This window comes from Agrobacterium burrii (assembly GCF_017313405.1).
In the GTDB taxonomy this organism is placed as follows: domain Bacteria; phylum Pseudomonadota; class Alphaproteobacteria; order Rhizobiales; family Rhizobiaceae; genus Agrobacterium; species Agrobacterium burrii.
In genome coordinates, this window is record NZ_JAFLNA010000011.1 from 112,745 (window position 1) to 170,415 (window position 57,671).

47 protein-coding genes (1 of these 47 cut by a window edge) are annotated in these 57,671 nt (G+C 59.5%); 16 read left to right on the forward strand and 31 right to left on the reverse strand.

Annotation, left to right across the window (positions count from 1 at the left end; translation table 11 throughout):
* Positions 1 to 7: 7 nt before the first annotated feature.
* Positions 8 to 595, reverse strand: coding sequence for an IMPACT family protein (locus JZX89_RS19850; RefSeq protein WP_207135123.1), 588 nt, complete (start codon positions 593 to 595; stop codon positions 8 to 10).
* A 52-nt stretch (positions 596 to 647) separates the two neighbouring features.
* Between JZX89_RS19850 and JZX89_RS19855 the strand changes: the two genes are divergently transcribed.
* Positions 648 to 1,892, forward strand: coding sequence for a TIGR03862 family flavoprotein (locus JZX89_RS19855; RefSeq protein WP_207135124.1), 1,245 nt, complete (start codon positions 648 to 650; stop codon positions 1,890 to 1,892).
* On the opposite strand, the gene JZX89_RS19860 is transcribed toward JZX89_RS19855, so the two are convergent.
* From JZX89_RS19860 to JZX89_RS19870, 3 genes are all read right to left on the reverse strand, one after another.
* Positions 1,884 to 2,945, reverse strand: a complete 1,062-nt coding sequence (locus tag JZX89_RS19860; RefSeq protein ID WP_153515712.1) for a quaternary amine ABC transporter ATP-binding protein — start codon at positions 2,943 to 2,945, stop codon at positions 1,884 to 1,886. The genes JZX89_RS19855 and JZX89_RS19860 overlap by 9 nt on opposite strands.
* A complete protein-coding gene (locus JZX89_RS19865; protein ID WP_207135125.1) occupies positions 2,938 to 3,825 on the reverse strand; it encodes an ABC transporter permease in 888 nt (295 codons plus the stop codon). The genes JZX89_RS19860 and JZX89_RS19865 overlap by 8 nt, the downstream gene beginning before the upstream one ends.
* 219 nt (positions 3,826 to 4,044) lie before the next feature.
* Complete coding sequence (locus tag JZX89_RS19870; RefSeq protein WP_149901244.1) at positions 4,045 to 5,043, reverse strand: ABC transporter substrate-binding protein; 999 nt, start codon at positions 5,041 to 5,043, stop codon at positions 4,045 to 4,047.
* A 375-nt stretch (positions 5,044 to 5,418) separates the two neighbouring features.
* On the opposite strand from JZX89_RS19870, the gene JZX89_RS19875 reads away from it, so the two are divergent.
* Complete coding sequence (locus JZX89_RS19875) at positions 5,419 to 8,394, forward strand: hybrid sensor histidine kinase/response regulator (protein WP_207135126.1); 2,976 nt, start codon at positions 5,419 to 5,421, stop codon at positions 8,392 to 8,394.
* Positions 8,395 to 8,418: 24 nt separating this feature from the next.
* Here JZX89_RS19875 and JZX89_RS19880 read toward each other — a convergent pair whose 3' ends face one another.
* From JZX89_RS19880 to JZX89_RS19925, 10 genes are all read right to left on the reverse strand, one after another.
* On the reverse strand, positions 8,419 to 9,363 hold the full coding sequence (locus tag JZX89_RS19880; protein WP_207135127.1) for a 2-hydroxyacid dehydrogenase: 945 nt from the start codon (positions 9,361 to 9,363) through the stop codon (positions 8,419 to 8,421).
* 126 nt (positions 9,364 to 9,489) lie between these two features.
* Positions 9,490 to 11,838 carry a polysaccharide biosynthesis tyrosine autokinase gene (locus JZX89_RS19885; protein WP_207135128.1) on the reverse strand — a complete coding sequence of 783 codons (2,349 nt, stop codon included), beginning with the start codon at positions 11,836 to 11,838 and terminating at the stop codon, positions 9,490 to 9,492.
* 107 nt (positions 11,839 to 11,945) lie between these two features.
* Entirely contained in the window at positions 11,946 to 12,851 is a 906-nt protein-coding gene (locus tag JZX89_RS19890) for a UTP--glucose-1-phosphate uridylyltransferase (protein ID WP_149901240.1), read from the reverse strand.
* A gap of 67 nt (positions 12,852 to 12,918) precedes the next feature.
* The gene (locus tag JZX89_RS19895; RefSeq protein ID WP_207135129.1) at positions 12,919 to 13,914 is read right to left on the reverse strand and encodes a glycosyltransferase family 2 protein; all 996 of its coding nucleotides are present in this window, start codon (positions 13,912 to 13,914) and stop codon (positions 12,919 to 12,921) included.
* Positions 13,914 to 14,858, reverse strand: coding sequence for a glycosyltransferase family 2 protein (locus JZX89_RS19900; RefSeq protein WP_207135130.1), 945 nt, complete (start codon positions 14,856 to 14,858; stop codon positions 13,914 to 13,916). The genes JZX89_RS19895 and JZX89_RS19900 overlap by 1 nt, the downstream gene beginning before the upstream one ends.
* On the reverse strand, positions 14,855 to 15,853 hold the full coding sequence (locus JZX89_RS19905) for a glycosyltransferase family 2 protein (RefSeq protein WP_207135131.1): 999 nt from the start codon (positions 15,851 to 15,853) through the stop codon (positions 14,855 to 14,857). The genes JZX89_RS19900 and JZX89_RS19905 overlap by 4 nt, the downstream gene beginning before the upstream one ends.
* A 17-nt stretch (positions 15,854 to 15,870) precedes the next feature.
* Positions 15,871 to 17,052 carry a glycosyltransferase family protein gene (locus JZX89_RS19910; protein WP_207135132.1) on the reverse strand — a complete coding sequence of 394 codons (1,182 nt, stop codon included), beginning with the start codon at positions 17,050 to 17,052 and terminating at the stop codon, positions 15,871 to 15,873.
* Positions 17,053 to 17,077: 25 nt separating this feature from the next.
* Positions 17,078 to 17,869: an endo-1,3-1,4-beta-glycanase ExoK gene (gene exoK / locus JZX89_RS19915; RefSeq protein WP_207135133.1), complete on the reverse strand. Its 792-nt coding sequence runs from the start codon at positions 17,867 to 17,869 to the stop codon at positions 17,078 to 17,080.
* A 4-nt stretch (positions 17,870 to 17,873) separates the two neighbouring features.
* A complete protein-coding gene (locus tag JZX89_RS19920; protein WP_207135134.1) occupies positions 17,874 to 19,022 on the reverse strand; it encodes an acyltransferase family protein in 1,149 nt (382 codons plus the stop codon).
* A gap of 371 nt (positions 19,023 to 19,393) precedes the next feature.
* Positions 19,394 to 20,872 carry a lipopolysaccharide biosynthesis protein gene (locus tag JZX89_RS19925; protein ID WP_207135135.1) on the reverse strand — a complete coding sequence of 493 codons (1,479 nt, stop codon included), beginning with the start codon at positions 20,870 to 20,872 and terminating at the stop codon, positions 19,394 to 19,396.
* A 117-nt stretch (positions 20,873 to 20,989) separates the two neighbouring features.
* Here JZX89_RS19925 and JZX89_RS19930 point away from each other — a divergent pair, with 117 nt between their 5' ends.
* Together JZX89_RS19930 and JZX89_RS19935 are read left to right on the forward strand one after the other, a co-directional pair.
* Positions 20,990 to 21,955, forward strand: coding sequence for a glycosyltransferase family A protein (locus tag JZX89_RS19930; protein WP_149901232.1), 966 nt, complete (start codon positions 20,990 to 20,992; stop codon positions 21,953 to 21,955).
* Positions 21,956 to 22,006: 51 nt separating this feature from the next.
* A complete protein-coding gene (locus JZX89_RS19935; RefSeq protein ID WP_207135136.1) occupies positions 22,007 to 22,975 on the forward strand; it encodes a polysaccharide pyruvyl transferase family protein in 969 nt (322 codons plus the stop codon).
* Positions 22,976 to 23,172: 197 nt separating this feature from the next.
* Here JZX89_RS19935 and JZX89_RS19940 read toward each other — a convergent pair whose 3' ends face one another.
* Complete coding sequence (locus JZX89_RS19940; protein WP_207135137.1) at positions 23,173 to 24,165, reverse strand: glycosyltransferase family 2 protein; 993 nt, start codon at positions 24,163 to 24,165, stop codon at positions 23,173 to 23,175.
* A gap of 109 nt (positions 24,166 to 24,274) precedes the next feature.
* The gene (locus tag JZX89_RS19945) at positions 24,275 to 24,553 is read right to left on the reverse strand and encodes an exopolysaccharide production repressor protein (protein WP_149901318.1); all 279 of its coding nucleotides are present in this window, start codon (positions 24,551 to 24,553) and stop codon (positions 24,275 to 24,277) included.
* Positions 24,554 to 24,892: 339 nt separating this feature from the next.
* On the opposite strand from JZX89_RS19945, the gene JZX89_RS19950 reads away from it, so the two are divergent.
* Positions 24,893 to 25,159 carry a DUF6074 family protein gene (locus JZX89_RS19950; protein ID WP_174374669.1) on the forward strand — a complete coding sequence of 89 codons (267 nt, stop codon included), beginning with the start codon at positions 24,893 to 24,895 and terminating at the stop codon, positions 25,157 to 25,159.
* A 72-nt stretch (positions 25,160 to 25,231) separates the two neighbouring features.
* Here JZX89_RS19950 and JZX89_RS19955 read toward each other — a convergent pair whose 3' ends face one another.
* Positions 25,232 to 26,128 carry a tetratricopeptide repeat protein gene (locus JZX89_RS19955; RefSeq protein WP_149901228.1) on the reverse strand — a complete coding sequence of 299 codons (897 nt, stop codon included), beginning with the start codon at positions 26,126 to 26,128 and terminating at the stop codon, positions 25,232 to 25,234.
* Between the two features lie 135 nt (positions 26,129 to 26,263).
* A complete protein-coding gene (rpsU, locus tag JZX89_RS19960) occupies positions 26,264 to 26,491 on the reverse strand; it encodes a 30S ribosomal protein S21 (RefSeq protein ID WP_006313768.1) in 228 nt (75 codons plus the stop codon).
* Positions 26,492 to 26,808: 317 nt separating this feature from the next.
* Here rpsU and JZX89_RS19965 point away from each other — a divergent pair, with 317 nt between their 5' ends.
* The 5 genes from JZX89_RS19965 to JZX89_RS19985 are packed head-to-tail and all read left to right on the forward strand — an operon-like array spanning position 26,809 to position 32,302.
* Positions 26,809 to 28,062: a sarcosine oxidase subunit beta family protein gene (locus JZX89_RS19965; RefSeq protein ID WP_207135138.1), complete on the forward strand. Its 1,254-nt coding sequence runs from the start codon at positions 26,809 to 26,811 to the stop codon at positions 28,060 to 28,062.
* Positions 28,062 to 28,472, forward strand: a complete 411-nt coding sequence (locus JZX89_RS19970) for a hypothetical protein (RefSeq protein ID WP_174374668.1) — start codon at positions 28,062 to 28,064, stop codon at positions 28,470 to 28,472. The genes JZX89_RS19965 and JZX89_RS19970 overlap by 1 nt, the downstream gene beginning before the upstream one ends.
* Positions 28,473 to 28,483: 11 nt before the next feature.
* Positions 28,484 to 28,798 (forward strand): sarcosine oxidase subunit delta, encoded by a 315-nt coding sequence (locus JZX89_RS19975; protein ID WP_137087356.1) that lies wholly within the window; start codon positions 28,484 to 28,486, stop codon positions 28,796 to 28,798.
* Positions 28,795 to 31,755 (forward strand): sarcosine oxidase subunit alpha, encoded by a 2,961-nt coding sequence (locus JZX89_RS19980; RefSeq protein WP_207135139.1) that lies wholly within the window; start codon positions 28,795 to 28,797, stop codon positions 31,753 to 31,755. Before JZX89_RS19975 ends, JZX89_RS19980 begins: the two co-directional genes overlap by 4 nt.
* The gene (locus JZX89_RS19985) at positions 31,748 to 32,302 is read left to right on the forward strand and encodes a sarcosine oxidase subunit gamma (RefSeq protein ID WP_207135140.1); all 555 of its coding nucleotides are present in this window, start codon (positions 31,748 to 31,750) and stop codon (positions 32,300 to 32,302) included. The genes JZX89_RS19980 and JZX89_RS19985 overlap by 8 nt, the downstream gene beginning before the upstream one ends.
* Here JZX89_RS19985 and JZX89_RS19990 read toward each other — a convergent pair.
* From JZX89_RS19990 to JZX89_RS20035, 10 genes are all read right to left on the reverse strand, one after another.
* Positions 32,299 to 33,351: a DUF2332 domain-containing protein gene (locus tag JZX89_RS19990; protein WP_207135141.1), complete on the reverse strand. Its 1,053-nt coding sequence runs from the start codon at positions 33,349 to 33,351 to the stop codon at positions 32,299 to 32,301. The two genes, JZX89_RS19985 and JZX89_RS19990, sit on opposite strands and share 4 nt — an antisense overlap.
* A 24-nt stretch (positions 33,352 to 33,375) precedes the next feature.
* Positions 33,376 to 33,864: a MaoC family dehydratase gene (locus JZX89_RS19995; RefSeq protein WP_207135142.1), complete on the reverse strand. Its 489-nt coding sequence runs from the start codon at positions 33,862 to 33,864 to the stop codon at positions 33,376 to 33,378.
* A 54-nt stretch (positions 33,865 to 33,918) separates the two neighbouring features.
* Positions 33,919 to 35,874, reverse strand: a complete 1,956-nt coding sequence (glgX, locus tag JZX89_RS20000; protein WP_207135143.1) for a glycogen debranching protein GlgX — start codon at positions 35,872 to 35,874, stop codon at positions 33,919 to 33,921.
* Between the two features lie 136 nt (positions 35,875 to 36,010).
* A complete protein-coding gene (locus JZX89_RS20005) occupies positions 36,011 to 37,639 on the reverse strand; it encodes an alpha-D-glucose phosphate-specific phosphoglucomutase (RefSeq protein ID WP_207135144.1) in 1,629 nt (542 codons plus the stop codon).
* Between the two features lie 4 nt (positions 37,640 to 37,643).
* The gene (gene glgA, locus JZX89_RS20010; RefSeq protein ID WP_207135145.1) at positions 37,644 to 39,086 is read right to left on the reverse strand and encodes a glycogen synthase GlgA; all 1,443 of its coding nucleotides are present in this window, start codon (positions 39,084 to 39,086) and stop codon (positions 37,644 to 37,646) included.
* Between the two features lie 5 nt (positions 39,087 to 39,091).
* Entirely contained in the window at positions 39,092 to 40,354 is a 1,263-nt protein-coding gene (gene glgC / locus JZX89_RS20015; protein WP_006313778.1) for a glucose-1-phosphate adenylyltransferase, read from the reverse strand.
* A 21-nt stretch (positions 40,355 to 40,375) separates the two neighbouring features.
* Positions 40,376 to 42,583, reverse strand: a complete 2,208-nt coding sequence (gene glgB / locus JZX89_RS20020) for a 1,4-alpha-glucan branching protein GlgB (protein WP_207135146.1) — start codon at positions 42,581 to 42,583, stop codon at positions 40,376 to 40,378.
* Positions 42,583 to 45,045, reverse strand: coding sequence for a glycogen/starch/alpha-glucan phosphorylase (locus tag JZX89_RS20025; RefSeq protein ID WP_149901217.1), 2,463 nt, complete (start codon positions 45,043 to 45,045; stop codon positions 42,583 to 42,585). Before JZX89_RS20025 ends, glgB begins: the two co-directional genes overlap by 1 nt.
* A gap of 442 nt (positions 45,046 to 45,487) precedes the next feature.
* Positions 45,488 to 46,258, reverse strand: a complete 771-nt coding sequence (locus JZX89_RS20030; RefSeq protein WP_174374659.1) for a class II glutamine amidotransferase — start codon at positions 46,256 to 46,258, stop codon at positions 45,488 to 45,490.
* Positions 46,259 to 46,972, reverse strand: coding sequence for an aspartate/glutamate racemase family protein (locus JZX89_RS20035; protein WP_046801694.1), 714 nt, complete (start codon positions 46,970 to 46,972; stop codon positions 46,259 to 46,261). It abuts the gene before it with no gap.
* A gap of 167 nt (positions 46,973 to 47,139) precedes the next feature.
* Between JZX89_RS20035 and JZX89_RS20040 the strand changes: the two genes are divergently transcribed.
* On the forward strand, positions 47,140 to 47,601 hold the full coding sequence (locus JZX89_RS20040) for an Lrp/AsnC family transcriptional regulator (protein WP_149901214.1): 462 nt from the start codon (positions 47,140 to 47,142) through the stop codon (positions 47,599 to 47,601).
* Positions 47,602 to 47,619: 18 nt separating this feature from the next.
* On the opposite strand, the gene JZX89_RS20045 is transcribed toward JZX89_RS20040, so the two are convergent.
* From JZX89_RS20045 to JZX89_RS20055, 3 genes are all read right to left on the reverse strand, one after another.
* Positions 47,620 to 48,603: an aldose 1-epimerase gene (locus tag JZX89_RS20045; RefSeq protein WP_207135147.1), complete on the reverse strand. Its 984-nt coding sequence runs from the start codon at positions 48,601 to 48,603 to the stop codon at positions 47,620 to 47,622.
* Between the two features lie 167 nt (positions 48,604 to 48,770).
* The gene (locus JZX89_RS20050) at positions 48,771 to 49,664 is read right to left on the reverse strand and encodes an NAD(P)-dependent oxidoreductase (RefSeq protein ID WP_153515803.1); all 894 of its coding nucleotides are present in this window, start codon (positions 49,662 to 49,664) and stop codon (positions 48,771 to 48,773) included.
* 88 nt (positions 49,665 to 49,752) lie between these two features.
* Complete coding sequence (locus JZX89_RS20055; protein WP_207135148.1) at positions 49,753 to 50,508, reverse strand: SDR family oxidoreductase; 756 nt, start codon at positions 50,506 to 50,508, stop codon at positions 49,753 to 49,755.
* A gap of 218 nt (positions 50,509 to 50,726) precedes the next feature.
* Here JZX89_RS20055 and JZX89_RS20060 point away from each other — a divergent pair, with 218 nt between their 5' ends.
* The 5 genes from JZX89_RS20060 to JZX89_RS20080 all read left to right on the forward strand — a co-directional run.
* Complete coding sequence (locus tag JZX89_RS20060) at positions 50,727 to 51,758, forward strand: L-idonate 5-dehydrogenase (RefSeq protein WP_149901211.1); 1,032 nt, start codon at positions 50,727 to 50,729, stop codon at positions 51,756 to 51,758.
* Positions 51,759 to 52,043: 285 nt separating this feature from the next.
* Complete coding sequence (locus JZX89_RS20065) at positions 52,044 to 52,622, forward strand: GbsR/MarR family transcriptional regulator (RefSeq protein WP_046801699.1); 579 nt, start codon at positions 52,044 to 52,046, stop codon at positions 52,620 to 52,622.
* 17 nt (positions 52,623 to 52,639) lie between these two features.
* Positions 52,640 to 54,430 (forward strand): thiol reductant ABC exporter subunit CydD, encoded by a 1,791-nt coding sequence (gene cydD / locus JZX89_RS20070; RefSeq protein ID WP_207135200.1) that lies wholly within the window; start codon positions 52,640 to 52,642, stop codon positions 54,428 to 54,430.
* Positions 54,427 to 56,118, forward strand: a complete 1,692-nt coding sequence (cydC, locus tag JZX89_RS20075) for a thiol reductant ABC exporter subunit CydC (RefSeq protein WP_207135149.1) — start codon at positions 54,427 to 54,429, stop codon at positions 56,116 to 56,118. The genes cydD and cydC overlap by 4 nt, the downstream gene beginning before the upstream one ends.
* Before the next feature lie 68 nt (positions 56,119 to 56,186).
* A protein-coding gene (locus JZX89_RS20080) for a cytochrome ubiquinol oxidase subunit I (RefSeq protein ID WP_207135150.1) crosses the window boundary here: on the forward strand, positions 56,187 to 57,671 show its 5' portion. Its footprint extends 93 nt past the window's final position; only the first 1,485 of its 1,578 coding nucleotides appear in the window; the start codon lies at positions 56,187 to 56,189; the stop codon falls past the right edge of the window.

Here is a 57,671-nt window from a genome sequence, read left to right on the forward strand (position 1 = left end):
AGGCGTGCTAGTCGGGAATATGGAGATCGACGCGTCCGCTGGTCAGGTCGCTTAAAAGCCGGGTGAGCCGTTCGGCTTCCTCGGCCGGAACCGAGAGCTGCATATCCGCACCGGTGCCGGTGAAATCCTCCTTCTCCAGCCGCAGGTTCTGCGTGGCGGAAAGGCGCGATTTTACCAGCGCCAGATCGGAGAAGGGGCAGCTCAGCGTGGCGCTGACATAGGCGATGACGGGCGAGGTTTCACCGAGGCGAAGGCAGGCCGCCGCCGTGCCGCCATAGGCGCGCATCAGCCCGCCGCTGCCGAGCAGGATGCCGCCAAACCAGCGGATGACGAGAACGGCGACATTATCCAGCGCCTGACCGTCAATGGCCTGAAGAATCGGTTTGCCTGCCGTCCCCGAGGGTTCGCCGTCATCGCTGAAACGATAGGTCTGGCCGCAGCGCCACGCCCAGCAATTGTGGTTGGCATCGAGGTCCGAATGCGCCACGAGGAAGCTTTTTGCGTCCTCTTCGTCCGTCACCGGCGCGGCAAAGGCGATGAAGCGGCTTTTCTTGATATCCTGTGAAAAGGTAACGGGGCGGTCGAGCGTGAACATGGCCGTTCAATATCGCATATATTCACATACGGAAATCGGTATAAGGCTCTCAATGGCGAAGATGGTGATGGAGAGGGTTTTGGCAAAGGCGAGGCAGGTCGCGATTGTCGGCGGCGGGCCGGCGGGGTTGATGGCGGCCGAAATGCTCTCGGCCGCAGGCCATACCGTGACCGTGTTCGAGGCCATGCCGACGGTGGCGCGCAAATTGTTGATGGCTGGCAAATCCGGCCTCAACATCACCCATGCCGAAGACTACGACAGTTTTCGCCGTCGTTTTGGCGATGCCGAACCGAGGCTGCGCGCCGCTCTTGATGATTTCACGCCTGACATGCTGCGCGACTGGGTGCATGGGCTGGGGCAGGAGACTTTTGTCGGCACATCGGGCCGGGTATTCCCCAAGGCCATGAAAGCCTCGCCGCTGCTGCGCGCCTGGCTTGCTCGGCTGGAAGTGCGAGGCGTTACCATCAGGACACGGCATCGTTGGACAGGCTTTTCCGGCGATCGACTGGTTTTTGAGACGCCGGCAGGCGCGGTTGAAGTCGAGGCGGATGCCGTGCTTCTGGCGCTCGGCGGTGCAAGCTGGCCGCGTCTGGGTTCCGATGCCGCGTGGGTTCCGATGCTGGCGGCTCAAGGCGTGGAGTTTTCTCCGTTCCGTCCCGCCAATTGTGGTTTCGACGTCGAATGGAGCGATGTCTTCCGAGAGCGGTTTGCGGGTGAGGCGGTGAAATCCACCATCACCATTTCGCCGGCCGGAGCCTTTCAGGGCGAGTTCGTGATCACGAAACACGGCATCGAGGGCAGCGTAGTTTATGCCCATTCCGCTGCGTTGCGCGACCGGCTTGAGCAGGCGGGCAATGCCTCGCTCGCCGTCGATCTCGCACCGGGACGCACGGTGGAACGGCTCAGCAGGGACCTGGCGAAGCTCGGGCGGAAGGAGAGTTTCGCAAACCGCATGCGCAAGGCCGCCGGTCTCTCCGCCGTCAAGGTCGGACTGCTGCGGGAAATCTTTCCCGATATAGCGGCTATGCCGGATGATTTCGTTGCCGCGAGAATGAAACATGCGGAAATACCGCTCTCGCGGCCAAGACCGATTGACGAGGCGATTTCATCGGCAGGCGGTATTGTCTGGAGCGGTCTCGATGAAAACTACATGCTGCAAAAGCTCCCCGGCATATTCGCTGCCGGGGAAATGCTGGACTGGGAAGCGCCGACCGGCGGATATTTGCTAACGGCCTGTTTCGCCACCGGCAAGGCGGCGGCGAAGGGCATGGCCATGTGGCTTGAAGGTTCAGCCTGAAAGTCGTTCCGCCATCCCCGCTTCCTCGCCGGAGGCAGTTCTGACGAGGCAGCGCATGATGGCATCCGTGGTAACGGAGCCAAGCACCTTGCCGTTTTCCCCGACGATCACAGCGCTGCTGACATTTTCCCGCACGAGCGCGCGCAGGCCCTCTTCAACCGTCATATCCGCATCGAGCTGAAGCCGCGACTGGCCGGAAAACTCAGGCTGGACGATGGCGCCGAGACGGATAACCTTGCCGCGATTGACCTCCTCGACGAAGGCCTCGATATAGCTGTCGGCCGGCGACATGACGATTTCGGCCGCCGTGCCCTGCTGGATGATTTCGCCGTCACGCAGAATGGCGATCTTGTCGCCCAGCCGCAGCGCCTCATCGAGATCGTGGGTGATGAAGACGACGGTCTTCTTCAACTCCTTCTGCAATTCCAGGAGCACCGTCTGCATGTCGACACGGATCAGCGGATCGAGCGCCGAATAGGCTTCGTCCATCAGAAGGATTTCGGCATTGTTGGTCAGCGCCCGGGCAAGGCCAACGCGCTGCTGCATGCCGCCGGAAAGCTGGTTCGGATAATGGCTGGAAAACCCTTCCAGCCCCACTCGCCTGATCCAGACTTCGGCTCGTTCTTCCCGCTCGCGCTTGTCGATGCCCTGCACCTCCAGGCCATAGACGACATTCTGCAGCACGTTGCGATGCGGCAGGAGGCCGAATTTCTGGAACACCATCGCCGTCTTGTGGCGGCGAAATTCCAGAAGCTCTGCTTCATTCAGGCGGCAGACATCGGTTCCGCCGTAGAGGATTTCGCCGGCCGTCGGGTCGATCAGCCGGTTGACGTGGCGGATCAGCGTCGATTTGCCGGAGCCGGAAAGGCCCATGATGACGGTGATCTGTCCGCCCGGCATGGTGATGTTGATATCACGCAGGCCGAGCACATGGCCATGTTTGGCGTTGAGTTCCGTCTTGGACATGCCGGCTTTGACGGGTTCGACAAAGTCTGCCGCCTTGGAGCCGAAAATCTTGTAAAGGCTGCGAATTTCGATCGATTGACTAGCCATGCGCCACTTCCCGGTGTTTTTGCAGGCGAAGGCCATAGGCCTGGCTGATGCGGTCGAAGATGATGGCGATGCCGACAATGGCAAGCCCGTTGAACACGCCGAGCGTGAAATACTGGTTGGCGATGGCCTTCAGCACCGGTTGACCAAGGCCCTGCACGCCGATCATGGAGGCGATGACGACCATGGCAAGCGCCATCATGATGGTCTGGTTGATGCCGGCCATGATGGTGGGGAGCGCCAGCGGCAGCTGCACCTTGAAGAGCTTCTGGCGCTTCGATGAACCGAAGGCATCTGCCGCCTCCAGCACATCGTGGTCGACCATGCGGATGCCGAGATTGGTGAGCCGGATCATCGGCGGAATGGCGTAGATCACAACGGCGATGACGCCGGGAACGCGGCCGATGCCGAGCAGCATGACAACCGGAATGAGGTAAACGAAACTCGGCATCGTCTGCATCACGTCGAGAACGGGATTGACCACGTTCTGCAGCCGGTTGGAGCGAGCCATGGCGATGCCGATCGGCAGGCCGACGAGGATGGACAGCACGGCGCAGACGAAGATCATCGAAATCGTCTTCATCGTGTCTTCCCACATGCCGAACCAGCCGATGGCGAAGAGGATGCCGCAACAGAGGGCAACAATGGTGGCGCTGCGGCTGGCGAACCAGGCGAGCACGCCGACAATAAGAATAACGACCGGCCAGGGCGCGCCGATCAAAAGCCTTTCCGCCCAGATGAGGAAGCTCTGGAGGGGGGTGAAAAGCCCCTCGATTGCGCCACCATAGGTTCGGGTAAATGCCCGGAACCCCTCGTCGATCACTTTTTTCAGCGCGCGCAGAGCATCGTCATTCATGGCCGGAAATTTGAAAAGCCAATCCATATCCTGTTCTCCATGACGAACCGGAGGCGGGGATCCAAATCCTCCGCACTCCGGGAGTAAAATCGCCAGAGCGCCGCAAGTCTGTGCTTATGCCAGACGGGACGCTCCATCTTGTTGAGTGCATCGTGCCTTTACGAAAACCGGATGGAATTTCGGCAGCGATGCGACTTGGCGCCGCCATTGGCGGACGCCTTCTGTCGGAAAGATATGTCGCCGTCTTTAAAGAGCGGCCTTGACCTTCTGCGCGACGTCAGGAGACACCCAGCCCGTCCAGAGGGCTTCGTTTTCCTTCAGGAACTGTTTGGCGCCGTCTTCGCCGGTCGCCTGATTGTCCGTCATCCACGCAATCAGCTTGTTGACGGTGGCATTGGTCCATGCGCGCTTGTTCAGATAGTCCATGGCCGGACCGGCACGATCGGCAAAGGTCTTGCTCACCAGCGTCTGCACGTCGTCGATCGGCCACGCGTTCGGCTTCGGATCGGCGCAATCGGCAACCGATGTACAGCGCTTCCATTCAGCCGCATCATATTCGGTGCCGAAGCCGAGCTTCACCATCTCATATTTGCCGAGCAGCGAGGTGGGCGCCCAGTAATAACCGACCCACGGCTGCTTTGCCTCGTAAGCCTTGGCGACGGAGCCGTCGAGACCCGCTGCAGAACCGGTATCGACCAGGGTGAAGCCGGCTTTTTCACCACCGAACGCCTTGAACAATTGGGCGGTGACGACGGTGCCACCCCAGCCCTGCGGGCCATTATAGACCGCGCCCTTCGCCTTGTCCTCGGGCGCGGGGAAAAGTTCGGGATGTTTGAAAAGGTCCGGAATGGTCTTGAGGTCGGGATTGGCGTCGGCCAGATATTTCGGAATCCACCAGCCCTGAACGGCGCCATCCGACAGGATCTTGGCGGCCGCGACAACCTTGCCGCCTTCCAGCCCCTGTTTGACGATTTCCGGCTGCAGACTGACCCAGGCTTCAGGGGCGATATCCGGCTGACCCTTTTCGGCCATGGAGGTCAATGTCGGCACGGTGTCGCCGGTGACGATTTCGGCGGAACATCCATAGCCATTTTCAAGAATGAATTTGTCGAGATTGGCGGCGACTTCGGCGGATTGCCAGTTCATGCTGGCGATGGTCACGTTTCCACAGTCGGCGGCAAAAGCTACGCCGCCTGAAAAGGCGAAGCCGGCGGAAAGTATTGTGGCACCCAAAAGTATTTTCATTGTTGTTCCCTCTGGTCGCGGTGTGGCGAAGACCCGCGTGCGAACGGCACCGCGACCGTCAGCGACTGTATTGAGCGTTAATAATTGCTTTGTTGCCATTCCGTTTGCGGCAATTTCTGGCGTATTGAGGATGGCAATTGTCAATCAATTGCCCGGCAATTGCCCGCAGTGGCGGGTGCAGGTGCGAAATTTGCGACATTGGGCGGCGATGTTTCGCAGCCTTGCCGGATGCCCCCGCTGACGCCCTGAAAGAAAATGGAACTTTTCCGAAATTGCGAAAAGCCGGGAATAATAAACGGAAGTTTTTGTTTTCTTGGACTTTTATCCGGTTCTGTATTACGGGAGATTTTCTCTCGGTTTTTGTGGTGATGTTAAATGACCAATCTTCGTGCTGCCCCGGTATGGCCGATCGGTGGCGGTGAAACGGGCGAGCTTGTGCGCCGCTTTGACTGGTCGAAGACATCACTCGGTCATATTTGCGAATGGCCACAAAATCTGAGGCAAAAAGCCAATTCCGTCGTCAATTCCCCCATTCCGCAGGTGCTGATGTGGGGCACGGATCACGTGATGATCTATAATGACGGTTATGCGGAGATTGCCGGCAATTATCACCCTCGGGCGCTGGGTGAGACCGTGCCCGGCATCTGGCCGGAAATCTGGGACTGGAACAGCCGCATTCTGGAAGCCGGTTTCCGCGGCGAGGTCATGGCCTATCGTGACCAGCCGATGACGCTGATGCGCAATGGCCTGCCGGAAGAGGTCATCTTCGATCTGTTCTATACGCCGATCTATAATGAAGGCGGCACGGTGGATGGCGTTTTGTGCACCGTCCTTGAAAACACCGACAAGGTGAAGGCCGTGGAGGCGCTGGAGCAGAGCCGTAAGGAACTGAGCCGGCTTACCAACGCCCTGCCGATCCTGGTGGGATATGTTGATCGCGACTATGTCTATAAATTCGCCAATGACGGGTATCTGGAATGGTTCGGCCGCAGCGCTGAAGAGGTGATCGGCCGCAGCGTTCCCGAAATCGTCGGTGAGGCGTTTTTCGAGGCGCGACGGGCCTATCTTGACCGGGCGCTTGCCGGTGAAAAGATCGTTTCCGATACCATGATCCGCAGGCCGGACGGCACCACCCGCGCTGCCGAAATCCGTTATGTTCCACGCTACATCGCCGATGGTTCGATCGACGGCATCTATGTGCTGATCATCGATATTGAGGACCGCAAACGGTCCGAGCAGGAAATCGTGCTCAGCAACAATCGTTTCCGCGCGGCAGTGGATGCCGTGCACGGGGTGCTGTGGACCAACAGCGCCGATGGCAGGATGCTGGGGGAGCAGCCCGCCTGGGGCGCGCTGACCGGGCAGAGTTTCGATGAATATCAGGGTGCCGGCTGGGTTGAAGCGGTGCATCCCGACGACCGCGAACATTCGCTCGAAAGCTGGAAAAAGGCGGTTTCCGCCAAGGCGACCTATGTGTGGGAACATCGCGTGCGCCGCCATGACGGGCTCTACCGCACCTTTGCGATCCGCGGCGTGCCGATTTTCGATAAGGCCGGCGCCATTGCCGAATGGGTTGGTGTCCACACGGATATTACCGAACAGCGGCGGGCGGAAAATACTCTCAAGGAGCATGCCAGCAATCTCGAGCGCGAGATTCGTCACCGCATCCGGGCGGAAGAGCAGCTTCGGCAGCTGAACGAGGGTCTTGAAGCCCGCGTCGAGACGGAAATGGCCGAGCGCCGCCAGACTGAAAGAGCCTTGCAGCAGGCGCAAAAAATGGAATCCATTGGCCAGCTGACTGGCGGCGTGGCGCATGATTTCAACAATCTGCTTCAGGTGATTGCGGGCAATCTGCAATTGCTGTCGAAGGATGTGATCGGCAATGAGCGGGCCGAGCGGCGGCTGGACAATGCGCTTGCCGGCGTCCATCGTGGCGCAAAGCTCGCCAGCCAGCTTCTGGCCTTCGGGAGGCGTCAGGCGCTGGAACCGCGCGTCATCAACATCGCCCGTTTTGTCACCGGCATGGATGATCTGCTGCGCCGTTCTCTCGGTGAAGCGATCGAGGTGGAGGTCATCACCTCCGGCGGCTTGTGGAACACTTATGCCGACCCCAACCAGGTGGAAAATGCCCTGCTCAATCTGGCGATCAATGCGCGCGATGCCATGGAAGGGCACGGCAAGCTGACGATCGAGGTCGGCAATGCGGTTCTCGACCGTGATTATGCCCGCAAACATTCTGAGGTTTCGGCGGGGCAATATGTCATGCTGGCCGTGACGGATACGGGTTCTGGCATGTCGGCTGAGATTCTGGAAAAGGTCTTCGAGCCGTTCTTTTCAACCAAGCCGGAGGGCAAGGGCACCGGCCTTGGCCTTTCGATGGTCTATGGTTTTGCAAAACAATCCAGCGGCCACGTCAACATCTATAGCGAGGTGGGGCAGGGCACGACGGTGAAGATGTATCTGCCGCGCTCGGCCGCCGACGAGGATCGGGAGGTCATCGTCCATACCGGTCCCGTCGAGGGCGGAACGGAAACCATTCTGGTGGTGGAGGACGACGAGGAGGTGCGCGGCACGGTTGTCGAGACGCTGAGCGATCTTGGTTACCGCGTACTCACCGCCCGTGATGCGCAGGCCGGTTTGACGGTGGTGGAAAGCGGCATCCCGATCGATGTCATCTTCACCGATGTGGTGATGCCGGGCCCCCTGAAAAGCCGGGAAATGGCGCGCCGCGCGCAGGAACGGCTGCCCAATCTCGCCGTCCTCTTCACCTCGGGTTATACCGAAAACTCCATCGTGCATGGCGGCAAGCTGGATGCCGGGGTGGAACTTCTTTCCAAGCCTTACACGCGGGAAGCGCTGGCGCGGCGCATCCGCCATGTCATCGCCAATCGCAAGCAGGTTTCATCGTCGAAGGCACGGCCTGCATCTGCATCGGGTCATTCAAACCCAGCGGAAGCAGTGCGGTCCTCTGAAAACGAAAACAGCATGATACGCGTCCTTCTCGTCGAGGATGACGAGCTGATCCGGATGAATTCGATGGAGATGCTGTCCGAATTCGGCTTCATCGTCATCGAGGCCGGAAATGCGGCACAGGCGCTAAAGGCGGTAGAGGCGCAACATATCGACGTTCTCGTCACCGATATCGGCCTGCCCGACATGAAGGGCGACGAACTGGCGGTGGAGGCCCTGCGCCGCAAGCCGGGCCTGGCCGTCGTTTTTGCGACGGGCGACAGCCAAATGCCTGAAGGTGCGCCGGAAAATGCGGTACTACTGACCAAGCCCTATGACGAGCAGCAGATCATCTCGGCTGTCGAATTGGCCCATGCGGGCGGAACGGTGGCGGACAAATAGGGCGGTCGCCATTTTACCGCGCGCTCAGTAACCACGCGCCATATCGACCGTTTCCGGCAGCGCACTTGTTTTGCGCCATGTGTCGACATTGCCGGCGACGATCCGGGCTGAACTTTCGCGACTTGTCGGCGCGGAAATATGCGGCAGGACGGTGACCTTCGGGTGCCGCCAGAATGGGGACGTCGCAGCCAACGGCTCCTGCTCGAAGACATCGAGAACGGCATGCGAAAGCTGGCCAGAATCGAGTGCCGCGACCAGATCGTCGGCAATGATGACCGCGCCGCGGGCGAAATTGATGATCGCCGCGCTGTTTTTCATGGAGGCGAGACGGCGGGCATCGAGAAGGCCGCGTGTCGCATCGGTGAGCGGCACGAGACAGACGAGGATGTCACTTTTTTCCAGCAATGTTTGCAACCCTTCATCGCCGGTCAGCGTTTCCACGCCCTCTATCGCCTTCGCCGAGCGGCTCCAGCCGGCAACGTTGAAGCCCGCGTGAAGCAGGCGTTCCGCTGCGGCTGTCCCGAGTGCGCCAAGGCCAAGGAGGCCGATGGTCATCTCGCGCGGATGGCGGTAGTCGAACTCCTGCCAGAGCGCCTTTTGCTGGTTGTCGCGATAGGCCGGCATGTCGCGTTGCAGATAATAGGTCCATGCCAAAACGGCTTCGGCCATGACGCGCGAAAGCTCCGGATCCTTCAACCGAACGATGGGCGGCGCCTTCTCGCCCAGTTCCAGCACCAGCCGTTCGACTCCGGCCCAAAGACTGTGAATCCATGTGAGACCCGGCAGTGCTGCAATGTCGGCCGGATCGGGATTGGCGACGATGGCAAAATCCACGGCCCGTTTTTGCTCGTCCGGCAACTCGGAAAAGGAGAGGATTTCCTCCTGCGGCATGGCGGCGCGAAGCGCGTGCTTCCAGACGGCTTCCGCTTCCGCGTTCATCCGCGAAACAAAGGCGATGGGTGATGGCATGAAACTGATCCTGCTTGATTATGACGTTGTCGCCATCAATGCGCAGTTTTGCGGGGTAATGCCATAGGCAGTCGTTCTAAACTTCCATCGAACAAAAACGGCCCGGTTTCCCGGGCCGTTTTGTCGTCAGGCATTTTCCTTCACAGGCGGCTTGGCGTCGCCGTAATAGGCCGAGAAGCTCTCGTGATAATGCTCCGAACCGCCGGGGCCGGCATAACGCTGCAATTCCGTCATGTCGGTCTTGTTGAGCACGATGCCCAGCGTCTTGTTGGCGATCTGCGGTTCGTTGGCCATCAGGTTCTGCACCATCTGGATCGGCGTTTTGCCCCATTCTGTGACGAAAACGAAACCATCCACCTGCGGCGCAAACGCCTTCGCGTCGATGACGGGAACGACGGGTGCAAGGTCGACGATGATATAGTCGCAGGCCTCACGCGCCTGATCGATGAATTTGCGCATGCCGGAGGAAGCGAGAAGCTCGCTCGAATGGGCGAACTGGTTGCTGGTGGAAACCGGCAGGATGCCCATCTTCGTGCGCGTATCGACCTTCACCGCCTGCGTCCACGGGATTTCGTCGAGGACGACCTCCACCAGACCGGCGGATTGCCGTGTCGTCAGCATGCGGCTAAGGCCGGGGTTGCGGATATCGGCATCCACCACCAGCGTGCGCTTGCCGGTGGAGGCGATGAGCCCGGCCAGATTGAGCGCGACGACCGACTTGCCCTCGTTGGGCAGGCAGGAGATGACGCCGATGACCCGGCACTGGCGTTCCTGAATGACGACATCCGCCGTGAGTTTCACGTTGCGAAGCGTCTCCGCAAAGCTGGAGCGCGGGCTGTCGACTGCAAGGCGCAGCATTTTCTGGAACGAGACCTGACCGCTTTCATCCAGCGTGGCATTCTCGCCGCCGGGAGTAGCGGCACTGCTGCCCGGTTTGGCCGTTTCCACGCCCCTTTCGCCGATGAAGGGAAGATAGCCCAGAAAACGCATGCGTAGATTGTCGCGCACATCGTTGCCGGTATGGAAAAACCGGTCGCGGAATTCCAGAAGCGCTGCGATACCACCACCCAGCATCAGGCCGAGAATGACCGAAAGCGCCATGGTCATGGTCTTTTTCGGGCTGGAAGGTGCCGTCGGCAGACCCGCTTCGGAAATGATGCGGGCCTTGGCGATCGGCAGCGACTGCTTCTGCGAAGCCTCCTCGAAACGGCCGAGATAGGACTGGTAGAGGGTGCGCAACGCAGTTGCCCGCTGCTCAAGCTCGCGCAATTGCACCATGGTGATATTGGCCTGCGAATTGCGGCCTGCTACACCTTCAATATTGTCGCGCAGCGACTGCACGCGGGAATTGGCGACTTCGTATTCGTTCTTCAGGCTGCCGGTCAGCTGTTGCAGTTCCTGGTAAATCTGCCGCGCAACCTCTTTCTTTTCGCCATCCAGCGCGACCGCCTGCGGATGGTCTGCGCCGAATTGCTGCACGACGCCCTGCTGCCGGTCGGAAATGGTAATATAGCGTTTGCGAAGATCCTGAATGATTGAATTGTCGGTGTCGCGGGCCGAAACGACGGCATTGTCGACGGCTGCATCCGGTCCCCGGTCGATGATCGACTTATACTGACCATAACGGGCCGAGGCTGTGGCGGCATCCGCCTGCGCGGCGATAAGCTGGCCGTTGAGATCGGCAAGCTGGCTTTCCGACATCAACTCGCCGCGCGAAGACACGATATTATTGTCCGACCTGAATTTCTGCACCGCCAGTTCGGCCGCCTGGGCACGCTGATTGAGGTCGGTCATGCGTTCCTGCAACCACACGGAAGCACGCTCGCTCGCATCGAAATTGGCGTTCAGCTGTTCGGTGAGGTAAGCCTGCGCATAGGTCTTGGCAATTTGTGCGGCCAGCTGACGGTCGGTTGAGCGGGTGGAGATGGCGATGACCGAACTGCGGCCGACACGTTCCACCGTCAGCGATTGCTGCAGCACGGCGGCGGCCTTTTCGCGGCGTCCGGCACGCAGGGCTGCTTCGGAGACCGGCGGATCGCCCGGCAGGACGAGATCGACGATACCGCGCACGGAGGATTTGACGAGTGCGACCGGCGACATCGGCGGATTGACGATGATGTCGTTCTCATCGAGCTTGGCCTTGTCGACCACGGTTAGCGCCATTTCCTTGGATTTCAGGATTTCCACGGCGCTGGCGATGCGGTTGTCGACGATCTGGGCGGCAGGCACCGGCGATTCCTCTTCCGCATAACGCGAAAGGCTTTCATCCAGCAGCACCTGCGTCATCGCGGTGTAAACGGGGGTCGCAAGCACCAGATAAAGGCCGGCCAGGACCACGGCGGCGATGACCGAGGCAGCAATGACATTGGCGCGGCGAACCACGGCCGCCCACAGGCGGTCGAGATCGATGAACGTGTCGGCATCCTTACCGGGATCCGGAAAACCGATGCTGGATTTAAAGGTCTTGTGGTGCATGGACCTACCTTGTGAATTAAAAATGGTACGCGGGAAGCCGAGCCAAACTCGCCTTCCCGCCCCCCGTTATTGGTGCGCCATCCGCCTCCCCGGCGGCGCGATTAAAGTCAGGCCGCCCGAACGCGGCTTTCGTGGTTTGCGACCAGTTCCTTCACGGAAGCGAGAACCTGCGCCTCCATGTCGGCGCGCATCAGCGAAAAAGCGACGTTCGCAGCGATGAAGCCCTGCTTGCTGCCGCAGTCGAAAGTGCGCCCGCTATATTTCTGCGCATGGAAGGCCTGCTTTTCGGCGAGCCGTCTCATGCCGTCGGTCAGCTGGATTTCATTGCCCGCGCCACGCTCCTGCCTGGCGAGAATATCGAAGATTTCCGGCTGCAGAATGTAACGGCCGTTCAGGTAATAATTCGAAGGCGCCTTGGATGGTTCCGGCTTCTCCACCATTTCGGTGACCGCGAAACCGTGACTGACCTTCTGGCCGACGCCGACGACGCCATAAGACGAGACTTCTTCCGGCAGGCATTCCTCGACACCGAGAATATTGCCGCCGACCTCGTCGTAAAGCTCCATCAGCCCGGCAATGCAGCCGCGTGCGCCATAGGAAACCATGTCTGGCAAAAGCAGCGCAAAAGGCTCCTTGCCCACCAGTTCACGGGCGCACCAGACGGCATGGCCAAGACCGAGCGGCACCTGCTGGCGGGTGTAGCTGACGGTGCCGGCGACGGGCAGCATCTTTTCCAGCTGCAATACCTGCACGGTCTTGCCGGAGCGGGTGAGCGTGTTGATGAGTTCAGGTGCGCTGTCGAAATAGTCTTCGATGGCGGTCTTGTTGCGGCTCGTCACGAAAATAATATGCTCGATGCCGGCCTGCATGGCCTCATCGACGGCATATTGCACGACCGGCCGGTCCACGATCGTCAGCATTTCCTTCGGCATCGCCTTGGTGGCGGGCAAAAACCGCGTGCCGTTGCCAGCTACGGGAATGACGGCTTTTCTGACAGTTTTGTTCAGGTCCATCGCGTTCTCCTTCATCAAGGTTTGATCTGTCCCCAGTCCCTGCGCAGATTTCGTCCACGCGCAAATTTCACGAAATCTGTCTTTTCACCCCTGTATTCGCCGCGGGTGCAAACATCGCGTCCCGCAACCTCCTCAGCCGTATGGCGATTGGCATTCTTAGATGCCCCAGCACGGCAGGATCTCTGATCGTGGTCTTCAAGGCGCCGAGTACCGAGCGGCTCTTGATGTTTTCCACCAATGTCAAAAAATTATGCGCCAGCCGCAGGCTGCGGGCTCTGGCCTGCTGCGCATCCATGGCGGCGGGCAGCAAGGTGTAATGGCTCAGGAATTCCTGATCGGCCCGCATCATCGCTTCGACGTGATGAATTTCGAGCACGCGCGAAATCGAGCCTTCGCGGATGTTGTAGACATATCCCGGCGTCGGCTCGATGACGCAGAGGCCGCCGGCGGCGAGCGCCGAGGCGAGCAGGATATAATCCTCGCCGATGCGGATATCCTCACGGAAACGCAGTCCCTCCATATTCAGGAAATCGCGCCGGAACATCGGCTTCATGTAACCGAAATTGAAGGTGGAGCGGAAAAGGATGTTGGAGGAGATGAAGTCCTCAAGGGTGAGGACCGGGCGCTCTTCCAGGAACTCTTCCGAAAACATCGTCTCCATCGGCCTGCCGTCGGTGTAGACGACATCGAGATTGTCGACCGCGATCGCTGCATTGGCGGCATCCGCCCGGCACATCATGCAGGCGGCGCGTTCGGGACGGATGACATCGTCGGAATCGAGCACGGCGATCCAGCGTCCGGTCGCGGCCTCGATGCCGGCATTGCGCGCGCCGCCCGGACCGAGGTTCTGTTCGAGCGCAAGCAGCCGGACACGCGGATCGGTGGCGGCAATGGTTTCGACGAGCGAAATGGTGTCATCGGTGGAGCGGTCGTCCACGACAATCACCTCCAGCGTCACGCCCTGCTGGCCGAGCGCGCTTTGAATGGCGGCTTCAATCGTCTCGGCGGCATTATAGGCGGCGATGACGAAGCTGATATCGGGCTGAGATGCGAGGTTTTCCATCAGGTCGCCTCCACCGCGCCATATTGGCGGATTTCGCGCACGCCGAAGGCGCCGCTCATCGACCCCATATGCAGCGCGCCCCGCAGCGCATAGCGGTTGCGGCGCACGGCATTGAAACCGTTGAGCGCGGCAAAGACTGCGCAATAGAGCACTTTCGAGCCAGCCTTCAGCACCTGCATGACGCGACGTGCGCCGGGTTTCTTTTCAGCCAGCACACGGCCATGGGTCTGGCCGGAACGGAAGCGGCGTTTGGCAAGCCATATGAAGCTTGCGCGATTTTCCGGCACCGGTTCGGACAGCACGGCGTCTTCCGCAAAGACGATGCGGCCACCGGCAGCATGGAGATGCGAGAAGAAATGCGTGTCCTCACCGCCGCTCTGGCCGAGCGCCAGCGCGAAGCGACGACCCTTTACCGATGGCGCATCCATCTTGAGAAGCGTGTTGCAGGTGTAACCGGTGATGATCTCGCCATTGACCCAGACCGGGACTGTCGAGTGGAAATCACCGCGTTTCATCCAGGCTGGCGCATTTTCACGGTAAACCGCCGTAACCGGACCGAGAACGGTTTCCGCGCCGGTCTCGTCGGCCTTTTCCAGAAGGGCCGCCAGCCAGTGCGGCGGGGCGGTCTCGTCATCATCGATGAAGGCCAGATAATCCGCCTTGCATTCCGACAGGCAGGCATTGCGGGCAATCGAAATATTCGACTTCGGGCAATGGACATAGGTGATTTCGAAGGGCGCGGTTTCACGCAGGCGGTCCACACTAGCCTTGGCGCTCGGCTCCTCGTCATTGTCGGCGACGATTAGGCGAACCGTGACGCCTTCTGGGACCTCCAGCTCGAAGAGTGACAGAAGTGTGGCGACGAGCGCCGGTCGTCTGTAGGTGCAGATGCCGATATCGACGGTTTTCGAATCATGTGAGCCGGTGACGGTGTTGTCGATCATGAGACAGCCTTTCTTCCCCGGAATTTCAGGAGTTCCAGCCAGAAACCGGTGGACCAGGCCAAGTGCATCACCATCGCCGAAACGGCGGCGAGCGGGCCGTATGGGTTTTTCTGACCTATTGCCATCCACAAGCCATAACCCAGACATGCGGCGATCCAGAGGCCGAGCGGAATAAGTGCTGCCCAATGCACGAGCGACAGCAATGCGAAGATGAAGACCGGCAGGACGGCGAGCGGAATCATCTGGCGAATTTTTGGGATCGACCGATGCTTCAAAAGGTTCTTCGCCCGACCGCGGCCATAGGCGAGATATTGCCTGAAGAGGGGCATGACGCTGGCGCGCGGATAATAGGTCATGCGGGTCTTGTCGGTCATCCAGATGCGGAAACCGGATTTTCGCAGCCGGAAATCCAGTTCGGCATCCTCATTATGGCTGAAGCTCTCATCATAACCGCCGACCGCATCGAAAGCGGCAATCCGCATCAATGCGTGGTGGCCGTGGTCGATCCAGTGGCCTTTGGCGCCTTCGCGATGCTTGGAGCCGCCATTGCCGAGCTTGGAATTCTGGGCGATCGCCGTCGCCTTCTGGAACAGGCCGTGGCCGACCGTATCCATGGCGACCACGACCGAATCCGCGCCGGTGCGTTCGGCATCGTCGATCAGCCTCTGGCAATAATCGTCCGGATAATCGCCATGGGCGTCGATGCGGATCATATAGTCGAATTCTTCGCCGAAGGTGGTAACGGCAAGGTTGATACCTGCGCTCTGGATGCGCTTGGGATTGGCGAGAAGCGTGACGCGGTCATCCGTCGCCGCAAAGGCGGAAACGATATCGCGGGTTCCATCCGTGCTGCCGCCATCGGCAACGACGATGCGGAAACGACGCCCCTGCATCGCGACGGTGAATTTGTTGAGCAGCCCCTCAATCGTCTTCGCCTCGTTGAGGCACGGAATGACGATCAGAGTTCTGATGCCGGAATGACCAAGACCTTCCATGATTTGCCCCCTACGCACTACACGGGTGAAAACTGCGCTTGCCGGGCATGGCCGGAAGCGGATTTGGTAAGCGAGGACAAGTGCTGGACCAGTTGACGGCAATCATCGCGGTCGGTCAGCCATTGTTTTTGATCCAGTACCGAAACGGCGCTGAAGGCGTTCCCATAGGTTTGCGGGTTCATTCGGCCGAACAGGGCGGCCAGATCGTCTGGCCGGGCGTTTTGCAGGACAAAGCCGATATTGCGTTTTTCGATGAAACGGGCGGTTTCCGTGCCGGCAAGCGCGATCGGCAGGGTGCCATAAAGGCAGCCTTCATAGAGCCGGTTTGGCAGCAGCCAGCTTGAATTCTGACCCTCTTCGAAAAAGTCGATCGCCCAGGTGAATTGCACCTCGTTATAGATTTCGGCCAGATCCTCTGGGTTTTTATAAGGCCCATGGAAGTGCACATACGGCGCGGCGGCCACAAAACCATCGAAATCCGCAAATTCCGAATGGGCCGGCCGGCCGCGCAGGATGATTTCTACCTTGCCATCCATGCGCCTTGCGAAATCGGCAAGGATTTCAAGCGACTTGCGGCAGCGAAGCGCACCGAACCAGCCGATTTTCCACGGTTCGCCGGAGGCAGGCGCACGCGGTTGCGGCGTAGCCGCGATGGAGGTATCGAGCGCCAAGACCTTGTTTTCCTGCAGCAGCATGGGAAGGTTAAGGCCGGAGACCGGCTTGAAGTAATGCTCCACGAAAGCCGGGGAACTCGTCACCAGCAGCTTGGCGTCGCGGGCGAAATAACGTTGTGCGGCATTCAGCAATTGCCCCGGCTTGCCCTTGTTGAGAAGCAGGCGGTGAATGTCGAGACATTCGTAAACCAGCGCCGGCTGCCGGGCATAGATCGACATGGCGCGCTTTGCCAGCGCCAGCATTTCCAGATTTCTGGCTAGAATGACGTCGGGGGTGAGGATGCCGCTCAATGTCTTGCCGAGCGAGAGGCTGGCTTTCACCACCGCCGCCATACGCTGCAGAAACTGACCGTCGGCGGTTTCCCCAAGCACGACTGGTACGACGCCTTCAATCTCCGCCAGCTGGTTCTGTCCGCGCCGGAAGCCAGCCAGCGTGACCCGCGCCCCACCTGCAAGCAAGGTCAGCACCCGCCGCCGAATGGCGGGGTCCGACAGATCATGCGCGAGATAAAGAACATGGGTCATGCTGGGTTCCGGTGCAAAAGACGGATCAGTTGAGGGCACAGGCGATGGATTCCGAGAACTGGCATTTGTCGCCGAGCGCCGTGAAGGCGAAACGGTCGACGGTCATCTGGGTCGCGCCCGCATATGAAAACCTGCCCATCCAGTCCTTCAGCGTGTCGGTTCCCCACAGGCTGAAGAAAATCTTCTGGGCATTTTGCGGGATTTTCATCTCGTCCGTCACTTCGTGGACGAGCTTGCCATTGACGTAATAACGCAGGCGCTGCGGTTCCCACACGAAGGCGTAGTCGTTGAAGCCGGCATCGGCGCCGCCTTCCACCGGCACCAGTTTTTCATTGCCGCCCTTGGCGGAAATATACTGGTTCAACTGGACCTGACCCGTGTTCCGGCCCAGAACCTCGAAGTCGATCTCATCATGCGGCTTTTTGTCGGTCGGGCCGATATAGGTGAAGAAGGCGGAGTTTAGCCCGGAGCCGGTGGCGGCTTTCATCCGTGCTTCATAGGTGCCGTAGCGATAACGCCCCTTGGTCTGGATTTCACCGCAGGCGAAATTGCGCTCGCCGGCCTTGGCTTCTTCGAAACCAAGCGTCAGCTGGCCATTTTCCACCGTCGCCAGCTTCTTCGACCAGGTGCAGTTCTGATGCGCCCCGTTGTTCCAGCCGTCGGAGACATACCAGAAGGATCTGTCCATCTGGTCGAAGTTCTCGATGAAGGATGCGCCGTTGCCTTCCTGCGCGTGAAGCGGTGCCGCAAAAGCTGTGGCGGAGAGGGCGGCGGCAAGAAGAATGCGTGTCTGAACGCGGGTGACAAATGTTGTCATTGGTTCACCTCTGTCGTTGCGAATAAAGTGTTTCGGATGTGGGCGGGCCGATGATGGCGCCCCGTTTTGCCGCAGAATCGGCTTTCGGTTTGGGTTTGCCGCTGCGGCTCCCGGTCAGCACGCCATAGACGGCCGGCAGGTATTTTCGGGTCTGGGCGTTGCTGACCACCAGAATGGCAAAGGCAGAGAGAGTCGCGCTGATATAGAAAGCGGGATAGAAATCCGGTCCGCCCTTGTTCCACACCATCCACATGATGACGAGCAGGGGGTAGTGAGCGCAAAATATCCAGAAACTGAGGCTTCCAGTTTCGGCAAGCCGCTGGCCAAGCCGGCTGCGGATCAATAGCGCCGACGATGCCCAGAAACCGAGCGCTCCAAAGACCGCGAGCAGATTGCGCGACATGTTGAGCCAGAAGCTGAATTCCGGGCCGGTGAAATAAAGGCCGGTGGCCAGCATGGCTGAAGCCGCAAAGGTCAGCGCCATGATCGGCACGGCGTAAGGATCAAGCGCCTTGACGTCGACCCGGTGCAGCGCAAGCCCAATGCCGAGTGAAAAGCTGAACAGGATTGATTTTTTCTGGACGATGAAGATCGTCAGGTCGGGCATGGCGGTGATGAAGAGCAGTATGGCGAGCGTTGGCAGCGCGAAGCGGCGCATCAGAAACGCGAGCACCGGCGAAAGCAGGATACAGACGAAAAGATCGCGCAGGAAATAAAGCGGCACATTCACCGGCAGCTCTTCAAGTGCGGTGCCGTGGCTGATGATTTCACGCGGGCTGGCGTTCCAGAGATCGGGGAAATAACCCACGCCAACGTCGAAGAGCTGGATCAGCAGCACGGCGGCAAACAGCGCGCCGTTCCAGAGAAGGAAGGGCAGCAGCACGGTTTTTGACTTGGAGCGTATTGTAGCCGGATAATCGAAGCCACTCATGCCGCGGCGAAACAACAGGTAACCTGAAATGGCGCTGAGACAGGGCACGCCGATGCGAAACAGCGCATCGCCCAGAAAAACGCGCAGCCAGTCGAAGAAGCCGTAAAGGCCAAGAAACGGGCTGGTCTCGGCATCGTGCGGCACATGGACGAACACGATTCCGGAGATCAGCAATATGCGCATCAAATTGATACGGGAGGATAGGTTCTGATCGACAGTCACATCAGTCACCCCTATTTGGCAGCGTCCACCCACGCCGCGTTACAACCAGAGCGAACGTAAGTCCGCTTTGGAAAGTCTGGTTTCGACATTGGGATAAAATGTGGCGACGCGGGAAAAACACAAGCTTAGATTTTGCGGGTGATTGTCTGGCGTTTCGGTCATTCTTTCTGTCATAAAAATTTAAGTAGCTGAAACTAATTGAATTTATTAGATTTCAAACGCCGTTAAAAATCGCTGAAGCGTGTGAATTTGTCATTTGTCGTGATGTTGCAGCGCAAAATATTAGTTTTCCTGTCCCGTTGTGACAGGCGAATCCGCAATGGGAAGGCGTGGTTCACGGCGGAAATGAGGCGCATTTTCGGGTGAGTTGACTAACTTTGGGTTGCAGTCTCCCGCGTCCGCCGCGATTTTACCATTCCAAGGATTTTTCCGAGCAGTGCGCGTTCGGTCAGCAGGATCAGCACTGCATAGATGACGCCGCCGACGGCGGCACCCACAAGAACCTGAAGGGTGGCGCTGGGGATACGGTCTGCAAGGATATGAAGCAGATAACGCACCGAAACCGCCATGATCAACGCCGCGATCATCGGCCGGCTGCTGACATAGAGACCGCGAAAAAACGGTGTATCGCTCGCCTTGAATACGGCCCAGGAATAGGCGACCAGCGTCACTGCATTGACGATGCAGAGCCATACCATGGCATCGACCAGCGTGCCGTAAAGTGCTGCGAGCCAGACCGCAAGTGTGGTGACGATGGCGCGGATCGTCGCTGACCAGAACAGCACGCGGCCATAACCCGCACCCTTCAAATAGGGAATAAAGGTGCTGCATGGCGTCAGAATGGCCTTCGATAGAGCCAGAAGACCGAGAACAGGCCAGGCATAAGCCCAGTTCTGCCCGAAGATGACCAGCATGGCCGGTTGGGCGACGGCCCAGAGGCCGAACATCATCGGCGCAAGCAGCACGGTCAACACCTGCGTGCTGAACATCAGGGCGTCGCGGCGGCGCTGCGGATCGTCCATCATGCGGCTGAAGGCGGGAAACAGAACACCCATGACGGCGGACAGAACCACCTGGTTGGGAATGCTGGCAAAGCGGTTGGAGGCGGAATAAGCGCCGGCATCAGCAAGGCCAAGATGCCGGGCAATCACCACCATCGGCGACTGGAAAGTGACGAAATTGGCGATTTCCGACCCCATAAGCCCGGAGCTGAAGCCGAGAAGCGGCACCAGACGGCGCGGTTTCATGACGAAACGCGGGCAATAACGGGAAACGGCGTAGAGCCCGACAAGCCGGATGAGGGCAGCCGCAAAAAGCTGGATGATGAGCGCCCAGACGCCGAAGCCGAGAAGCGCCATCGCCACAGCGACCACCGCCGCGATGCTTTCCGACGCCATGCTCCACAGTGCGTCCTTGCTGAAATTCATGCGCCGGGCAAGCAGCGAATAGGCGACATCGCCGGCGAGCTGCAGCGGAATGAGGAAGGCCATGATGCGCAGCAGATAGGCGCTTTCCACAGCACCCAGAAGCCCGCCGAAAAATTCCGCGAAGATGTAAAGAACAGCGGCCATGGTGCAGGAAATCGCCAGATTGGCCCAAAAGACGGTATGGATCGTATCCATATCCTCTTCCTTTTCGACGATCAGCGCCGAGGTCAGTCCCGCTCCGGCGATCATGGTCAGAAACTGTACAACCGTAAGTCCTACCGCCACCACGCCGAATTCTTCCGGCGAAAGCAGTCTTGCGAGAATGGGGACCGTGACAAACTTAAGCCCGAATGTCCCTGTTTTTGACAGAACGCTCCACCCCACATTGGTGGTGATGGTCTTTACATTTGGAGCTGGGGGCATACAAGCATCCTGTTTCTGGAGGCCGGCGGGGAGGATCGCCGGTTGGGAGTTGCCGATACCATCGGGCCGTTTTCAGGATCGGCCCGACACTTCTTGATCAACGCAAGGGGCGAAACAATGGCAAGATTTACTGTCGTCATTCCCTACTACCAAAAGCAGCACGGTATCTTGGGACGTGCACTCGCATCGGTTTTTGCGCAGACTTACCAGGATTTCGATCTTGTCATCGTCGATGACGAATCGCCATATCCGATCGAAAACGAACTTGCGGAACTTTCGCAGGGTGAGAAAGACCGGATTCTTGTCATTAAGCAGGCCAATGGCGGGCCGGGCGGTGCGCGCAATACCGGTCTCGACAACGTGCCGGGCGGCACCGATTATGTCGCCTTTCTCGATTCTGATGATATCTGGACGCCTGATCATCTCCAAAACGCGGCCTCTTCGCTCAAGGCGTTCGGCGGTGAATGCTACTGGGCATCCATGCAGGCAAGTGACGAATTTTATTACCATTTCGCCATTTCCGAACTGGAAAAAAATGAGGGTGCCGCAAGGCTTTCCGAGCGACCGCTGGTGATCGAACTGCCGGATCTGGCAAGCGTCATGCTGCGCAACTGGAGCTTCCTGCATCTCTCCTGCATGGTCATCGGCCGTCCGCTGTTTGAAAAGATCCGCTTCGATCCGGCGCTCCGGTTAGCTGCGGAAGACGTGCTGTTTTTCTGCGATTGCATCCTTGCATCGAAACGGACGCTGCTGTGTGACGATGCCGGCGCAATGCGCGGCATGGGCGTCAATATCTTCCACAGCATCGACAATTCCTCGCCGGAATTCCTGCGCCAGCAGTTCAATACATGGGTGGCGCTTGACACTCTGGAGGAACGTTTTGCGCGCCGGCCGGCCGATGTGGCATCGATTGCTTCCTATAAAAACACGGCCCGCAAACAGGCGCTGTGGAGCCAGGCGGGTAATCTGAAACGCCGCAGGGTGCCCGAATTCGGGCTGCTCTTGAAGTGGGCAATGCGCGATCCCGCACTTCTTCGCGCCGCTTTCGAGCTCGGCGCAGGAAAAATCGTCCGGACAAGATGAGCGAATTCTTGCCTGCAAGAATTTATATGTTTTTCACCCAGGAGTGACCTCATGAAACCTTACCACTGGGAATCGCATCACGGCAATTTCGGCGATGATCTCAATCTATGGCTGTGGGACTTTCTGCTCCCCGGCCTGCGCGACGTGCATGACGATGTGATGCTTGTCGGCGTCGGCACCGTTCTCAACGACACCCTGCTGCCGGCGAAACAGCGCAAGCTGGTCATCGGTAGCGGTTATGGTTATGGCGCGGTGCCGGATACCAGCACCGGGTTCTGGGATATTCGCTGCGTGCGCGGCGAAAAAACCGCCGCCAAGCTCGGGCTCGCGCCGGAAATGGGCATCGTTGATCCCGCCGTCATGGTCACCGAGATGCCGGACTTCAAAGGCCTGCCGAAACTCCACAAGAAAACCTTCGTGCCCCATTGGGAATCGGCGGAATTCGGCATGTGGGAAACGGTGTGCGAACCGGCCGGTCTGACCTATCTCGACCCGCGCGGCGAGGCAAAAGCGGTCATCCGCGCCATTGCCCAGTCGGAATTCATCGTTGCCGAATCCATGCATGGCGCCATCCTTGCCGATGCATTCCGCGTGCCATGGGTGGCTGTCAGCACGTCGCCGTCGATCAACAGCTTCAAATGGAGCGATTGGGCAGGCACGGTCGGCGTGGAATATCAGCCGCGTTACGTGCCTGTTTCCACCCGTGCCGAGGCGGCAAAAAAGGGCTCGCGCTTCTGGGGCATGAATTTCCCGCCGCCACCAGCCCCCGTCATTGCCGAGACCGGCTCAGTCCCGGCGCATGAAGGCCCGGCGCATGAGGGCGATGTGCTGGTGCGGGCGCAGGAAACGCAATCGCGGTCACTACGCAAACTGGCAAAGCAGGTGCTCGCCGCACCGTCAACGCTGGCGCTATGGCAGGCAAGCCGCGCGGAGCCGCGCCTCAGCCCGGAAGGCAGGCTGGAGGAACGCAAGGAGCGTTTTTCTGCGGTGCTGGAGACAATCAAGCGGGACTATCTCTAAGGGCGGAAGCACCGGACGCGGTAAAAATTTGCTTGGAAGAGAGGTCGCCGACCTCTCCGTCGTCATCCTCGGGCCTGTCCCGAGGATCTGCAGCCGACCGATTTCATGCGACGTGATTAGATCCTCGGGACAGGCCCGAGGATGACGTCAGAGTATTGCGCGGGGTATCGCGCCCAATCCCGCCTAGCATCCTTCCCTCACGAGACCGGCGTGCCATCCAGAAGATACCGGACATCCCGTACCGGCTGCGACGGTTTGCGGAAACGGGCGGTCTTGTCGGTCAAGATACCGCGCGTGATGGCGGGCAGGGCCGGCAGACGCGCAAGAGCGTGGGTCAGCGCGCCGCCCATGCCTTTCTGCTTTTTCGCATCGAGAAAATGGCGAAGTTCGAATTTGGCGCGGATATGTTTTTCATGTTCTCGAAGGATCGCCGCCTCGTCGGCGGACAGCCTGCAGCCGGCGAGGATGGCCCTGTCCGCTTCGTATAAACGGCGAAGGTCGTCGGTACTGTGGCGACCGCTCAGCGAATTGCCGCGCACGATCGCGCCGTAACCGCAGTGGCGGATGACCTTGTAACGCGCACCGGCGGCAAGAGCGCGGGTGTACAGTTCATAATCTTCGCCAAGCCGCAGGGCCTCGTCATAACGCAACGCATGTTTGTCCAGAAAATCGCGGCGTATCACCGGTTTAAGGAAGCCGGTTTCCCCACGCTCCACGCCGGGCCGGGAAATATTGCCTTCCACGAATTCTGTAAGTGACAGAAACCGGGCCTCAGGTTCGAAGCGGGCCGGTTGCATGGACGATGCGCCCGGAACCGATTGCTGGATGAAGGCAATATTGTCGGCGACAAGGTCCCAGTCGTCATCGGCGAGCATGGCGGTGAAACGGCCGCTGAAAAAGAAGTCGTCCGCATCGAGAATGCTGATAAGCGGCGCAGATGAAATCGAGATCGCATGGTTGCGGGCAGCGGAAGGTCCACGATTGACCTCGAATCGCACCACCCGCAAGCGACCTGTACCGTCATCCGCCGCATGCGCCACATCGCTCGTCGTGTCGGTGGAACCATCGTCGATTACGACGACTTCACCGACCTCCGGTTCCACAAGGGCGGAACGGATGGCGATATCAATCGTTTCGGAGGCATTTTTCGCAGCGATGATAACGCAAATGGGCTGTGAACCACTCACCATGGGATGTCCTTCTGCTTTGACGACCGTCAGGATTTGGCCAGCAGAAAGTGTCAGGGGTGTGGATGCAAGCGATTTTTTTGCGACGCAATAAAAGCCGATGCTTGAAAGCTCACATATCGGTCAGTTTCGCGCCATGCGGCGGGGCGCTTTTTGCCGTCTCCGGCGTCATGGTTTCAGCGCTGCGCTCATGCGCGAATGTCTCGCGCAACCGGCGTTTTTCCCGGGCGACCAGAACCAATATCGCAATAAAATAACCGACTTGCAGAAGGACGGCGCAGATGAGGGTCTGGATGAACGCCGTATAGAACGACCCGTGAATGAAATATGTGGCAACCGCAAAGGTAAGCAATGCACCTATCATGCTGAAAAAAACACGAGGTGCATACATGGTGCTCTCCTCCCGAGAACGATTTCTCCGTTTTTGGCTGCGCTGCGGCATTTTTTTTCTTTGCAAGAAATATACGATGAGACCGGTGTTGTTTCAACACACATATACTTCTTCTATCTGGCGCAGCATGAAATTTCGGTAATCTTGATTGGTAAATTCCTTGGTAATCGATGATTTCCCTCCGTCGGGTCTGTGTTGAAACCCGGTTTCCGGCTTCGGGCAGGCATAGAATCGCTCTTTGATCGGCTATTGTGGGCTGTCTCCGCCACCCTGCAGACTTCGTTAACCATCTCGCCTTTAAAAAGTCGGTATTGATTCCTCGAAGAGCAGGGTGCCCGCGTGACGACGAGTTCAGAAGTAATCGCCTTTCCGGCAAAGAACCGCATTGCCGACGTAAAACGGTGTGCAACCATGCTTGACCGTCTGCATGGTGTGGAGGCGAATGATTTCTGGCGCAGGGAGTGCCGTGAACTGGCCGCCTATCTGACAGGATTAGGCTATGAGGACGCCGCCATGCGGCGCGAGGTCATGGAATTTCAAAACGCGGTACAGGCGGAATTGTGGGCGGGCGATGCTGCCCCTGAGGCACGTCGCGACAGCCATTGAGGCCTTAGCGTTTTTCATAAAAAAAGCCGGCAGGTGTCGCACCGCCGGCTTTTTTGTTAGTGCCTGTCGCGATCAGGAGGCGCTGGCGCCGCGTGTGCGGGCAACGCCATCGAGCGCCGGCTTGTATTTCGGATCGAGCCGCGCCGCATGGGAATAGGACTTGGCGGCCTTGGCCATCTCACCGCGCCGCTCATAGACCAGCGCCTGGTTGGCCCAGGATTCTGCGATATTACCATCAAGCGAAATAGCGTGATTGAAATCGGCGAAGGCGTTCTCGTCGTCATTCAGCGCGACATAGGAAAGGCCACGGCCGTTATAGGGTTCCGGCGAGGTGGAGGACAGGGAAATCGCCTTGGAGAAGTCCTCGATGGCCTGGGCGTGCTGGTTGCGCAGCTGGTAGATCAGGCCACGATTGTGCCATGCGCGTCCATCGGTGGTTTCAAGCTGGATGGCGCGGGAGAAATCGTCGAAGGCTTCGTTGACCCGTCCCGACTGCCTGTAAAGATTGCCACGGCCGATCAGCGCCACATCGTAGCTCGCATTGATCTGCAGGGCGGCGTTATAATCCTGCAGGGCCTGCTGCTGCTGGCCGGAGTTGCGATAGACGAGCGCGCGGTTGGCATAGGCCTGATAGAAGCGCGGGTTCAGCTGCAATGCCTTGTTGAAGTCCTCGATGGCGCGGCGGGAATCGCCAGCGCGACCATAAGCCGAGCCACGGACATTGTAGCCTTCCGGATCCTGCGGATTGGCGTTGATGACCGAGGTGAGCGAGGCGATGTTTTCCTGCGAGCCCTGGGCGCGGTCGATCCTGAAGACATCTTCCGTCTGGTTGGATGTCGCGCAACCGGAAAGACCGGCGAGCACGGTGCAGACGACCAGAGAAGCACGAAACCCTCTGTTGTTTTTCAATGGCACCCGGCGCGTGGAGGCGTCGGAGTTTTTCACAACACAGGCATCGACAGCGATCATTCGGTGTGGGTTCCCTCGCAGGCCGGTCTCATAATCGTTGTCCCACGATTTGTCTCCGACCACAAACACAAAGAGCGGCGGCGAATTGATCGCCCCCGCCCAACAAGCATTCAAAAACGTCCAAAAGACGGCCTATTAACGGCTCGCGCGCGGGGCCGCGATCAGACCTTCGCGCTGTGCGCGCTTGCGTGCCAGCTTGCGAACGCGGCGAACGGCTTCAGCCTTTTCGCGGGCGCGCTTCTGAGAGGGTTTTTCGTAATAATCGCGCATTTTCATTTCACGGAAAATGCCTTCGCGCTGCATCTTTTTCTTGAGGGCGCGAAGCGCCTGATCAACGTTATTGTCGCGGACTAGTACCTGCACGTTAAACCCGTTCCTTTAGCTTGGTTATCTTGCTGTGCGAATAAAGGCATTCGCAGGCAAACAAAAAATCGTTCGCTTGGCTTTTTAGCCGTGCGATTGGTGTCGTGCATTATCAGATCATTTACGCCAAGTCCAGCCGATAAGCCGCAAACAACAGCTAAAATGCGACCCCTCCGCCATTCCCGCGGTCATGTCGAAACAAAACCATTGCGGCGTCGCAAAATGGATATTGCCTCCCATCTCGATTTGCCATGTGTATGATACGGGCCGGAACTATGCTTCCGGTTTCTGGCCGGTTCTTGAGGAGCAGATTGCGAATGCGCAAATATTCCGTTTTTGCCGTGGCGCGCGAGGCGCTCAGGGGTCATAAAGGGTGGGATGCGCAATGGGCATCACCCGAGCCGCGCAAGGATTATGACGTCATCATCATCGGCGGCGGCGGTCACGGTCTTGGTGCGGCCTATTATCTTGCCAAGGAACACGGCATCACCAATATCGCGGTGCTGGAAAAGGGCTGGCTTGGCGGCGGCAATACCGGCCGCAACACCACCATCATCCGCTCCAACTATCTCTATGAAGAGAGCATGGATATTTACGAGCATTCCCTGAAATTGTGGGAAGGCCTGAGCCAGGATCTCAATTACAACGTGATGTATTCGGCGCGCGGCGTGATGATGCTGTCGCACAATATTCACGACCGGCAGTCTTTCAGCCGGCACATCAATGCCAACCGTCTCTATGGCATCGACAATGAATGGCTGACGCCCGAACAGGCCAAAGCCTATTGTACGCCGCTCGATATTTCCGGCAATGCGCGTTATCCGATCAATGGCGCAGCACTCCAGCGCCGTGGCGGCACGGCGCGTCATGATGCGGTGGCCTGGGGTTATGCCCGCGCCGCCTCGGATCGCGGTGTGCACATCATCCAGAATTGCGAGGTCACGGCCATCAGGCGCGGACCGGACGGGGCAGTGACGGGCGTCGAAACCAATCGCGGTTTCATTGGCGCCAAGAAGATCGGCGTTTCCGCCGCCGGCCACTCCTCGGTTCTCATGAAGATGGCGGATGTGCGGGTGCCCCTACATTCCAACCCGCTGCAGGCGCTGGTGTCAGAGCCGCTGAAGCCGATCTTCCCTTGCGTCGTGATGTCCAACACGGTGCATGCCTATATTTCGCAGTCCGACAAGGGGGAACTGGTTATCGGCGCGGGCACCGACCAGTATAATTCCTATTCCCAAACCGGCGGCCTGCAGATCATCACCCATACGCTCGATGCCATCTGCGAGCTTTTCCCGATCTTCCGTCGCGTCAAGATGATGCGGCAATGGGGTGGCATCACCGACAACACACCTGACCGTTCCGCCATCCAGAGCGTGACGCCGGTGCCGAACCTCTTCGTCAATTGCGGTTGGGGCACGGGTGGTTTCAAGGCGACACCGGGTTCCGCCAATCTTTTTGCCCATCTCATCGCTCGTGGCGAACCGCATCGCCTTGCCGCCGGGCTGACACTCGACCGGTTCCGCACCGGCCGGCTCATCGATGAGGCCGCCGCGGCCGCGGTGGCGCATTGATGCTGGCGGCGGCTGTGCTCGCGATTAATATATCCGGCGCGGCCGCGGTCGTGCCTGTCGGCAGCATCATTCCCGAGGCCGAGGATTTTCGCAGTCAGAAAATTGCGAAGATGCAGGGTGAGAAAGACTGGCCTTTCGTGGCGGAAAAAGGCCTGCTGCTGTGTGCTCCAAGTCTCGCGGACAAGATGGTCTATTTCGTCGGCGAGAAGGAGGATGGCGGGCAGGACTATCCCTTCGCGATCGACACCGACATGATGGCGGTAGCCATCGTCAATATGGGCCGGGCCTCGGCGCTACGCCCCTTCGATAATTTCGCGCAGCTTCTGACGCGGCTTTCCCCCTTCGTAGCCATGGGAAAGCGGCTATGTGACCAACCAGCCGGAAGCGTCCTTCCGGAAAATTCTCTGTAGGTGGAACGACGATGCTTCTGATCCATTGCCCCTATTGCGGCGAAGACCGTTCCGAACTGGAATTTCGCTGGGCAGGCGAAGCCCATATCGCACGGCCGGAAAACATCGCCGATATTTCCGACGAGGCTTTCGCCGAATATTTCTTCATCCGCGACAATGACAAGGGCCTTGTTTTCGAGCGCTGGCGCCATATTCACGGTTGCGGCCGGTTCTTCAACGCCGCCCGCGATTCTGTCAGCGACAAATTTCTGATGACCTACAAGGCTGGTGAGCCAAAACCGGATGCCGAGACGGTTCTTTCCGCAGAAAAGGGAGCGGCTCGATGAGCGGCGATTATCGTATCAAGGGTGCAGGTCGCCTGACGCCCGCCAGAACCGCGCGCTTTACCTTTGATGGCAAGATTTATTCCGCGCTGGAGGGCGACACGGTTGCCTCCGCGCTTCTGGCAAACGGCGTGCATCTGATCGGCCGTTCGTTCAAATATCATCGGCCGCGCGGTTTTCTGTCTGCCGGACCGGAAGAGCCGAATGCGCTGATCGACGTCTCGCGCGACAGCATGCGCAAACAGCCGAATGTGCGCGCAACGGTGCAGGATGTGTTCGACGGCGCGATCATTGCCTCGCAGAACCGCTTTCCGTCGCTGTCCTTCGATATCAGCGCGATCAACGACTTTCTTTCGCCGATGTTTGCGGCTGGCTTCTACTACAAGACTTTCATGTGGCCGAAGGCTGCGTGGCACAGGATTTATGAACCGATCATCCGCCGTGCTGCCGGTCTTGGCAAAGCGCCGGGCGAACCGGATGCGGATCATTATTCCGGCCGTTACGCGCATTGCGACCTGCTGGTGGCTGGTGGTGGCGTTGCCGGTCTGACGGCTGCGCTGGCTGCGGCGAAAACCGGCGTCAGTGTCATTCTGGTGGATGAGAACGCCGAAATCGGCGGCGCGCTGCGCTTCGACACGGGTGCGGTTATTGATGGTCTGCCCGGCTATGAGTGGGCGCAGAAGGTTCTCGCTGAACTGAAATCCCTGCCTAACGTCCGTGTTCTGACCCGCACGACAGCCTTCGGTTATTACAACCACAATTTCGTGGCGCTGGCCGAACGCGTTACCGATCATCTCGCCACGCCCGCCAGACACCAGCCGCGCGAGCGGCTGTGGCAGGTGCGTGCCAAAAAGGTCGTTCTGGCGGCGGGTGCGATCGAGCGCCACATGGTCTTCGCCAATAACGACCGTCCCGGCATCATGCTGGCGTCGGCCGCGCGCACATATCTCAATCACTACGGGGTGGCTGTCGGCCACAATGTCGGTGTCTACACCGCCCATGATTCGGCCTATGAAACGGCCTTCGACCTGAAGAAGGCCGGCGTGAAGATCGCCGCCATCGTCGATTGCCGCGAAAACCCGGATCGGCTGCTGCTGGACGAGGCACGGGCACTCGGCATCGAAGTGCTGGCGGGCCACAGCGTTTATAATACGGCCGGCCGTCTGCGTGTGTCGTCCATGACCGTTGGCCGCAATGGCGGCTCCAATAAACGCAAGATCGCCATTGATGCGCTCGTCGTTTCCGCCGGCTGGACCCCGTCTGTGCATCTCTTCTCGCAATCGCGCGGCAAGCTGAAGTTTGACGCGGCTAACCAGCGCTTCCTGCCTGATATCCATGTGCAGGACTGTGTTTCTGTCGGCGCCTGCAACGGCACGGATGATCTCTCCGCGCTGATTGCCGAGGCGGCCACTGCCAGCGGTTCCGCTGTGGAGTTTTCCGGCGAAAATGCCCGTGGCTGGACCGGCGGCATGATCGGCGCTGCCGAGGGCGCGGGTGAAGGAACCGGGGTCAAGGCCTTCATCGATTTCCAGCATGATGTCTGCGCCAAGGATATCCGCCTTGCCGTGCGCGAGGGCATGCATTCCGTCGAGCACATCAAACGCTTCACCACCAATGGCATGGCGTCGGATCAGGGCAAGATGTCCAATATGCACGGGCTCGCCATCGCATCCGAAGCGCTGGGTCGGGATTTGCCCAAGGTCGGTCTCACCACCTTCCGTCAGCCCTATACACCGGTCACCTTCGGCACGCTCATCAACCATTCGCGCGGCGCGCTGTTTGATCCCACCCGCAAGACGCCGATGCACGAGGAAGAGGCGGCGGCAGGTGCGGTGTTCGAGGATGTCGGAAACTGGAAACGCGCCTGGTTCTTCCCGCGTGCGGGTGAGGACATGCATGAAGCAATCAACCGCGAGTGCAAGACGGTGCGGGAAAGCGTCGGCATCTTCGATGCTTCCACCCTCGGCAAGATCGAGGTTGTCGGCCCGGATGCGGCGAAGTTCCTCAACCTCATCTACACCAATGCCTGGGATACGCTGAAACCCGGCCGCTGCCGTTATGGCATCATGACCCGCGAGGATGGCTTCGTTTACGATGACGGCGTTGTCGGGCGTCTTGCCGAAGATCGTTTCCATGTGACGACGACCACGGGCGGCGCGCCGCGTGTTCTCCAGCACATGGAGGATTATCTCCAGACCGAATTCCCCGATCTCAACGTCTGGCTGACATCGGCCACCGAACAATGGGCTGTCATTGCCGTGCAGGGGCCGAAGGCGCGGGAAGTAATCGCTCCCTTTGTCGAGGGTATCGACCTTTCGCCGGAAGCCTTCCCGCATATGGCGGTGGCCGAGGGCAAGTTCTGCGGCGTGCCGACGCGGCTTTTCCGGGTTTCCTTCACCGGCGAACTTGGTTTCGAAATCAACGTTCCGGCCGATTACGGCGCAGCCGTCTGGACAGCGATCCGCGAAAGGGCCGAAGCCGTTGGCGGTTGCCTTTATGGCACCGAGACCATGCATATCCTGCGTGCGGAAAAGGGCTATATCATCGTCGGGCAGGATACGGACGGCACGGTGACGCCTGATGATGCCGGGCTTGCCTGGGCCGTTTCCAAAAAGAAGACGGATTTCGTCGGCATTCGCGGTCTCAAGCGCTCTGATCTCACGCGCTCCGGCCGCAAACAGCTGGTGGGTCTGAAGACGAAGGACAGGCTGATCGTTCCTGAAGAGGGCGGACAGATCGTCGTCGATCCGAACCAGCCGAAGCCCATGACCATGCTCGGCCATGTTACATCTGCCTATTGGTCAGAAAACCTCGGCCACTCCATCGCTTTTGCGCTGGTGGCGGATGGCAGGGCGCGCATGGGCGAAACGCTCTATATCCCGCTCGCCGATAAAACCATTGCCGTCGAGGTGACCGACATGGTCTTCCTCGACAAGGAAGGAGCCCGTCTCAATGGCTGATATGCTTCACGCAAAACGCAAATCCGTGCTTGAGGATTTCCGTGGCGGCTCGCCCTTCGTCTCGCTTAAACCTGCCGCTTCCGCGTCGCGGCTGTCGCTGCGCGCACGGGAAAGCGCCGTGCCGGCCCTTTCGGAAGCGCTTGGTCTTGCCTTGCCCACCAGCCCCAAAAGCGCCGTTACGTCAGGTCTGCGCTCTGCTCTCTGGCTCGGCCCGGATGAATGGCTGGTGATCGATCAGGGTGAGAGCGACCTGATGGCAGTACTGGCCTCCGTCCCCGGCCTGTTTTCGGCAACCGATGTTTCCCACCGCAACACGGCTGTCATCGTCTCCGGCCCTGGCGCGGAAGCGGCGCTCAATGCCGGCTGCCCGCAAGATCTTTCGCCCGCAAAATTCCCGGTCGGGGCCTGCTCACGTACCGTTTTCGGCAAGGCGGAAGTGGTGCTGTTACGCGTCGCGGACGACACGTTCCGGGTGGAATGCTGGCGCTCCTTCGCCGAGTATGTCGGCGGGCTGCTGCAGGAGGCGGCTGAGGACGTGGCGGTTTAAATTCGCTGGTTTTTCCAGCCGCGCCATTCCACCCAACGCCCATGAAAATCGGCGCGGCCGATTTCCTGCTTATCGCCGGCCGGCCAGATTTGCAGGGTAATTGCGGCGCTGCCGGACGTCTGGTCCGCTTCCATCTGCAGGCGGGCAAGCGGAGCCTCCGGTGTAGCGCGGGCGCCTGCCTCGGCAATCAAGGCTTCTCCGGCCTGCTTCAAGGCATCCGGCAAATATTGCCAGGCGACGGAATGGTAGATGACATGGGTGACGTCCGAATGCTGCGTGGCAAGGCGACGTTTCAGCCAGTCGATCGCATCGGCCTTTTCGACGTGCAAGCCGTTCTCCACCGCAATCTGTAGAGCCGCTGCCGTTCGCTCCAGCCTGTCGGTCTGATCGGCCCAGACATAGGACATCAACCGCAGGCGATCTTCGGTGGATGACGGATCGAGCGGGTTGAGATCGCAGCCGGCGCGCTCGATGACCTCAATTCGACGATCGGGCGGCGGAGCGTTTCCGCGCCATTCCGGCGAAAGAAAGACATCCGACTTCTCACCCCATGCAAGGTCACCCAGTCGATACTGGTAACGGTCAAATTGCAGGTTCAGCCCGGCGCTGGCGCCAACTTCCGAAAGCGCCAGCGGCTTGCCGGCAAGTGTTGCAATCGTCAGAAACCCCGGCAGCAGCACTGCGGAACGGCGAACTTCGTTGGTCTGTGGCGGTGATTTCAACCTCTCGAGGATAAAGGCCGCGTGAAAGCGCAACGCATCTTCGCAGGCTTGCCACAGCGTATCCTCGTTTTCGGGTGCGATATCGACAAGCGGCGCGATCTTGTCCTCAATGGCAAGCGCATGCAGGGCGCCCGCCAGCCGCAGGGGCACGGAATCGCCGGAGGGGCCGACATCACCCGGCCAGGAGAGGATTTTCTGACCCACTTCCGTCTGGCGGTCCAGCCGCGCCGAGACCGCGCGGCAAAGCCGTGCAGTAAAGGGCGAGCCGAGGCTGTCGCAAGCCCTTGCCTGAACGAGAAAAGCATTTCTTACGGCTTCATCATGCATGCGGTCTCTCCCTTGGGCCGTGGGTCAGATATCTTCCGGCCTGTCCTTCGGATTGAACTGGGTGATCGTCGTCCAGCGGGCGGTGAGCGCCGGCTTTCTTTCGTTTTCGATCTCCACCGTCACATCATAGGTCGTCATCAGCATGGCGGCGCCGCGAAAGCGGGCTTCCGCCAGGATGAACCGGCCGCGCACCCGCGCCCCACATTTAACCGGCGCGACGAAACGGACGGCGTCGAAGCCGTAATTGAGGCCCATGATCTGTTCGCGAATAGGGGGCACGGCGTCGTAGTAGAGCGCCGAAAGCAGAGATAGCGTCAGGAACCCATGCGCGATGGTGCCACCAAAAGGGCTTTCCGCTTTGGCGCGCTCCGGGTCCGTGTGGATGAACTGCTCGTCCAAAGTTGCCTTTGCAAAAGCGTCGATCATCGTCTGATCGACGACGATCCACTCGGAAACGCCCATTTCCGTGCCGACGAGACTTTTAATCTCTGCCAGCCCTATGTCCTTTGCCATCTTGTCTCTTTCCGGTTGCGTCGCACGCCATATAAGGGTGCGAGGGCCAGGCGATCAACCGCGCAGATAAAACACCACCGAACGGGCAGGCAGGAAAGCGGGATTACCGAAATCCGTGCCGATAGCTTTCCAGCCATTGCCGGGCAAGGTAAAGGGCACAATCTCCCGGCTGCGGTTGATGAGTACGGCGAGTTCGACCTCGTTTCCACTCTGACGATCGGAGGTGGAAAGCACCATGGCGAAGGCTGTCGCGTCCGGCCTTTCCCAGTCTGAAACCGTCATGGGTTTGCCGCCGGGAGCAAGCCACGCCACATCGTCCTTGCCAGAGAAAAATGCGGTTTGCGAAAAGACGCCGAAGCGTTTGCGCAGTGCGGAAAGAAAGGCGGTGTGGTCGATCAGTTCCGGGGAAAGCGATGACCAGTCGACCCAGTTGATCTCATTGTCCTGACAGTAGGCATTGTTGTTGCCCTGCTGGCTGCGGCCGCCCTCATCGCCGGCAGTCAGCATCAATGCGCCGCGGCTGACGAAAAGCGTGGAAAGTAGTGCTTTCACATCCGCAAGGCGCGCGGCGACAATGGCGGGATCATCGCTTCGGCCTTCGACGCCGTTGTTCCAGGAATGATTGTCGTTATGGCCGTCGCGATTGTTCTCGCCGTTTTTTTCATTGTGCTTGTGGTTGTGGCTGACGAGATCGAACAGCGTGAAACCATCATGGGCGGCAAGGAAATTGACGCTGCGGCTGTTTGAGCGACCATGGCGGGAAAAGATCGGAGACGACCCCGACAGCGCATTGGCGAGCGCCCCGGTGGTTCCCGCATCCCCGCGCCAGAACCGGCGCATGTCGTCACGGGCGCGGTCGTTCCATTCCAGAAAGCTTTCGGGGAAATTGCCGAGCTGGTAACCGCCGGGGCCGATATCCCAGGGTTCAGCGATCAGCACACGATCGTGAAGCACTGCGTCCGAATGCATGGCCGCAAGCGTTTCGCTGGCCATATCGAAGCCATTGGCCGTTCGGCCAAGCACGGGTGCGAGATCGAAACGGAAGCCGTCAATACCGGCATTCAGGACGAAATGCCTGAGCGCATCGATGATGAGCTGGCGCACATAGGGGTGGTCGCAGGCGACCGTATTGCCGGTTCCGGTATCATTGACCAGCACACCGGGTTCTCCCGGCGGGTGACGGAAGGCGGTAAGATTGTCGAGACCACGCAACGACAAAATCGACCCTTCAATGTCGCTTTCACCCGTATGGTTGAAAACCAGATCGAGAATGACACCAATGCCTTCCGCGTGCAGCGCGGCCACCGTGTCGCGTAATTCCCGCACACCGCCGGGGCAAAGGCGCGGATCGAGCGCCATGAAGCCGACCGGGTTGTAGCCCCACGCATTGGAAAGGCCAAGCGGCGGCAGGTGGCGCTCGTCGATCCAGGCAGTGATCGGCATCAGCTCCACGGCATCCACGCCGATTTTTTTCAGATGCGCGATGATGGCGGGATGAGCCAGCGCCGCGACGGTGCCCCTGATGTTTTCCGGTACCTCGGGATGCAATTTGCTGAAGGATTTGACCGCGAGTTCGTAAATCAGTCCGCCTTCGGCAAAAAGCGGCGGTTGGCGTTTGAGCGGTTCGTATTGCGAAAGGATCGCCTTGGGCATGATACCGCCCGTTTCTTCGCCAAAAGCGTACAGGGCCGGATCATGCCGGAAGGGGCGGTCGATCTCGGTGGCATAGGGGTCAAGCAGCAGTTTTGATGGGTCGAACCACAGGCCATGTTCCGGGGCGTAAATTCCGTGGGCGCGGTAGCCATATCGCGTGCCGGGACCGGCATCTGCCACCGTTAAACGGTGAATATCATCTTCTCCGCGTTTCATTGGCAGACGGGCGGTCTCTTTTTCACCGGCTGCATCAAAAAGGCAAAGATCGATCTGCGAAGCGTGCCGGGAATAAACAGCGAATTCCGCTCCGTTTTCCGTCTGGGTTGCGCCTTTGGGGAAAACGGGTGGGTTCTGCATGGTCTGTCTCTCCGGAGGGGATGGTGTTTCTCCTCCGGAACGGAGAAGGTAGAGGCAAGGCCGAATGAGGGGCGATTGGAGCGTCCCTCATTCCAGTCGCGTCTCGTGCCCGAGCTGGCGAGCGGGCGGCAAGTCCTCAGGTAATGACGCTCGGTTCGTTGCGGCCGGTATGGGCCTTGATACCGGCGATCGTATCGGCAACGGAAATCAGGTCGGCGAGCGCCTCCTGTGTTTCGATGCCGTGACGGGCCGTATCCGCCTCGTAGCGCTCCACGTAAAGCCTGAGCGTCGCGCCTGCCGTGCCGGTGCCGGAAAGGCGTAGCACGATGCGCGAACCGCCTTCGAACAGGATGCGGATGCCTTGGTTTTTGCTGACGGATTGATCGACCGGGTCGAGATAGGCGAAATCATCCGCAGCCGCGACTTTCAGATTGCCGTAGCTGGTGCCGGGAAGTGTGGCGAGTTTTTCGCGCAGGATGGCGACCAGCGTGTTGGCGGCGTCCGAATCCACTTCTTCGTAGTCGTGGCGGGAATAATAGTTGCGGCCATATTCGGCCCAGTGCCTGGTGACGATGTCTTTTACGCTTTCCTTGCGGGCGGCGACGATGTTCAGCCAGAACAGCACTGCCCAGAGGCCATCCTTTTCACGCACATGGTTGGAGCCGGTGCCAAAACTTTCTTCGCCACAGATCGTGACTTTGCCGGCGTCCATGAGGTTGCCGAAGAATTTCCAGCCGGTCGGCGTCTCATACATGCCAAGCCCGAGCTTTTCGGCGACACGGTCGGCTGCGGCACTTGTCGGCATGGAGCGGGCAATGCCGGAAATGCCGGCGGCATAACCGGGCGCCAGTCTGGCATTGGCAGCGATGATCGCGAGACTGTCGGACGGGGTGACGAACATGCCTTTGCCGACGACCATATTGCGGTCGCCGTCGCCATCGGAGGCCGCGCCGAAGTCGGGGCCTTCCGGGCTCATGACATCGTCATAAAGCTCCTTGGCGTGCACGAGGTTGGGGTCGGGATGGTGGCCGCCGAAATCCGGAAGCGGCGTGGCGTTCCTGACCGAGCCTTTCGGTGCGCCCAAGCGCTTTTCGATGATTTCCACAGCATAGGGGCCGGTGACGGCGCTCATGGAATCGACGACGACCTTGAAGCCGCCGGCGATGAGAGCGCGAATGGCCGCGAAATCGAACAGTTCTTCCATCAGTGTGGCGTAGTCAGCAACCGGGTCGATCACATCGACCGTCAGCTCATCCACCTTGAAGCTGCCCACCTTGTCGAGATCGATATCGGCGGCATCGGAAATCTTGTAGCTGTCGATGACCTTGGAGCGGGCATAGATCGCGTCGGTGATCTTTTCCGGGGCGGGACCGCCATTGCCGATATTGTATTTGATGCCGAAATCTTCGGTCGGGCCGCCCGGATTGTGGCTGGCGGAGAGCACGATGCCGCCGAAAGCCTTGTATTTGCGGATGATGTTGGAGGCGGCGGGCGTGGAGAGAATACCGCCCTGACCGACTAGCACCTTGCCGAAACCGGCAGCGGCGGCCATCTTGATCGCCTTCTGGATGACTTCGCGGTTGTAATAACGGCCATCGCCGCCGATCACCAGCGTCTGGCCCTGAAAACCTTCAAGCGCGTCGAAGATCGACTGGATGAAGTTCTCGGCGTAATTTTCCTGGGCAAAGACGGGCACCTTCTTGCGCAGCCCGGATGTGCCGGGCTTCTGGTCCTGATAGGGCGTCGTCTGAACAGTCTTGATCATTGTTTCAATGGCCTTTCGAAATAAGCTGGCTGTAAAGCGCGGCGTAGAGACCGGCGCTTTTTTCCCAGGAAACATCGGATTTCATGCCGAGTTTCTGCATTTGTGTCCACAGTTTCGGTTCGTGGTAATAACGCACGGTCCGGCGGATCGCCTGTTTGAGACCGTCGAGCGTAACGGGGGAGAATTGCACGCCGGTCGCCGCCTTGCTGGCGAGCGCGGCATGGTTGGCGTCGATTACGGTGTCGGCAAGGCCGCCGGTGCGGGCGACAACCGGAATGCAGCCATAACGCAGCGCGTAAAGCTGTGTCAGCCCGCAGGGCTCGAAGCGTGAGGGAATGATGATTGCATCGCAGCCTGCCTGCATGAGATGCGATAGCGGCTCGTTATAACCGACGGCAACACCGACGCGGCCATGGTGACGGGATGCCGCCGCAAGAAGCGCGCCTTCCAGTGCCACTTCGCCCGCCCCCAGCACCACAAGCCTGCCGCCGAGGGAAACGATTTCGTCCACGGCTTCCGCCATGAGATCGATGCCCTTCTGCCAGGTGAGGCGGGAGATGATGCAGAAAAGCGGGCTGTCATCTTCATCGATACGGAAATGTTCGGCGACCGTCTTCTTGTTCACGGCGCGGTTCTTCAGATTGGCGGCGGAATAATTGTCGTGGATCAGATGGTCGGTGGCCGGGTTCCAGACATCGGCGTCGATGCCGTTGACGATGCCGTGCAGCACATGGGCGCGGCTGCCGATCACCCCTTCCAGCCCCATGCCGAATTGCGGGGTGAGGATTTCCTCCGCATAGGAAGGGCTGACGGTGCTGAGCGCCGTTGCCGTCTGCAGACCGCCCTTGAGGAAGCTCACATCGTTATAATATTCGATGCCTTCCATGCCGAAAGCATGGGCAGGCAATTCGAGCTTGCTGAAGATATTGGCGCCGAACTGACCCTGAAACGCGATGTTATGGACGGTGAGAAGGCTCGGAATCTCCGGCGTTTCGGCATAACGCATATACACAGGTGTCATTGCGGCCTGCCAGTCATGCGCATGCACCATATCCGGCCGCCAGCCGGGGAGCACACCGGCGCCAATGCGCGCCGCCGCCAGCGACAATGCCGCAAAACGTTTCCAATTATCAGGATAATCCTTGCCGGTCTGGTTGAGATAAGGTCCGCCGGACCGCTCGTAATAAGCGGGTGCATCGAGAATGAGGAGATCCAACCCCTCATGCCGCACCTCGAGCACGTCGGCTTTTTCACCGAGCAGATCGGAAAATTCGAAACATTTGACAGGGTCCGTCACGGCGGCTTTCACCGCCGGATATCCGGGTATCAATGTGCGCGTTCTGACGCCATGGGCTTCGAGCGCGATGGGGAGCGCGCCGGCAACGTCGGCGAGCCCTCCGGTCTTGATCAGGGGATAGATTTCGGATGAAACCGAAAGGACATTCATGGGCTCTACAGGTCCAGCTTGTCGATCATCGATTGGGTGATAAGGCAGATGCCGCTTTCCGTGCGGCGGAAACGTTTGGCATCCAGTTCTGGGTCTTCTCCTACAATCAGCCCTTCGGGAATGACCACGCCGTGGTCGATGACGACGTTGCTGAGCTGGGCATGACGCCCGATCTTCACACTCGGCAGTACTACGGCATTCTCAAGGCGGGAGTATGAATTGGCCCGCACGCCGGTGAACAGCAGGCTGCGGTTGAGGGCGGCGCCGGAAATGATGCAGTCACCGGAAACGACCGACGACACGGCCGAACCACGGCGATCCTCATCGTCATGCACGAATTTCGCCGGCGGGGTGATTTCGGCATAGGTCCAGATCGGCCAGGATTTGTCGTAGATGTCGAGGTCGGGCACCACGTCCGTCAGATCGATATTGGCCTGCCAGTAGGCATCGATCGTGCCGACATCGCGCCAGTAGGGCTCGTGCTCGAAATCGGAGCGAACGCAGGAATCGGCAAAGCGGTGCGCGACGGCTTTGCCGTGTTCGACGATATAGGGAATGATGTCCTTGCCGAAGTCGCGGCTGGAGGTCGGGTCGGCGGCGTCGCGACGCAGCGCTTCCATCAGGAATTTCGTGTGGAAGACGTAGATGCCCATCGAAGCGAGCGCGAAACCCTCATTTCCGGGAATGCCGGGCGGATCGGCCGGCTTTTCGATGAAGTCGATGATCTCGTCTTTTTCGTTCACATGCATCACGCCGAAACCGGTTGCTTCCATGCGCGGCACTTCCAGGCATCCGATCGTTACGTCGGCACCGGAATCCACATGCTGTTGCAGCATGTATTCGTAATCCATCTTGTAGATGTGATCGCCGGCCAGAATGACCATATATTCCGGGGCATAGGGTTCGATGATGTCGATGTTCTGGTAAACGGCGTCGGCGGTGCCTTCATACCACTGCGTTTCGGAGACGCGCTGCGAGGCCGGCAGAATGTCGAAGCTCTCGTTACGTTCGGGGCGGAAGAAGTCCCAGCCGCGCTGCAGGTGGCGGATAAGCGAGTGCGCCTTGTATTGCGTGGCGACGCCGATGCGGCGAATGCCGGAATTGAGCGCGTTGGAGAGCGCAAAATCGATGATGCGCGCCTTGCCGCCGAAATAAACGGCGGGTTTTGCGCGGCGGTCCGTCAGTTCCTTCAGGCGACTTCCTCTTCCGCCTGCGAGGACATAGGCCATTGCATCACGCGCCAGTGGCTGAACTCTTTTTTCCGACATGGTGTCCTCCCTCTCTGTCTGTCAGTTTTCCGGCTCGAGCATGATCGTCGCCAAAGGCGGCAGGACGAGCATCGCCCCAATTTCTCCACCGGCATCGACCGCCTGAACACGTCCGCCATTTCCCTTGCCGCTGCCGCCGTAGATTTCGGCATCGGTGTTGAGAATCTCCCGCCATCGCCCTGCCAGAGGCAGCGGCACATAATAGTTTTCCCGGTAGACCGGGGTGAGATTACAGATAACCGCCACCGGTTTTTCGCCCGGTGCCGACCGCAGCCATGCGAAGACGGAATTCTCGTGATCGTCGACCACCAGCCAGCGGAAACCTTCCGGCTCGCAGTCGCGGGCGTGCAGCGCGGCTTTCGAACGATAGGTGAGGTTGAGATCGCGCACGAGGCGGCGCATGCCCTCATGCATCGGATATTGGCGAAGGTTCCAGTCGAGCGCGCCCTTTTCGCTCCATTCGCTCCACTGGGCGAATTCCTGGCCCATGAACAGCAGCTTCTTGCCGGGATAACCCCACATGAAACCGTAATAGGACCGCAGATTGGCGAATTTCTGCCAGTCGTCGCCGGACATTTTGGCGATCAGCGATCCCTTGCCGTGCACCACCTCGTCATGGGAAAGCGGCAACACGAAATTTTCGGTGAAGGCATAAAGCAGCCCGAAGGTCAGTTCCTGATGGTGGAACTTGCGATGCACCGGCTCCCGCGAGAAATAACTCAGCGTGTCGTGCATGAAGCCCATGTTCCATTTGAAGCCGAAACCGAGACCACCTTCGTGGACGGGCTGGGACACCTTCGGCCATGAGGTTGATTCTTCCGCGATCGTCATGACGCCCGGATGGGTGCCGTAGACAAGCGAATTCATCTTTTGCAGGAAGCGCACGGTTTCCAGATTTTCGCGCCCGCCATATTCGTTGGGGATCCACTCGCCTTCCTTGCGGGAATAATCGAGGTAGAGCATCGAGGCGACCGCATCGACACGCAGGCCGTCGAGATGGAATTTCTCGGCCCAATAAAGCGCGTTGTTGATGAGGTAGGACATCACCTCGACGCGACCGAAATTATAGATGGCCGTGTTCCAGTCGGGATGAAAACCCTGACGCGGATCGGCATGTTCGTAAAGCGCCGTACCGTCAAACCAGCGCAGGCCGTGCTCGTCAGTCGGGAAATGGGCCGGCACCCAGTCGAGGAGCACGCCGATACCGACCTTGTGCGCGCCGTTGACGAAACGCGCAAAGCCTTCTGGATCGCCGAAACGGGCAGTCGGGGCGTAAAGGCCGGTCGTCTGGTAACCCCAGGAGGGATCGTAAGGATGTTCGGTGATCGGCAGGAACTCGATATGGGTGAAGCCCATATCCGTGCAATAGGGGATGAGCTGCGCGGCCATTTCGTCCCAGCTGAGGAAGGTGCCGTCCTCGCGACGCTGCCAAGAACCGGCGTGAACCTCGTAAATGCTGATCGGCTGGCGACGCTGGTCCACCTGCGCCCAATGTTCGCGGTGAGCCTGATCTTCCCATTTTTGCGTCAGTTCCGGCGCGGTGACGGAAGCGTTTTTCGGCCGCAACTCGCCGCGCCGCGCATAGGGGTCGGCCTTTAGCGGCAGAAGCTCGCCATTGGCACCGAGGATTTCGAATTTATAGGCGCAACCGACATAGACGTCAGGTGCGAAGATTTCCCAGATGCCGGTATCCTTGCGGAAGCGCATCACATGCCGGCGACCATCCCAATTGTTGAAATCACCGACGACGGAAACGCGCCTGGCATTGGGAGCCCAGACGGCAAAATGAAAACCTTCGACGCCTTCGAGCTTTAGAGGATGTGCGCCCATCTTGTCGAATAGCCGCAGATGCGATCCTTCGCGGACGAAATAATCGTCCATCGGCCCGAGAACCGGGCCGAAGCTGTAAGGGTCCGTCACCGCCCATTCGGCATCATCGCGGCCAGCCCGATAACGCACCGGCTGGCGCGATGTGAGCTCAACCGGACCTTCGAAAAAACCTTCCGGATCGAGCTGCTTTAGCTCGCCAATGAAGTTCCCGTCCAATGTCAGGACTGAAACTTCCTCGGCGCCCGGAATGAAACAGCGGGCGGAAAACCCTTCCGGCGTTTCATGAACGCCGAGAAGGGCAAAGGGATTGGAATGCAAACCGCTCTTTATCGCCTCGATTTCAGCCTTCGTGATGTCGCCAGTCTTTTTCTCTTCGGCCGAATTGAGCGGTTTTTTCATCAGGCTCTCCAGATCTCGGTGGCATATTGCCGGATCGTCCTGTCGGACGAGAACCAGCCCATGCGCGCCGTGTTGTGAACTGTTTTGGTGTTCCAGCTATCCTGATCGCTCCAGATCGCATCCACCTTGCGCTGCGCGTCGGCATAGGCGTCGAAATCGGCGGCGACCATGAACCAGTCGCTATTGTATATACCGTCGATGAGGGCGGAAAAACGCGAACGGTCATCGGGTGAGAACACGCCGGACGCAATGGACGACAGCGCCTGAGACAATTCCGTGGACTGTTCGATGATCGCACGGGGATTGTGACCTTCGGCACGGGCCTTTGCGACTTCTTCCGCCGTCATGCCGAAGATGACGATGTTGTCAGCGCCGACATGTTCGAGCATTTCGACATTTGCACCATCGAGCGTGCCAATGGTGAGCGCGCCGTTGAGAGCAAACTTCATGTTGCCGGTGCCGGAGGCTTCCATACCTGCGGTCGAAATCTGTTCCGAGAGATCGGCGGCGGGAACCATGATTTCCGCAAGCGAGACATTATAGTTCGGAATAAACACCACTTTCAGAAGCCCACGCACGGCCGGATCGTTGTTGATGACCCGGGCAATATCATTGGCAAGCTTTATGATCAGCTTCGCGTTGTGATAACTCGGTGCTGCCTTGCCTGCGAAGAACTTAACGCGCGGTACCCATTCCAGTTCCGGGTGAGAACGGATCTGGTCGTAAAGCGCTACCGTCTCGATAAGGTTCAGAAGCTGGCGCTTATATTCGTGGATGCGCTTGATCTGAATGTCGAACATGGCCGAGGGATCGACGCGGATGCCCATGCGCTGCGCCACCGTGTTGGCAAGGCGCACCTTGTTCAGACGCTTCACTTCGGCGAATTTCTCGCGGAAACCGGCATCGTCGGCGAAGCGGTCAAGGGCAGTGAGCTTTTCCGCATCGTCGAGGAAGTCGTCGCCGATCGCCTCGCGCACCAGCCCCGTCAGGCCGGGGTTGCACTGCATCAGCCAGCGGCGGGGCGTGATGCCGTTGGTCTTGTTGTTGATGCGATCGGGATAAAGGTAATGCAGGTCGGCGAAGACCGTTTCCTTCATAAGCTCGGTATGAAGTGCTGAGACGCCGTTGATAGAATGCGAGCCGATGAAGGCGAGGTTGCCCATGCGCACACGGCGCTCGCCGCCTTCATCGATCAGCGAGATGGAGCGGATCTGCTGATCCGCCATCTTCTTTTCCTTGCGGGCATAGACCAGCGTATTGGCATTGATCGCGTAGACGATCTGCATGTGCCTCGGCAGCAACCGCTCGAGCAGCGGCACCGGCCAGCTTTCCAGCGCTTCCGGCAGAAGCGTGTGGTTGGTGTAGGAGAAAGTTCCCCGGGTAATGGTCCAGGCTTCGTCGAACTCAAGTCCATGCACATCGCATAGCAGGCGCATCATTTCGCAGATGGAAATGGCCGGATGGGTGTCGTTGAGCTGGATCGAAACCTTGTCCGGCAGCGAGGTGAAATCAGGATATTGCTGAAGGTGGCGGCGCAGAATGTCCTGCAGCGAGGCGGAAGAGAAGAAGAACTCCTGCCGCAGGCGCAGTTCCTGGCCGGCGGGCGTTGCGTCCGCAGGGTAGAGAACGCGCGTCAGGCTTTCTGCCTTGTTGCTTTCCCGCAGGGCGCCGATGTGATCGCCGGCATTGAAGGCGGCGAGAAGAATGGGGTCGATCGGCTGTGCCGACCACAGGCGCAGCGTGTTGACGCGGGTGCCGCGCCAGCCGACGACCGGCGTGTCATAGGCCATGGCAATCACACGCTCGGCCGGCTTCCAGACGAAACGCTGCGGCTCTTCATAGCCGCCGATGGTTTCCACCGATCCGCCGAAGCCAATTTCATAGGAGCTTTCACGACGTTCGAATTCCCACGGATTACCGTGCGCCAGCCATGTTTCCGGCAGTTCCACCTGCCAGCCATCCGCCATCTGCTGGCGGAAGAGGCCGTGCACGTAACGAATGCCATAGCCATAGGCGGGAATATCGACGGTGGCCATGGATTCCATGAAGCAGGCGGCCAGACGGCCGAGACCACCATTGCCGAGTGCGGCATCCGGCTCCAGCCCGGCGATGACGTCGAGATCGACACCGAGCGAAGACAGTGCATCGCGGATTTCGTGCATCAGGCCGATATTGGAGATGGCGTCGCGCATCAGGCGGCCGATCAGGAATTCCAGCGACAAATAATAAACGCGCTTGGAATTATCGGCATAGGCCTTGCGGGTGGATGCCATCCATTTGTCGATGATGCGGTCACGGACAACAAGAATGGTTGCGGTCAGCCAGTCATGCGGCTTGGCTACCTTGACGTCCTTGCCGATACGGTAAGTCAGTCGCTCGATGATTTCCGCTGCCATGATTTCCGGGTTGGAACTGCGCGGGGCGGGGCGGGGAAGATCGGCGGCGTTGAGATTATTGATCATTGGTCGGTCAGCACCTTGGTGGGAGGAGAGGGTCTGAGAGGTCGATCCGGCTTGCCTTTGCTGACGCCAGTTTATGCATCGATATGGAGGCGTGGCAACAGCAATTTTTGCGGAAAGTTGGAGGGCTTAATATAATGAAAAATAAGAGTTTTCCTTCAGCGTCCCGAGGATCGCCAAAGGCATTGCGCGCTCTTTGTGCGCCGTTCTTGAACGGGTTTGCGTGGTCGTTGCGATGCCGGGCATCGTTCAAAAAAGGGAGAGAGGCTGCAATACTTTCTGAAGTGGTTCACCGGTCCTGAAATCTGTTTCGGTCTATCAGATCACACACTAGCCTTCGCGGCCTGGGAAATTCAATGAAAATAAATGAGACAGCCCCGCCGCCAGCCGCCTCATGGTGGCGCGGGGCAGAAAAATCGGTTTCGACTGTCAACAAGGAAGATGTTTACGACAGGAAAAAAGGTTCTGTCGTCATCTCGCCGGCGCGGATCGTCACTCGCGTATTCGGCGGAACGGCACACCAGGGGGTGCAATCGAAGGAAAAAGGTTCCGAACTCAATGCAATTCCCTCATCGAGCCCGCGCCAGTAAAGCGTTGGCGGCTTGTCGTCGCTGGACCAACGGAAAGCATGCAGACAATCGCCATCCATCAACACGGCGCTGAATCTAAGCGCGGAGGAAACGCCCGCAGCGGTCATCTTTTCCTGACAGAGGCGCAGGGCGGTTGAAATGGCGCGGATGGGGTCGGTGTCAAGGCCATGGCCGGCGGCGATCAGGAAGATCGCTTCGCTGTCGCCGGTGCCGCGCCGGGATGCATAGATATCGTCGGGAATGAGGGAGTCGATGTCGCGCCTTATCTGCTCGTAACCGCCGATCTGGCCGTTATGCATGAACAGATATTGTCCATGCGCGAAAGGGTGGCAATTGGCGCGGGATACTTCGCCTGACGTCGCGGAGCGGACATGGGCCATGAACATGCCCGAGCGAAGCTGATGGCAAAGGGCGGCCAGATTGGCGTCGGACCAGGCGGGTCTGGTGTCGCGAAAGACGCCGGGCGTGCCGCGGTCACCATACCACCCAAGCCCGCAACCATCGCCATTAACGACGGTTTTGGCTTCCCTTGCGGCCATGGACTGGCTGACCAGCGATGCTTCCGGCTCGATCAGCAGACTGTCGAGCCAGACCGGTTTACCGGAATAGGCAAAGAGGCGACACATTCATGCGGCTCTATTGAAGGCCTTGTTTCCGAGCGCGAAGCCGACGGCGGCTTTCGCGTGAATGGCGGTCGAATCATAACCCGGCAGCGGCAGCGCGTCGGGATCGATCAGCAGCGAAATTTCAGTGCAGCCGAGAATGACGGAATCGACACCGAGCGCACGGGCCTTCTCGATAACCGCGAGATAGCGCTCGCGCGAGCAGGACTTGATCTCGCCCTGGCACAGTTCGCCAAAGATGATGTCGTGGATCGCGGCCCGGTCTTCCGCATCGGGCACGACCACATCGACACCGTGGCGGCGCATACGGTCGGTGTAGAAACCATGTTCCATCGTGTAGCGGGTGGCGAGCAGCAGCGGCTTGCGGCGTCCATCCGCCTTCAAGGCTGCAGCGGTTTCATCGATGATGTCGATGAGTGCGACGCCCGACATTTTCTCGACCGTTTCTGCAACCAGATGCATGGTGTTGGTGCAGATCAGCACGCAATCGGCACCGGCATTGGCAAGGCGTGCCCCGGCGGCACCCAAAAGCGCACCGGCTTCATCCCAACGATCGGCCTTCTGCAGGGCGACGACTTCGGAAAAATCAAGCGAATGCATGACGATATCGGCCGAGACCAGCCCGCCGCGGCTATCGCGCACGGCCTCATTGATCATGCGGTAATAGGTTGCGGTAGATTCCCAGCTCATGCCGCCGATCAGGCCGATGCGTTTCATAAGAGTTGCCTTATTAAGTTTTATTGAAGACAAGAATGCCATCGCAGGGACGAAAACGGCATGCGTTTTTTCGAGGGTTTAGATGTTCTTATGCAAATATCAGGCGTTCAAGAGGCTTGTCTTGCAATTTTATTGCGCCTTTGCGTTAACCAGTGCATTCTTTACCGATGATTGATGATCGCGACCGCCGAATCCTTGCGATTCTCCAGGAAAATGCCGAGACGCCGCTCGCCGATATAGCGGAGGAGGTTTCCCTGTCGCTATCCGCCTGCTCGCGGCGCATCACGCGGCTGCGTGCGGAAGGTTATGTGACGGGTACGATGGCGCTGCTCGACCGGCGGAAAATCAACCTGCCGACCACGGTTTTCCTGCTGGTGAGAACCGGCCTGCATGCAGAAGACTGGCTGGACCAGTTCCATGCCGCCGTCAGCTCCATACCCGAAATCGTCGAGGTTCATCGGCTTACCGGCAATTTCGATTATATTCTGAAGCTGGTGCTGCCGAATGTCGAATATTACGACACGGTCTACAAACAGATCCTGCGCCGCGTTCAGCTTTACGACATGTCCGCCTATATCTCCATGGAGACGGTGAAGCTGTCGTCTTCCCTGCCGACAACGCATATTTGAGGGATCATCCGTTTGTTCTCAGCCTGCGGTTTCGAAACGGAAGCCGAAGCGAAAACTGCGGGTCTCGCCCGGCTGCAGGGTGATCGCGGCTTCAAGGTCCGGCTGGTTGAAGGCATTGGTGGGCGTTTCCACCGGTTCGAGCGCAATGGATTTTCGCCTGCCGCGGGCCAGCGTGTCGCCGGTGAAGACATGCATGTGGCCACGCTCCTGCCATACCGTCAGGTTCGAACCGTCCTGCCGGTTTTCGATCCGGGTCTCGTAAAGTCCGTTTTCGGATGGGATGAGGTCGGTAAAGCAGACATCCAGCACCTGGCCGGCGAGCGGCGCAAAAAGAAAGCGGGTGTCGTCCCGTTTGATTATTCCCCCTTGGGGGGACCGCAGTGGAATCAAATCCCTGTCTGTTTCAATCGCCGTTCGAGAGGGCAGCGTGAGGAGGAGATCGTCGATGGATGCGATGCCGGGAAGACGGAAATAGGGATGCCATCCTGCCGCGAAGGGCAGCGGCTGATCATCGCCATTGATGCCGCGTATGACGATGGTGACCTCATGACCGGAAAATCGGTATTCGACCTCGATGGCGAGATGATAGGGGTAACCCCGGAAATCAGAGGGCGATATCTCCGCGCGGAAAACCAAAACATGCACGCCGCTTTCCTCGAAAGACTGATTGAGGACAAAGGGCACGGCTCTCGCAAATCCGTGGAAGACGAGGGTTTCGTGCGTTAGCACTGGCTCTATACGATGCATTTCCCGGCCGAAACGGAACTGGCCATCCGGGATGCGATTGGTGAAGGGGGCGAGAATGCCGTTTCTCACGCCGTTTTGTGATTGCAATTCCGCGGGCGTCGCATAGCCATCGACAAGATTTTCGCCTGCGCTGCCATCGGCAAGTTGCGGCCGCCAGCTGAGAAGCGTGGCGCCCTCATAAGCGATCTCGGCGGTGAAACCGTCGCCGGAAACGGTAATGCCGGCAATCCCCGTGCCTGTGGCGGAAGTGGTCATCGGGAAATTGTCCTTTATATGCATACGTCTGCGATCACCGGGCCGGTTGCCCCCGCTGATTCGCTCGATCATCTTCGCTGTGGGATAATTTCGCAATGGTCATGACGGGCCGCAACAAGCGCGGCCTCCGCCATTTTGATGTCAAGGTGCCTGTCTTATGACAGAACTCAGTCCGGGAAGGTTCGTTTCGCGCCGCTGAAAAATTCCATCAGGGCGGCCTGATCCTCACCGCCCAGTCCCGCTGTCGTCAGCATGCGGTGCACCTCGGCGCAGACCGCCGTCAGCGGCATGGCCGTGTTGGTGCGTCGCGCCAGATCCTGTGCGCCGTTCAAATCCTTGACCATATTGTCGATACGACCGGTGCGGCGGTAGTCCTTCGCTACGTAACGCGGCATATATTCCTGCAGGATGGCGCTATCGGCGCGGCCGCCCTTCAGCGCCTGCGGAATTTTGGCGGCATCGACGCCCGCATCCAGCGCAAGCTGCGTTGCTTCCGCCACGGCCAGAAAGTTCAGGCCGCAGAGAACCTGATTGATGAGCTTGGTTGTCTGCCCGGCACCGCAGGGTCCCATATGGGTATAGTTACTGGCGATGTGCCGCAACACGCGATGCGCGTCGGCCACATCCGTTTCGCTGCCGCCGGCCATCAGCGTCAATTGCCCAATGAGCGCTTTCGGCGCACCGCCGGAAAGCGGGCTGTCCACCCAGCGCAGACCCTTTTCGGCCGCATCGGCCGCCAGTTCTTTCGTCGCTTCCGGGTCGATGGAGGACATGTCGATGATCAGCGTGCCGGGCTTTGCGCCCGCCGCCACGCCATCCTTGCCGAAGACGGCGATGCGGACGATCTTCGGTGAGTTGAGGCTGAGGATCACGACATCGGAGACGGACGCTGCTTTCGCCGCGGTGCCGGCGCTTTGCGCGCCGAGGCTGGTCAGCGCCGCCACCTTCTCCGCATCCAGATCGAAAACCGTCAGGTGATTCCCCGTCTCGATCAGCCGCGCGCCGATCGCGCCACCCATGGCGCCTGCGCCGATGAGGGCGACTTTGTTCTGCTCGGTCATGGTATTCACGGCCTCCTCCCAAAGTGTCGTGGTGTCGTCAGTTCCATTCCGGATGGCGGCCGCAGCCGGGCATCCGGAACGGAGGATTTTAAAGCGAGGCGGTGATGCCGCCGTCGACGTAGAGAATATGGCCGTTCACGAAGGACGAGGCGTCGGATGACAGGAAAATACAGGCACCGACAAGCTCTTCGACCTTGCCCCAGCGACCGGCGGGCGTGCGCTTTTCAAGCCATGCGGAAAAGGTCTCGTCTGCGACCAGTGCCGCATTGAGCGGTGTGTCGAAATAGCCCGGCGCAATGGCATTGCATTGCAGACCGTATTTTGCCCAGTCCGTCGCCATGCCTTTCGTCAGATTGCCGACAGCACCCTTGGTCGCGGTGTAGGGCGCGATGCCGGGGCGGGCAAGGGCGGTCTGAACGCTGGCGATATTGATAATCTTGCCGCGTCCACGGGAAATCATGTGGCGTGCCGTCGCCTGTCCGGCGTGGAACACCGAGGCGATGTTGGTCTGCAAAAGACGCTCGAAGGCATCCGCCGGAAAATCCTCAAGCGGCGTGCGGTGCTGCATGCCGGCATTGTTGACGAGAATGTCGATGGGGCCGACTTCGGCCTCGAAACGGTCGATGGCCTCGCGTACTGCCACATGATCGGTTGCATCGAAGGCGAGCGTTTTTGCACCCTTGATGCCTGCGGCGGCCGCTTTCAGCTTGGCTTCGTCGCGCCCGTTCAGCACCACTTCCGCGCCGGCCTCCGTCAGGCCTTGTGCCAGCGCGAAGCCGATGCCCTGGGACGAACCCGTGATCAGGGCGCGGCGGCCGGAAAGATCGAACAAATTAAGGCCCACTGTTTCCTCCAGTCTCTCGACATTGCTTTTGTACAGGTTTATGTTATCGATAACATTCATCCCTTTCAGGCGCGGATGTCAAGGCTTAAACGCCCGGTTTCGGTACGGATCCGGTGCGGGAGGAGGCCACAGGGTGGCTAAATGTGCTCTTGTGGCAGCGATCTGGATGCGGAAATTTTTACGCGCCGCAGTGGCGCGCGTTTGAACGGGAGTTGTTGATGAGAGCGATTGTCGCCCACGGGGCAAAGGATGTGCGCATTGAGGAGCGGCCGGAGGAAGCGCCGGGGCCGGGAGAAGTGCGGCTTCGTCTGGCCCGGGGCGGTATTTGCGGTAGCGACCTGCACTACTACAATCACGGTGGTTTTGGAGCAATACGACTTCGCGAACCCATGGTGCTCGGCCATGAAGTCTCCGCTGTTATCGAGGAACTGGGTGAAGGCGTTGAAGGCCTGAAGATCGGCGGTCTGGTGGCGGTTTCGCCGTCCCGCCCGTGCCGAACCTGCCGCTTCTGCCAGGAAGGCCTGCACAACCAGTGCCTCAATATGCGCTTTTATGGCAGCGCCATGCCTTTCCCGCATATTCAGGGCGCTTTCCGCGAGGTTCTGGTGGCGGATGCCTTGCAATGCGTACCAGCCGACGGCCTGAGCGCCGGCGAGGCGGCCATGGCGGAACCGCTGGCGGTGACGCTGCATGCCACTCGCCGCGCTGGCGATTTGCTGGGAAAACGCGTGCTGGTGACGGGTTGCGGCCCCATCGGCATCCTGTCCATCCTCGCTGCGCGCCGGGCGGGTGCTGCCGAAATCGTCGCGACCGACCTTTCGGATTTCACGCTCGCCAAGGCCCGCGAAGCGGGTGCAGATCGCGTCATCAACAGCAAGGATGAGCCCGATGCGCTTGCCGCTTATGGCGCAAACAAGGGTACTTTCGACGTTCTTTATGAATGCTCTGGCGCTGCCGTGGCGCTTGCCGGCGGCATCGCAGCACTCCGGCCACGCGGCATCATCGTCCAGCTCGGGCTGGGTGGCGATATGAGCCTGCCGATGATGGCGATTACCGCCAAGGAACTCGATCTGCGCGGCTCCTTCCGCTTCCATGAGGAATTCGCCACCGGCGTCGAGCTGATGCGCAAGGGCCTGATCGACGTCAAGCCATTCATCACCCAGACCGTCGATCTCGACGACGCCATCTCGGCCTTCGAATTCGCCTCCGACCGCAGTCGGGCCATGAAGGTCCAGATCGCTTTTTCGTAAGCGCTTTCCGCATACTTCGCTCAGCCCCTTAACTGGCGGTGGATGGTTCCATCGCCGGTTTTTTATCGAGAGATTTCAGCCTCAGCAGACTATCACCGATGTTATCGGTATCATTAATTCTCTGCGATAGGTTTCCTGTTCCTCCCCGGCTATCCGGCTCTGCATCTGCTGGCTTATCCCCCTCTGGTTGCACATTTTGACGCAGGTCAAAAAGGTGATTTGCCGCCCGCCATTTTTTGCGTTATCGAAATTTCAGAAATTACTGAAAATTCAGGAAACAAAGAAATGCCGACCAGCCTGTCACCGCTCGTTCAGTCCTTCGTGCTGCATTTTGGCGAGATGGGCAGCCGCTGGGGCATCAACCGCACGGTCGGCCAAGTCTATGCTTTGCTTTACATATCGCCGCAGCCGCTCTGCGCGGACGACATTGTTGAGGCGCTTGGCATTTCCCGTTCCAACGTCTCGATGAGCCTGAAGGAGCTTCAGGCGTGGAACCTTGCAATTCTCAAGCATTTCCCCGGCGACAGGCGCGATTTTTTCACGACGCCGGAGGATGTCTGGCAAATTCTCCGCACCCTTGCCGAAGAGCGCAAGAAGCGCGAAATTGATCCCACCCTGAGCGTATTACGCGAAATTTTGATGGAGACGCCGGAGAACGAAGATGAGCGGCATGCGCAAAAGCGCATTGACGAGATGAAGACGCTGATCGAGCAGCTCACCGGCTGGTATGACGATGTGAAGCGGCTGGAAACGGAGAGGTTGGCCTCCCTTCTGGCGCTCGGCTCAAAGGTTACGAAGCTGCTGGAGGCGAAGGACAAGATCGTCTCTCTCGCCAGACCCCGCGGCGCGAAAAAGGACAGGTGAGGAGATCGGTCGTGAACATGTCCGCACAAATTCGCCAGTCGGCCGATAGCAATGGCGCAGACTGTCCTGTGCCGGTTTCGGTCTCACCTGAAACGCCGAGGCGGCGCTTCTTCAGCACCGCCAGCCGGAAGACCTCCCGCGACAAGAGTGCCGCGAAAACGACACGCGCACCGGCGGTCGGTAGATCCGTTGCCCTGTTGCATGTTCTGGCGGCCCTGCTCTGGTTGCCGCAGGCGGGCCTGCTTGCCTTTTCAGTCGGAAAAATCGCTGACGGCGAACCGATGATGGCAATCGTGCCGGCGGCTGTTGCGGTTCTCATTCTGGGTCTCCTGAAGGCGTGGCTGGAGAAAATCGCCGCGAGACTATCGTTTCGTGCCGCGCGTGCGGCATTGTCACAGCGCCGGCTGGAAGCGCTTCAGGCGGTGGCGAAGGTCTCGCCGCTCGATCTGTCGCGCACGGCTTCCGGCGAGGCGGCAAGCGTCGTGGCCGAGGCAGCGGAAGCGCTGGTGCCCTATCTTTCCCGTTTCCAGCCGGCGCGGATGAAGGCCACCATCATTCCCCTGGTTTTTGTGCTGGTAATCCTGCCCTTTACCTGGATCGCGGCGCTGGTGCTGCTCATCTCCATGCCGACCATCCCGCTTTTCATGGCGTTGATCGGCTGGCAGGCCAAGGCGGCGAGTGAAAAGCAGCTGGCCGAGACCGGCAATATGAATGCTTTCCTGCTGGATCGCCTGCGCGGGCTGGAAACGATCCGCGCGCTGGAAGCTGTCGATCTGACTGCCGGGCGCCTCAGCGCCGATGCGCATAACCTCAAGACGCGGACGATGGCGGTTCTGAGGATCGCTTTCCTGTCTTCGGCGGTACTGGAGCTTTTCGCCGCCCTCGGCGTTGCCATGACCGCCGTTTACATCGGTTTCCATCTGCTCGGATTTCTTGATTTCGGCGCGTGGGGGCAGAAGTTGTCGCTTGCCGAGGGCCTGTTCATCCTGCTTCTGGCCCCGGCCTTCTTTGAGCCGCTGCGGGAGTTATCCGCGGTCTGGCACGACCGGGCGGCGGGGGAAGCAGCAATTGGTGCGCTCGACAAGTTGACGCAGGGCGGTGCGGCCATTGCGGGTGAGGGCAGGGATGTGGCGTTGGCAACATTGCCCACCCCCGGTACGGTGGAGATGGACGATCTGTCCTTTGCCTATCCAGCCTCACCGCCCGTGCTCCGCAATTTCAATCTCCGCATTCGGGCGGGCGAAACGGTAGCGCTTCTGGGGCCATCGGGTTGCGGCAAATCCACGGTCCTGTCGCTGATCGCCGGGCTGGCTTCTGCGGGAAGCGGCGCGATAAAAATCGGCGGCGTCACCCTTGATGACAAGACGGCCGATACCCTGCGAACATCCATCGGCTGGATCGGCCAGAAACCGTTCTTTTTTACCGGTTCGCTTGCAGCAAATATCCGTTTCGGCCGCCCCGGCATCACGCGGGATATGGTCGAGACGGCGCTTGAGCAGACAGGGCTCGAAAGATTGTCATCCGCCCGACAACATCTGCTCGTCGGCGATGCTGGCCACGGCATTTCCGGTGGTGAAGCGGTGCGGCTGGCCATTGCGCGCGCCTTTGCCGATCCCGCGACACGTCTCATTCTGGCAGACGAGCCGACGGCGCATCTGGACCGGGAAACCGCCACTCTCATTACGGAAAACCTGCTGCAGCTGGCAAAAGGCAGGACTTTGATCGTCGCAACCCATGATCCGGTGCTGGCCGCGCGCATGGACAGGGTCGTGGATATGGCGGCGATCCATTCGGGGGATCGGTCATGATTGCGCGTTTTGCCATCTTGAAACCCGTTATCGCACTGTTCTGGTCGGCGCGTCGCGGCATGCTGCTTGCCGGCGCGGCTCTGGCCGCAACCACGGTGCTGGCTGGCATCGGCCTTCTCGGTGTGTCTGGCTGGTTTATCACCGCCACCGCCATTGCCGGTCTGCTTCCGGCAACGGCCTATGCGTTTGATGTCTTTATGCCTTCGGCAGCCATTCGTCTTCTGGCACTGTCGCGCACCGCCGCCCGGTACGGCGAGCGCATGACCACCCATGAAGCCACGCTTTCCGTGCTTGCGGCGCTGCGCGAAAAGCTGTTTCGCGGGTTTGCTGCGCCGCAGGCGGCGCAAAATCTGGAAGCGAGGCCCGCCCGCCTGCTGAACCGGTTGACCGCGGATATCGATGCGCTGGATTCGCTTTATCTGCGCGTGCTGGTGCCTGCCGCCGTCGCGGTCCTTGCGGCTGTTGCAACCGGCATCGGGCTTGCTTTCCTCAATCCGCTTGCGGGCATTCTGGCGGCGCTCTTTCTCATTGCGGCAGGGCTCGGCATTTCGGTGCGCTCCGCCTTGCGGGCAGAGAAATTCTCCCGCCGGCGGGCAATCGGGCTTGAAGCGTTGCGTGCCCGCACGGCAGACCTCGTCAACGGGCAGACGGAATTGCTCACGGCAGGTCGGCTTTCCACGCAGGTCGCGGCAGTGAAGCGGGCCGATGACTACCTGCTTTCCTGTGACGAGGCCTTGAACCGCATCGAAACGAATGCCGGTTTTTCCTTCGGGCTTGCAACGGCGGTCCTTCTGAGCACGGCTCTGCTCGGCATGGCCTGGCTGGCGGAGCAGGGAACGGTAAGCGCGCCGGCCGCAGCACTCGGGCTGCTCGTCTGTTTCGCCGCGCTTGAGCCTTTCACCGCGCTGCGCCGTGGTGCGATGGAACTCGGCCGCACATTGTTTTCCGCAAGGCGCATCGCGCCGCGCCTTTCGGCGCGGGCAGAGACCCGCTGTCCGGCTTTGCCCGCCAGCGGCGTGGCGGCGGCGCTGGAAGGCGTGCGTCTGGAGCGGGAGGGTAACGACAAGCCGGTCCTGACGACTATCAATCTTGCCATTGCCGCTGGAGAAAGGGTCGCGATCATCGGCCCGAGCGGTGCGGGCAAGACAAGCCTTATCCAGCTTCTGGCGGGTGAATTGCAGCCATCGGCAGGTACTGTCCGCGCCGTGCCCTCTTCGCTCATGACACAGCGGAGCCAGCTTTTCCGCGATAGCATTGCCGATAATCTGAGGCTGGCAAAACCCGCTGCGACCGAGCGTGAATTGTGGGACGCCCTTGACGCCGCAGGCCTTGCCGAACACGTCAAAACCCTGCCCGCCGGGCTGGAGACGAGGCTTGGCGAGGCGGGGCAGGGTCTCTCCGGCGGCCAGTCACGCCGGCTGGCGCTCGCCCGTTTCCTGCTCATCGACAAACCGCTCTGGCTTCTCGACGAGGTGACGGAAGGGCTGGACGGCGAGACGGCCCGCGACGTGCTCAGCCGGCTGTTTGCGAGGGCCGAAGGCAAGACTGTCGTGATGATCACCCATAATCGCCGTGAGGCGGAATTTGCCGATCGCATCATCGTGCTGAAAGACGGGCGTCAATTTGATGAATGTCAAAGCGGGACGCCGGAATACGACGTAGTGCTGCAAACATTACGCCGGGACTGAGTATTTTTGAGAGCCGGGCTTGCCTTAAAAAATGGGCGGCTGGCCTTCTGGAAAAGGTGGGTAAGACTATGGAACTCGACATAGTGGCGCTGTCGCGCCTGCAATTTGCAGTGACGGCTTTATATCACTTTCTGTTCGTTCCCTTGACGATCGGGCTGTCGGTGGTCATCGCCATCATGGAAACGGTCTATGTCATGACCGGCCGGGTGATCTGGCGGCAGATGACGAAATTCTGGGGCACGCTGTTCGGCATCAACTTCGTGCTGGGTGTTTCGACAGGCATTGTCATGGAATTCCAGTTCGGCATGAACTGGAGTTATTACAGCCACTATGTCGGCGATATTTTCGGCGCGCCGCTGGCGATCGAAGGCATGATGGCCTTCTTTCTGGAAGCCACCTTCGTCGGCCTGTTCTTTTTCGGCTGGGACAAGCTGTCGAAACTCGGTCATCTCGTCGCGACATGGTGCGTGGCAATCGGCTCGAACTTCTCGGCGCTGTGGATCCTGATCGCCAATGGCTGGATGCAGAACCCGACAGGGTCTGCCTTCAATCCCCAGACCATGCGCATGGAAGTGACGGATTTCGCCGCGGTCCTGTTCAACCCGGTCGCACAGGCGAAATTCGTTCACACGGTTTCGGCGGGTTATGTCACGGCCTCCATCTTCGTGCTCGGCGTTTCCGCCTGGTATGTGCTGAAGGGTCGCCACGTCGATCTCGCCAAGCGGTCGATGACAGTCGCCGCCTCCTTTGGTCTGGCGTCCGCCCTGTCGGTCGTCGTGCTGGGGGACGAAAGCGGTTACCTCTCCACCGAACACCAGAAGATGAAGCTCGCCTCCATCGAGGCCATGTGGGAAACGGAGCCGGCACCGGCGCCCTTCACCGCAATAGGTTTTCCTGATCAGGAAGCGCGCGAGACACATTTCGCGGTCAAGATTCCGTGGGTAATGGGACTCATCGGCACGCGCTCGCTCGATACGGAAATCCCCGGCATCAACGATCTGGTGGAACAGGCAAAGACCCGTATCCGCGACGGCATCAAGGCCTATGATGCGCTGATGCAGATACGCGCCAGCGGCAAGGGCGCACAGCTGCCCGAAGAGGTGAACGGCACCTTTGCCGAACTCGGCCACGAGCTTGGTTACGCCCTGTTGCTCAAACGTTATGTCGACGATCCGCGTCAGGCGACAGAAGAGCAGATCGCCAAGGCGGCGGCCGATACGATCCCCCATGTGCCGACCCTGTTCTGGGCCTTCCGTATCATGGTTGGTCTCGGTATGTTCTTCATCGTTCTGACGGCGACCTTCTTTTACCTTTCGGCCCGCCGGCGGCTGGACCGTTATCCGCTGTTGCTGAAGGTGGCCGTCTTCGCCATTCCGCTGCCGTGGATTGCCGCCGAAATGGGCTGGGTGGTGGCCGAGTTCGGGCGTCAGCCGTGGATCATCGAAGGCGTGCTGCCAACGGCAGCGGCTGTTTCGAGCCTCAGCGCCTCGACGGTTCTGATTACGCTTCTGTGTTTCATCGCCATCTACACGGTGCTGTTCATCGTCGAGATG

What these genes read in the sequence shown, in the direction of transcription:
- JZX89_RS19900 (WP_207135130.1), bottom strand. Translation starts at nt 14,858, where the DNA reads ATGATCGACAACACCGTCACCGGCTCACATGATTCGAAAACCGTCGAT.
- JZX89_RS19990 (WP_207135141.1), bottom strand. Translation starts at nt 33,351, where the DNA reads ATGCATGATGAAGCCGTAAGAAATGCTTTTCTCGTTCAGGCAAGGGCT.
- JZX89_RS19870 (WP_149901244.1), bottom strand. Translation starts at nt 5,043, where the DNA reads ATGAAAATACTTTTGGGTGCCACAATACTTTCCGCCGGCTTCGCCTTT.
- JZX89_RS19970 (WP_174374668.1), top strand. Translation starts at nt 28,062, where the DNA reads ATGCTGGCGGCGGCTGTGCTCGCGATTAATATATCCGGCGCGGCCGCG.
- JZX89_RS19880 (WP_207135127.1), bottom strand. Translation starts at nt 9,363, where the DNA reads ATGCCATCACCCATCGCCTTTGTTTCGCGGATGAACGCGGAAGCGGAA.
- cydC (WP_207135149.1), top strand. Translation starts at nt 54,427, where the DNA reads ATGATTGCGCGTTTTGCCATCTTGAAACCCGTTATCGCACTGTTCTGG.
- JZX89_RS19905 (WP_207135131.1), bottom strand. Translation starts at nt 15,853, where the DNA reads ATGGAAGGTCTTGGTCATTCCGGCATCAGAACTCTGATCGTCATTCCG.
- JZX89_RS19965 (WP_207135138.1), top strand. Translation starts at nt 26,809, where the DNA reads ATGCGCAAATATTCCGTTTTTGCCGTGGCGCGCGAGGCGCTCAGGGGT.
- glgX (WP_207135143.1), bottom strand. Translation starts at nt 35,874, where the DNA reads ATGCAGAACCCACCCGTTTTCCCCAAAGGCGCAACCCAGACGGAAAAC.
- JZX89_RS20005 (WP_207135144.1), bottom strand. Translation starts at nt 37,639, where the DNA reads ATGATCAAGACTGTTCAGACGACGCCCTATCAGGACCAGAAGCCCGGC.
- JZX89_RS20060 (WP_149901211.1), top strand. Translation starts at nt 50,727, where the DNA reads ATGAGAGCGATTGTCGCCCACGGGGCAAAGGATGTGCGCATTGAGGAG.
- JZX89_RS19895 (WP_207135129.1), bottom strand. Translation starts at nt 13,914, where the DNA reads ATGGAAAACCTCGCATCTCAGCCCGATATCAGCTTCGTCATCGCCGCC.
- JZX89_RS19930 (WP_149901232.1), top strand. Translation starts at nt 20,990, where the DNA reads ATGGCAAGATTTACTGTCGTCATTCCCTACTACCAAAAGCAGCACGGT.
- JZX89_RS20045 (WP_207135147.1), bottom strand. Translation starts at nt 48,603, where the DNA reads ATGACCACTTCCGCCACAGGCACGGGGATTGCCGGCATTACCGTTTCC.
- JZX89_RS19885 (WP_207135128.1), bottom strand. Translation starts at nt 11,838, where the DNA reads ATGCACCACAAGACCTTTAAATCCAGCATCGGTTTTCCGGATCCCGGT.
- JZX89_RS20040 (WP_149901214.1), top strand. Translation starts at nt 47,140, where the DNA reads ATGATTGATGATCGCGACCGCCGAATCCTTGCGATTCTCCAGGAAAAT.
- JZX89_RS20025 (WP_149901217.1), bottom strand. Translation starts at nt 45,045, where the DNA reads ATGATCAATAATCTCAACGCCGCCGATCTTCCCCGCCCCGCCCCGCGC.
- JZX89_RS19855 (WP_207135124.1), top strand. Translation starts at nt 648, where the DNA reads ATGGCGAAGATGGTGATGGAGAGGGTTTTGGCAAAGGCGAGGCAGGTC.
- cydD (WP_207135200.1), top strand. Translation starts at nt 52,640, where the DNA reads ATGTCCGCACAAATTCGCCAGTCGGCCGATAGCAATGGCGCAGACTGT.
- glgA (WP_207135145.1), bottom strand. Translation starts at nt 39,086, where the DNA reads ATGAATGTCCTTTCGGTTTCATCCGAAATCTATCCCCTGATCAAGACC.
- JZX89_RS20035 (WP_046801694.1), bottom strand. Translation starts at nt 46,972, where the DNA reads ATGAAACGCATCGGCCTGATCGGCGGCATGAGCTGGGAATCTACCGCA.
- JZX89_RS19980 (WP_207135139.1), top strand. Translation starts at nt 28,795, where the DNA reads ATGAGCGGCGATTATCGTATCAAGGGTGCAGGTCGCCTGACGCCCGCC.
- JZX89_RS19975 (WP_137087356.1), top strand. Translation starts at nt 28,484, where the DNA reads ATGCTTCTGATCCATTGCCCCTATTGCGGCGAAGACCGTTCCGAACTG.
- JZX89_RS19955 (WP_149901228.1), bottom strand. Translation starts at nt 26,128, where the DNA reads ATGATCGCTGTCGATGCCTGTGTTGTGAAAAACTCCGACGCCTCCACG.
- JZX89_RS19890 (WP_149901240.1), bottom strand. Translation starts at nt 12,851, where the DNA reads ATGGACCTGAACAAAACTGTCAGAAAAGCCGTCATTCCCGTAGCTGGC.
- JZX89_RS19925 (WP_207135135.1), bottom strand. Translation starts at nt 20,872, where the DNA reads ATGCCCCCAGCTCCAAATGTAAAGACCATCACCACCAATGTGGGGTGG.
- JZX89_RS19875 (WP_207135126.1), top strand. Translation starts at nt 5,419, where the DNA reads ATGACCAATCTTCGTGCTGCCCCGGTATGGCCGATCGGTGGCGGTGAA.
- JZX89_RS19945 (WP_149901318.1), bottom strand. Translation starts at nt 24,553, where the DNA reads ATGTATGCACCTCGTGTTTTTTTCAGCATGATAGGTGCATTGCTTACC.
- JZX89_RS20050 (WP_153515803.1), bottom strand. Translation starts at nt 49,664, where the DNA reads ATGACCGAGCAGAACAAAGTCGCCCTCATCGGCGCAGGCGCCATGGGT.
- JZX89_RS20065 (WP_046801699.1), top strand. Translation starts at nt 52,044, where the DNA reads ATGCCGACCAGCCTGTCACCGCTCGTTCAGTCCTTCGTGCTGCATTTT.
- JZX89_RS19910 (WP_207135132.1), bottom strand. Translation starts at nt 17,052, where the DNA reads ATGACCCATGTTCTTTATCTCGCGCATGATCTGTCGGACCCCGCCATT.
- JZX89_RS19995 (WP_207135142.1), bottom strand. Translation starts at nt 33,864, where the DNA reads ATGGCAAAGGACATAGGGCTGGCAGAGATTAAAAGTCTCGTCGGCACG.
- JZX89_RS19865 (WP_207135125.1), bottom strand. Translation starts at nt 3,825, where the DNA reads ATGGATTGGCTTTTCAAATTTCCGGCCATGAATGACGATGCTCTGCGC.
- JZX89_RS19985 (WP_207135140.1), top strand. Translation starts at nt 31,748, where the DNA reads ATGGCTGATATGCTTCACGCAAAACGCAAATCCGTGCTTGAGGATTTC.
- JZX89_RS19860 (WP_153515712.1), bottom strand. Translation starts at nt 2,945, where the DNA reads ATGGCTAGTCAATCGATCGAAATTCGCAGCCTTTACAAGATTTTCGGC.
- JZX89_RS19940 (WP_207135137.1), bottom strand. Translation starts at nt 24,165, where the DNA reads ATGGTGAGTGGTTCACAGCCCATTTGCGTTATCATCGCTGCGAAAAAT.
- glgC (WP_006313778.1), bottom strand. Translation starts at nt 40,354, where the DNA reads ATGTCGGAAAAAAGAGTTCAGCCACTGGCGCGTGATGCAATGGCCTAT.
- JZX89_RS19850 (WP_207135123.1), bottom strand. Translation starts at nt 595, where the DNA reads ATGTTCACGCTCGACCGCCCCGTTACCTTTTCACAGGATATCAAGAAA.
- JZX89_RS19935 (WP_207135136.1), top strand. Translation starts at nt 22,007, where the DNA reads ATGAAACCTTACCACTGGGAATCGCATCACGGCAATTTCGGCGATGAT.
- exoK (WP_207135133.1), bottom strand. Translation starts at nt 17,869, where the DNA reads ATGACAACATTTGTCACCCGCGTTCAGACACGCATTCTTCTTGCCGCC.
- JZX89_RS20030 (WP_174374659.1), bottom strand. Translation starts at nt 46,258, where the DNA reads ATGTGTCGCCTCTTTGCCTATTCCGGTAAACCGGTCTGGCTCGACAGT.
- glgB (WP_207135146.1), bottom strand. Translation starts at nt 42,583, where the DNA reads ATGAAAAAACCGCTCAATTCGGCCGAAGAGAAAAAGACTGGCGACATC.